This window comes from Rickettsia rhipicephali str. 3-7-female6-CWPP (assembly GCF_000284075.1).
Lineage (GTDB): Bacteria > Pseudomonadota > Alphaproteobacteria > Rickettsiales > Rickettsiaceae > Rickettsia > Rickettsia rickettsii.
Map to the genome: position 1 here is coordinate 980416 of NC_017042.1, position 57359 is coordinate 1037774.

Sequence of the window (57359 nt, forward strand, 5' to 3'; positions counted from 1 at the left end):
TAGCTATAAGCTTACTAACTGAAAATCTCTTTGATGATGAATCCATATCTGTTTCAGATAATAGTTTTTAAAACAATCATAAGATAACTGTCAGTAACCTATTATAATCGTTATTACCTCACTTCTATGCAATCTACTTTTTGGACCAGATTTGTTGTTATTTTGAGTAATTGAATTTGTATGCTTATCTAATTCTTGCAAATCGACGTAGCAAAATATTTCTATAAAATCTATGCTCATATCATAGGTTATTGCTTTATATTATTTTTCAATAACCTATAAACTTTTTTCTAATACTGTAAAGACACTACCTTAATTCAAACCTTAATTCAAAACGTGTGTTTTCTCACTAATTTTATAACAAAAACAGTATTATTAATACACTCGTAACCTAGTGATTATCAGCTATACAACGCCTTTATTAATACGAAACTCGCGTTAAGTAATATGCTCCCCATCCTGACATATACCCGGTTTCTGCTCCCATCCAACTACCTAGTGAAATTAAAGCAACGCACCAAATTAAATTTGATTTAGAGAAATATCCTAATATGGCATAAACAATAAAAGATAAAAGCAATAAAATGGAAAAATGTCCACTCCCTGAATCAAATGCTTTTCCTAGTTGATAAATAGCACAAACAGTGGTTAAGACCCCTCAAAATAATACTGCCCCATTGCTAAAAATTTTCTCTGGTTTTTGTTGCTGTCTTTTAAAACCAACAAAATAAATTATTCCCGATAAAGTTGATAAGGTAATAAATTTCAGCAGATACGGGGCATTAAAAAATATATTCTAATAATTCGCGTAGATAACGATCAGACAAAATAGCATTAACTATACATATTAAAGAAACCCAAAAAGAATATCTAGCTAATTTCTTCCAACCAAAATTTAATAATTACTTAAACTTTCTATATCGTGTTTAAGTAATATAGTCGTATTATAATCAAGTAAACCGGCGTTATTCCATTCATTTAATGCTGAAAAAAGTATCTTTGCCTGTTAATTTAGCAATTTTCATAAGTTAATCTAAATATCTCCAAAATTTTAATAAAAAGATATTGTTAATATAAAATATATGTCAAACATTACTAGATTCTGTGGACAAACTACCTTTAAAAGGAGTATATGCAATAAGTCTAATGAGTATATAAGCAAATAAGTTTTGTTACTCATTACTTTAATTCTTTCTTTAGACAAAACAGTATTGTTTTTGAGAAGAGATATAGGAAATTAAAAAAAGAAAAGAAATTATAGTCTTAAAAGCAAACAATTAGTTAAAGATAGTGACAGTAAATATTTGGACTGAGTAATTACTTATATTTTGTATAAGTAATATACTAATTTAGTCTTTAAGGAGGTAATCCAGCCGCAGGTTCCCCTACGGCTACCTTGTTACGACTTCACCCCAGTCGCTAATTTTACCGTGGTTGGCTGCCTCTTGCGTTAGCTTACCACCTTCAGGTAAAACCAACTCCCATGGCGTGACGGGCAGTGTGTACAAGGCCCGAGAACGTATTCACCGCGGCATGCTGATCCGCGATTACTAGCGATTCCAACTTCATGCTCTCGAGTTGCAGAGAACAATCCGAACTGAGATGTCTTTTAGGGATTTGCTCCACGTCGCCGTCTTGCTTCCCTCTGTAAACACCATTGTAGCACGCGTGTAGCCCAACCCGTAAGGGCCATGATGACTTGACGTCGTCCCCACCTTCCTCCGGCTTATCACCGGCAGTTTTCTTATAGTTCCCGGCATTACCCGCTGGCAAATAAGAATGAGGGTTGCGCTCGTTGCGGGACTTAACCCAACATCTCACGACACGAGCTGACGACAGCCATGCAACACCTGTGTGTGGTCCAGCCGAGCTGAAGAAAAGCATCTCTGCGATCCGCGACCACCATGTCAAGGGTTGGTAAGGTTTTTCGCGTAACATCGAATTAAACCGCATGCTCCACCGCTTGTGCGAGCCCCCGTCAATTCCTTTGAGTTTTAATCTTGCGACCGTACTCCCCAGGCGGAGTGCTTAATGCGTTAGCTGCGAAACCGAAAGAGAATCTTCCGATATCTAGCACTCATCGTTTACGGCGTGGACTACCAGGGTATCTAATCCTGTTTGCTCCCCACGCTTTCGTGCATCAGCGTCAGTTGTAGCCCAGATGACCGCCTTCGCCACCGGTGTTCCTCCTAATATCTAAGAATTTCACCTCTACACTAGGAATTCCATCATCCCCTACTATACTCTAGATTAGTAGTTTTGAAAGCAATTCCGAGGTTAAGCCCCGGGCTTTCACTTCCAACTTACTAAACCGCCTACGCACTCTTTACGCCCAGTAATTCCGAACAACGCTAGCCCCCTCCGTCTTACCGCGGCTGCTGGCACGGAGTTAGCCGGGGCTTTTTCTGCAAGTAACGTCATTATCTTCCTTGCTAAAAGAGCTTTACAACCCTAAGGCCTTCATCACTCACTCGGTATTGCTGGATCAGGCTTTCGCCCATTGTCCAATATTCCCCACTGCTGCCTCCCGTAGGAGTCTGGGCCGTGTCTCAGTCCCAGTGTGGCTGATCATCCTCTCAGACCAGCTACAGATCGTCGGCTTGGTGAGCCATTACCTCACCAACTACCTAATCTGACGCGGGCTCATCCATCAGCGATAAATCTTTCCTCCGTAGAGAATATACGGTATTAGCTTTTATTTCTAAAAGTTATTCCGTACTGATGGGTAGATTCCCACGTGTTACTCACCCGTCTGCCACTAACTAATTGGAGCAAGCCCCAATTAGCCCGTTCGACTTGCATGTGTTAAGCATACCGATAGCGTTCGTTCTGAGCCAGGATCAAACTCTCAAGTTTGATTCTGTCATTTTTACTTTAAAAATTGACAGGTTTAATTATCACTTTTGTGATATGTACATGTTTACTGTCACTATCTATATCTAATTATTTACTTTTAAAAACAGCTACGACTTTTTTTCATTTATCGCTTTTGATAGGTGTAGTTATATGCAATATAATCAGCTATGTCAACTACAATTTTGAAATTATTTTATTTTTTTATTTTTGTTCTATATATCTAATTTAGATCCTTCTTTAACGGTTTATAATCATTACAAAACTTTAGTTTTAGTCGCCGGTCATGCTCATTATATACTTCGCAGATGTCTATTACTCATTGATATAGTATTTATAAATAGCTATCTCAATCATAATTTTTCATGCTCATATAAAATATCATGAATAATTTGTAAATTCTTAACAACATCAAGACCATCTAGTGGAGCAATTAAAGCTTTTCACAAAGCCCAACCTCGTGCTCTTGCCCAAGTATCATCATCTAATGCTAGCTGTTCTTTAAAAATTTCTCTTGCTTCATTTTGCAGAAAAGTCCAAATTATTACCAAATCACAAGCAGGATCACCAATACCCATACCTCCAAATCGATTACTGCATTAAGCTTACCATTTTTTATAATAATATTACCGCTTGCAAAATCACCATGAATCCATACAGGTTTTTTATTCCACTGAGAAGAATTTAATGCTTTTGCCCAAACAGATAGAACTTTATCTGCATCAACCAAATCTTTTAAATTTTTAATTGCTATTTTTGTCTCAAGGTCATAAACTGCAAGATCACCTCCACACCAAAAGTTATATGAGTACCTGGAACAGGTCCATCAATTATATCAATCTTATGTAATTCATTTAGAAATTTTGCTAGATCAGAAGCAATTAGAAATAAATTTAAGCTACTAGTATCAAAGCTATTTGCACTTTTTCCTTCAATCCATTTATATATTGACCAATTCCAAGGATAATTTTTTGAAGGTTTACCTAAAGCTCAAGGCTTAGGGATATGAAATGACAAGTTAGGTGCTAATATTGGTAACCATTTGTGTTCTTTTGAAACCGCACCTACATATTTTGCTGCACTTGGTCATCTAATTAACATTTCATCGCCTAAATGAAAGGTTCTATTATCATGACCACTAAATTCAACCGGTTTGATAGGTAAATGAAACCATTTAGGGAATTGTTCTGCAATAAGCTCTTTTGCTAAAAACTCCGTGATTTCTACATTCATAACTTTGCTTTTTGTTTATGATTTGTGTTCATATTAGATGATAAATAATTGATTCTAAATTTTCTTTAAGAACTTCATCCTCTAGTAAAATACTACATTTCCAAACGCTTAGCCTTTAAATCCAATTCTTTTAAATCAAATTTTATATCGATTATTGCTCCCTCTTCTTCTCTGTTTGCTATATCTAGAATGCCGCAATGTTCTTCGACTATTCTTTTAACTATAGCAAGCCCTAATCCCATACCTTTACTGCTGGTCGTAACATAGCTTTCGGTAGCTTTGCCTATTAGCTCAGGCGGGAATCCTTTACCGTTATCCGTTACAATAACGCTAATAAAATCGTCTTTAGCATCTATAGTAACTTCTATTTTTCCGGATTCTCGTCCTTCTATTGACTCTTCTGCGTTTTTCAACAAATTGATCATAACTTGATTTATTTGGGTAGCATCACACATAAAATCAAATTGTTCCACGTTAGACTCAAATTTATACAAAATATTATCATTAAGTAATTTATGTGCTTCAACAATATGTTTAACTAAATAAACTAATTCACTCTTCGTAAATTTAGGAGCAGGAAGACGTGCAAAAAGAACAAATTCGGATACTATATTTTTAATATCGTTAGTATGGCGAATAATCATTTTTAAATAATTTTCAAATTCTACCCTTTCCTTAATTTCAGGACTAAATTTCTTCAGCAATCTTTCAGAAGCAAGTAAAATAGGAGTTAACGGATTCTTGATTTCATGGGCTACTTTTTTTGCAACATCCGACCAAGCCATAGCCCTCTGTGCTATAACTAAATCACGCTGCTGGCGAGAAAGCTGCTTAATCATTCTATTAAATGCCACATAAAGCGTGCCTATTTCGTCTTTATCTACTTCATTTTCAGGCACTTGTACCGTTAAATCGCCGTCTTTAACTTTGTCGGTTGCAGTAACTAATTTCTTAATAGGTTTTACTATTTTAGCAGTAAATATAACCCCGAAACTTATAGCTACAAAAAGAAGTAATAAGGCAATAAAGATAAACATTATAGAGAACTTAATCTGTATATTATCTATTTCATTTTTAAGGCTATTATACTCGGCAGCTGCTCCGTTAGTTGCATCTACATGGTCGATAATTTTATTATCTACTAATCTACCGACTAATAAATACACATCATTATACTCTTTTAATTTAATCAGCATCCTTATTTTGGTTGGATCAGATTTTACTTCCACCAGTTCACCTAAATCCGCTTTTTTAATTAAATGTGCAGGGATAGTTGCAAATGATAATGAAAAACTTAAATAACTATTAGCTACTATAGTATTAGTAGATTTGTTTAAAACTATAGCCTCATCAAGCGAACGCATCTCTGCTTCAGTATTAAGTGTTTTAGTAAATAAAGCGGGATTGTGAATTAAATCGTAATACATATCGCTTAAATCTTCAGCAACGGCTAAAGCCGTTTCTTTTAGCTGTAATTTATGCTCGGCAATATAAGATTCTGCAACTATCACGGATTGATCAAGAACCGTAGAAATCTTCTTATCAAACCAAGCTTGAACACTAAGATTAAAAAAATAAACAGAAAATACCGAAACAATTATAGTTGGAATAGCTGCAACTAAACTAAAGGCAATTACAATACGATTTTGTAATTTAGAACTATCGTTATTATTATTTTTAGTAAAAAATTTTTGAGTTAGTAAAACACCTAAAATTAAAAAAATTACTAAATCAACTAATAAAAATCCAATAATCGTACTAAAATTCTTTGATTCTAAAGATATCACATAAAAAGTAGCACAAGCAAAAATAATAGCTGCTGTTGCTAAAGTAAAAATTAGTACTCTACTAGAAAAATAAGAACGTAAATTTTGTTTAAGATAACTAAGCATAGCTACTGTTTATATGACTATAACAGTTCTTTATAACATAAAAAACGCTAATTGGAAATATTTCAAGTTTTAAGTACCTTATTGTCATTTCTGCAAAAGCGGAGTGTTGTTGCATTGATTGTTTTTATGTCATTCCCGCGGAAGCAGGAATCCAGTCAAACATATAAAAACTTGTTTATATTTATTTCATCAAATACGTAATTTTGTATGGCTATTTTTTTTGGATTCCTGCTTTCGCAGGAATGACATCTTGAACGTTCGTACAACACATGGTCAAGCAACTAGATGACAATAAAAAAAGCTAGAAATATTAATATTTCTAGCTTTATATTTAGTATGAAAATTGTTTGAAATTTTATTCATCAAACATTTTTTTACGAGCAAATTTTCTCTGTCTTCTCGCTGCTTCTTGTGCTTTACGAACACGCTTTGCTGAAGGTGTTTCATAATAACGCTGTTCTTTCATCTTACGAAAATAAAGCTCTCTTTGTAGCTTTTTCTTAAAATTCTTAAGCGTATTATCACAATTACCGGCGTGAACATTTACTAGTATCACTAAAATTACTCTCCTTAAAAGATATTGTCTTAAAAGATATTGTGGTTTATTGAACTATACCCTATAATTAAGTTATATGTCAAGGTTAAAAATATGAGCATTCAAGAAGAACATCATATCAAAAAAATAAGCTTCGTGCAATCTTTATTAGAATTATTACCGTTTAATGAATGGCATAATAAACTACTCGAAGAAGCAGAAGAAAAATGCGGTTTTGCAAAAGGCTATAGCTTAATAGTTTTTCCAGAAGGTTTATCCGAAATAGTAGGATTCTTGGAAGAGTATTTAGATAATATTATGCTAGAAAGCTTAAAGATAATAGCAGAACCATCAAAAATAAGAGAAAAAATATCTTTAGCCGTAAAGATTAGGGTCAAAACCGTACTTCCTATTATTCATAGTAAGAATGCCGCTTATTTTGCATTAAACCCAATACAAGGAACTGAAGTTGCATTCCGTAGTTGTGATGCTATTTGGCGTTATGCCGGTGATAAATCTCTTGATTTTAACTATTATACCAAAAGAAGCTTATTGCTTTCGGTTTATGTTTCATCTATTCTTTTTTATATCCAAGACGAATCGGAAAATTATATTGAAACCGATAAATTTATTGAGACTGCCGTAGAAAATATAGTAAAAACTTTCTCACAGATGAAAAAATTACTCGCCCCTTCAAATATCCCCATAGTTAGAATGTTTACGTAGATATGCTTAATGGGTAATATTAACTCCATATCAAATATAAAAATGCCATGAAACTTATAAATAAAGTTAATAATGAATTACATTTAATCACTTGTCATAATAATGCTGTAAAAGAAGCTCAAGCATTGTTTAAACAACATGGTTCTAAATCAGAATCATTTGTTGATGAATTTTTAAAGCAGAAATATCAAGAAGCAAATTAAGTTGCAATATTGTTTTGATTCGCTAATTCACATAATATGAAAACTCAATTTAAAAAAGAATGTTCTAATAAAGAACATGATAGAACATTAGTTAATAATCAAGTTATCCCTATAAGTTATTTCGGTGAAAATTCAAAAACACTGAAGATACTTTTCTCTGAACTTGCTAAAGCGTATAAAAATAATTTAGAGCTTCAAGAGAAGATAAATGATGACAAATATTATTCTTATAAAACAGAAAAGAAATATGTAGGTTTAAAAGAAATCGCCTATACCGAAGAACAACAATATTTAGAAAAAGAGCATATAGAAGAAACTAAACAAATCGAGCCGAAGCCAATATATACTTATCCACCTAGGAAAAAATTAAAAACTTATGATGACATTTCTTTAGCAAAACCAATTTATATATCCAACTATTAAATTATAACGTATGTATAAGGCAAATTAAGGGCTATGAGCCAATTTATAAAAAAGCACGGATAGAGAAAGAGACGATAAAGAGCCGTACTGTTACTAAATATAAGAATGTACCTGAGTATAAAGAGATTCAAGTGAAAAAATTTAACGAAGTGAAATATAATGAAGATATTAATAGTATAAAGATAACAATAAAGAATTTAATATTTAAAATTTGTGATTTTCTAGCTCTTATGAAAACTATTCATTTAGAGCAAAAACAAAAGCTCCCACTAAATTTAAGGCATAAAGTAGAAAGTGATGATAAAGCATAGCGCCTTAGCGATTTAACAAAATATACTGGAGTTGAAGTAATGTTTAAATATTTAAATGAAGAGTGAAATATTTAGAATACGAAGCACAAATATTATCGGCTTATGAAGCTGAAACGATAGGTAGTAACTAATAGTGAAATGAATTGAGTTAGACAAAATTTCTATATCATCTTTTAATCTGTAATACACCTTATTACTTTCTTAAATACCTTAAAAATTCTTGTATTATGACCTCTCTTGCATATAATTAAGATATTTTTAAAAATAATTTCTAAAATAATGACAAATACTAAATATTATCCTGAAGTTAGCTCGAATGCTGATTTTGCAGGCTTAGAGCGAGAGATACTAAAATTTTGGCAAGACAATAATATATTCCAAAAATCTATTGATGATAGGAACGGAGAGTCAGAATTTATTTTTTATGATGGCCCGCCTTTTGCAAACGGTTTGCCGCATTACGGTCATTTGCTTACCGGCTTTATTAAAGACGTATATGCTAGATACCAAACCGTAAAAGGTAAGAAAGTCGAGCGTCGCTTTGGCTGGGACTGTCACGGTCTTCCTGCTGAAATGCAATCAGAGAAAGAACTTGACATTTCAGGGCGTCTTGCAATAGCTAATTTTGGTATAGAGAAGTTTAATGCACATTGCAGAGCTTCGGTAATGAAATATGCTAATGATTGGGAAGAATATGTAACTCGTCAAGCAAGATGGGTGGATTTTAAAAATTCTTATAAAACGATGGATAAGCATTTTATGGAATCCGTACTTTGGGCATTTAAGAAGTTATATAATAAGGGGTTATTGTATGAATCTATGCGGGTAATGCCTTATTCTTGGGCATGCGAAACACCGCTTTCTAATTTTGAAACAAGACTTGATAATTCTTATCGTGAGCGAGCCGATAAAGCTGTAACGGTGAGTTTTGTACTATGTCATCCCGTGGCTACGACCACAGGATCTTTTAAAGAATACCGTATACTCGCTTGGACGACGACACCTTGGACATTACCGTCAAATTTAGCCTTAGCAGTCGGTAGTGATATAGATTATGCATTAGTCCCTAAAAATGATGTTTGTTATATAATAGCTGCCTCTTCCGTCTCTAAATATGCTAAAGAATTAGGACTTAGCGGTGAAGAAAATTTTGAGATAATTAAAGGCTCAGAACTTCAAGGATTGAGCTATAAATCTTTATTCGACTATTTCAAGAATCATCCAAACAGCTTCAAGATATTTGCAGGCGATTTCGTGGTTGAGGGTGACGGCACGGGAGTCGTACATATGGCTCCAGGCTTTGGTGAAGATGACCAAATACTTTGTGAATCGAAAGGTATTGAGCTTGTTTGTCCTGTTGATAATAGCGGTAAATTCACTAAAGAAATTCCTGATTTAGAGGGCTTACAAGTATTTGATGCAAATGACAAAATAATAATCAAACTGAAAGAGCAAGGAAATTGGCTAAAAACCGAGCAGTATATTCATAATTATCCTCATTGCTGGCGAACAGATACGCCTCTTATATATAAGGCTGTTCCGTCATGGTATGTAAAGGTTACGCAGTTTAAAGATAGAATGGTAGAGTTAAATCAGCAAATTAACTGGATACCTTTCCATGTTAAAGATAATTTATTTGGTAAGTGGCTTGAAAATGCTCGTGATTGGTCGATAAGCCGTAATAGATTCTGGGGAACGCCGCTGCCTGTATGGAAGTCCGATGATCCAAAATATCCACGCATAGACGTTTACGGCTCTATAGAGGAATTAGAGAAAGATTTTGGTGTTAAAGTTACTGATTTACATCGTCCGTTTATCGATGAACTGACCAGACCAAATCCCGACGATCCAACCGGTAAATCAACAATGCGTAGAATAGAAGACGTATTTGATTGCTGGTTTGAAAGCGGTTCAATGCCATATGGGCAAGCCCATTACCCTTTTGAAAATAAAGAGTGGTTTGAGGATCATTTTCCGGCTGATTTTATAGTTGAGTATTCAGCTCAAACACGCGGATGGTTTTATACTTTAATGGTGCTATCTACCGCTTTATTTGATCGCCCACCGTTTTTAAATTGTATATGCCACGGCGTAATTTTAGACTCTACAGGTCAAAAACTTTCAAAGCGTCTTAATAACTACGCCGATCCGCTGGAGCTATTTGATAAATACGGCTCTGACGCTTTAAGAGTTACGATGTTATCTTCAAACGTTGTTAAAGGTCAGGAGCTATTAATTGATAAAGACGGCAAAATGGTATTTGATACGCTTCGTCTATTTATCAAACCTATATGGAATGCTTACCATTTCTTTACGATGTATGCTAACGCCGATTCGCTTAAAGGCGAGCTTAATTTTAGCTCTAAAAACGTACTTGATGTTTATATATTATCTAAGCTTAAAATAGCCGTACAAAAAATTGAAGAGAGCTTAGATAATTTCGATACGCAAACAGCTTATCATATAGTTTCAGAATTTTTTGAAGTGTTGAATAACTGGTATATAAGACGAAGCCGAGCTAGATTTTGGAAAAGCGAAAAAGATACAGATAAGCAAAATGCTTATAATACTCTATATTCATGTTTAGAAACCATGGCTATTGCGATGTCGGCACTAGTGCCTATGATTTCGGAAGCGATATATAAGGGATTACGTCATTGTGAGGAGCGTAACGACATGGCACTTTCAGGAAAATCAAACGTCATTGCGAGGAAAGACACAAGTCTTGACGAAGCAATCTCAGGAGTATCTCATAAGATTGCCACGGCACTTTCAGTACCTCACAATGACGAGATTAGCGTACATCTCTGCAACTACCCTACTCTCTCAGACTTTGAAATAAATCACAAGCTGGTTACTACTATGGATAACGTGCTTGATATTTGCAGTAATAGCCTATTTATCCGAAGCACTGAAAATATCAGGGTAAGGCAGCCACTTGCTAGCATAGCTATTATCAGTAAACATAATAACAACCTCAAAGATTTTGAAGATTTAATTAAAGACGAAATTAATGTTAAGGCGGTAATTTACCGTGACGATCTAGAGAATTACGCAAGCAAAAAACTATCGATTAATTTCCCAATGCTTGGTAAACGTTTGTCGCATAAAATGAAAGAGATTATAGCCGCTTCTAAAAAAGGTGAGTGGGAAGCTATCGCAGGCGGTTTAGCTATATGCGGTGAAACCTTAAATAGTGACGAATATAAGCTAGTTTTAGAGCCGTATTCACATATCAAAGGAGCAGCAAGTTTTGAGAATAATAGTAGCTTGTTAATACTTGATTTAGAGCTAACACCTGAATTAATAGAAGAAGGATACGCAAGAGACATTGTACGCTTTATACAACAGGCTCGAAAAGATGCCGATTTCTCTATCACTGACAGGATTTTAATTGAGATAATAAGCGAGTTTGATTTATCTAAGATAATTGATAATTATGGAGACTTTATTAAAGAACAAACTTTAGGCGAGTTTGCTAAAAATTTCACGCCTGATTATGTCAGTAAAGTAGAATTAGAGAACCATCAAATACAACTTAAAGTTAAGAAATTGTAAATTATTTTACTATCAATTAAGATATTGATAATTTAATTAGATTAATCTATAGTACGCACGCTATAAATTAATTTAAGGTAAATTATCATGCACAACTCCTCCACAGCTCCGGGGGTTCTAAAATTAAAAGAACTACTAAGCCGGAAACTACTAAAACAGAAAATGTAATAACTCTAGGGTATTTAAAACAATATTTTGATGCGTTTCATCCTAAAGATGGGACAGCATTAAATATTATAGCTAGCTTAGATGATCCGAATTTAAATAAAATAAATCTCATGGAAAGCCTTATATCGCAAGGTGCAAATAAATACAAAGCATTAGAATTTGCACTTAAAAACAATAATGCACAAGCTGAATATTTACTTAATCATCTTACGTTTGAACCTAATCCTAGCCTAATACAAGCAATACACAATAAAAATTTAATTTTAGTAAAGTATTTTGTAGAAGAAAAACCAGCGAATGTAAATTTTAGTCATTATGATTCTAATACACTAAATGTTACTGCCGGTTTGAAAGAACCTTACAAAACAGACATTACATGTGATCTTTTAATAAAAGGAGCAACTTATTTAAATACAACCTGAAGAAACAGCACAAGGTGGTCAAAATGTAAACGATCTTCATAAGCAAATCTTTTTTAAAGCAATAAATGAAAATAAGCTTGAAGTAATTAAAAAATTTGTTGAAATATACGGTTTTGATGTTAATACTGAATATCGTTTTAACACATCATTAAGTACTGCAAATTTAAAAAATAGAAAAGAAATTGCAAAGTATCTTTTATCTAAAAATGCTAATTTAGATGTAGCTCTAGAAATAACAATAATATACGGTAATTTAAATGCGGTAAAAACCTTATTAGAGATGCAGGGGCAAAGATTAACGGCAATAAAGATGTATCACCTTTAATGCTTGCATCAGAGCATGGGCAAAATATTTACTTAAACACGGTGCTAACTATAATGTTAAAGGATGGGAAAAAGATAACTTACATAGCGATGTATCGTGTCAACTAACTCAAATCACTGAAATTTCTATATTGTGTGAAAAAGCTAATAATCCTAACCACAAATATATATTAGAGAAGATATTAAAAACAAGTATATCACCACATTATGACGGATATAAGAATTTATCATCAGAACAAATAAAGCAAAAATTTTCTAAATTCAAAAAACAACTATCTAAAGATTTACAAAATTTCGCAGAAATTAAAGCACTGTTAGAAGATTATTCTAGCGGGAAGAAAATTCCAATAAATACAAATACTGTAGTAGAAGACGAGGGCTATGTTTCTGATTTTAAGGTTGAAACTGAAAAACCTAACCAGGCTCTAGGTTAAAACATACTCCTTCTAAATCAGGTATATTTAGCACTTTTGCCCTTGAGGGACTTGATGAAGAAACGTCTTTATGCGGTGATATAAAAATATTTGATTCTGAGCTTTAATAATGTCATTCCTACGATAAGATTGCTTCATTGCCTGCTCTTATGTCATTCCCGCATAGGCGTTGTTGCGTGGGCCAGTTTCCTAATTGTTACCCTGTGGCTTGTCCACGGGATCAAAATACTAATATTATTAGTATTTTTAACTAGATTGCTTCATCAAAACTTACAATTTTTCCTCGCAATGACGACAAAACCTCTTACACATATTATTAGATACATATATTCTAAATAAATGAATATAGTGAACTGATCTCCATTTTGTACTTCGTTGTTCGTTGTCTTACCTATTAATAATATATAGGCTCCACCCTTACGCTTGTCATACAATGGAGCTGAGTTTACTATAGTAGCGAATTATAAGCGAAAGGCAATATATTAAGGTTCTGTAAAGGAAAATTAAATTAATCTATTTTTGCTCTTCTTTACTGCAAATTATAAGATTGTTTTGAAATAGGAACAACTATTACTGCAAACATCTTATTAATTTTCGCTAAAAAATATCTGAAAATATAAATAATTGAATTATCCTTTACAGAACCTAATATATCAAGCAAATTCTAATAATACCTGCCCTCTTACAACATTATCCTTTTCATTAACAAAAATTTTAGCTATTTTTCCGTCTCTTTCGGCAAGAATCAGATTTTCCATTTTCATAGCAGTTAAAATCATAATTTCTTGTCCTGCCGTCACTTCCTGCCCTTCTTTCACCTTTATCGCAGCAATCTGACCGCTTAGAGGAGCTTGTAGTTCGGAGCTTTCTTCCACCACTACTTTTGAGACCATCAACGCTTCAAGTTCTGATATACGAGGAGAGCGTACAAAGGCTTTTACGCTAATACCGGCATGCGATAATAAATAACCGGTTCTGATATTCTCAATTTTCACATTTGTCTTTTTACCGTTAATTATAGCTGTAAAAAGTTCATTACCTAAATTCCAGTTACTACGAATATATATTCTATCGCTTTCGTGACGTATATTATAGCCGTTTTCAACAGGTGTAATTAATACGGGAAATAGTTTATCATCGATAGTTACTACCCACCTTGTACCTATTTTGTTAGCCTGATTGTTAATATTGCCGGAAATTAAAGAAGCACGTCTTTGCTCCGATATATAAATAAAAATAGCCGTTGCTAAAAATACGGTAGTTACTTCTGAAGTTAGACTAGCTCCGGAAAAACCGTCAGGATATTCTTCTTGAATAAAGGCAGTAGAAATATCGCCACTAACAAGGCGTGGATGTAGCATTACCGCTTCTAAGAAACTGATATTATGAGCAATACCGTTAATTATATAAGAACTCAAAGCAGAACGCATTAGCTCAATTGCCTGCTCTCTTGTTTCACCGTAAGTACATAATTTTGCAATCATTGAGTCATAAAACATACTTACTTCGCCACCCAGCCCAATCCCTGTATCTATACGGATATTAGGACTCTTTGCAGGTTCGGAATAAGCTATAATTCTACCGCTAGAAGGTAAGAAACCTCGGCTTGGGTTTTCGGCACAAATTCGTGATTCAAATGCCCAACCTTTTAATTTTACGTCATCTTGCGTAAATGATAATTTCTCGCCGGCTGCGATTTGTATCATCTCTTCAACGATATCTATACCGGTAATTAGCTCAGTAACAGGATGCTCGACTTGCAACCTAGTATTCATCTCTAAAAAATAGAAATTTTTATTGCTATCTACTATAAACTCAACGGTACCGGCCGAATAATATCCCACTTTTTGAGATAAGGATATTACCTGCCGATACATTTCTTGCCTTATATCTTCAGTAATAAAAGAACTTGGTGCTTCTTCGATTACTTTTTGATGGTGACGCTGTATTGAACATTCCCGCTCTCCGAGACATACACTATTGCCGTATTGATCGGCAATTAGCTGAATTTCGATATGACGGGGAGTTTGAATTAACTTCTCAATAAATAATCTATCGTCACTAAAACTATTGGCTGCTTCAAGCTTTGCCGACTCAAAAGCATTGGCCATTTCAGCGGGATTATTCACTACTCTCATACCACGCCCACCGCCACCGGCAGCCGCTTTTACTATTACCGGAAAACCAATCTCTTTAGCAATATCTATAGCTTGTTTAACATCGTTTATAGTTCCCATATAACCCGGAACGGTGCTAACTCCGGCTTCTATCGCTATCTTTTTTGCTTCGATTTTATCGCCCATTTTTTTAATAGTTCCGGCACTTGGTCCTATTAAAACAACACCTTCTCTTTTAAGAATATTGGCAAAATTTGGATTTTCTGATAAAAAACCGTAACCTGGATGTACCGCACTTGCACCACTTTCACGAATCGCCGAAATAATATTTTTAATAGATAAATAACTTTCCGTTGCAGGGGAATCACCTATATAATAAGCCTCATCTGCATGCTGCACATACATTGAGTTTGTATCTGCTTCAGAATATACTGCAACCGACTTTATCCCCATCTTTTTTAAGGTACGTATTATTCTAACGGCGATCTCGCTACGATTAGCAATTAAAATTTTATCAAACAATGGTTTATTCATAGTTTTTTGTATCCTAATGTCACCCCGTAGCTTGACCACGGGGTCTTGTGTCACAGACTGTATTCTGAGATCCCGTAGTCAAGCCACGGGATGACAGCTAAAGCGGCAAATTATCATGCTTCTTCCACGGCAGTTCTACTTTTTTAGTACGGAGGAAATTTAACGCCTTACATATTCGCCATCTGGTATTTTGCGGTCTTATAATATCATCCAAATATCCCCTAGAGGCCGCAACAAAAGGCGAAGTTACTACTTTCCTATATTCATCGATTTTTTGTTTTTTAGCTTCAAGGTTTTTACATTCTTCCTTAAATATTATCTCGGCCGCTCCCTCTGCCCCCATAACGGCGATTTCCGAATTAAACCAAGCATAGTTTATATCGCCTCTAAGATGCTTGGAGTTCATAACTATATAAGCACCTCCATAAGCCTTACGGGTAATTACAGTAATCTTCGGCACTGTAGCTTCCGCATAAGCGTATAACAGCTTAGCCCCGTGTTTAATAATACCGTCATGCTCTTGGGATGTACCAGGCAAAAATCCAGGCACATCCACAAGGCTTACTATAGGAATATTGAAAGCATCACAAAATCTAATAAATCTTGCTGCTTTTCTTGAGGCGTTTATATCTAAACATCCTGCTAAATGCAAAGGCTGATTAGCCACAAATCCTACCGGATAACCTTCCATATAACCAAAGCCAATAATGATATTCTTAGCAAAATCAGGTTGTAGTTCAAAAAATTCTCCCTCATCAACTATATGCTCAACAAGCTCTTTCATATCATAAGGCTTATTAGGAGTGTTAGGTATTAACGTGCTAAGAGACATATCAACTCTATCGGCAGGATCAACAGTCGAACGAACAGGAAGAGGACTACGATTGGATGACGGAAGGAAATTAAAGAATTTACGAATTTCAAGCAATGCTTCTATATCATTGTTGAATGCAAGATCGGCAACGCCGCTTTTAGTGGTATGCATCCTAGCACCGCCGAGCTTTTCTTGGCTTACTTCTTCACCCGTAACGGTTTTTACTACATCGGGACCGGTTACGAACATATAAGAACTATTCTTAACCATAAATATAAAATCGGTTAAGGCAGGAGAATATACCGCACCACCGGCACAAGGTCCCATAATTAGGGTAATTTGAGGGATGACACCCGACGCTAAAACATTACGCTGAAATAATTCACCGTATCCGGCCAGAGCATCAACCCCTTCTTGAATTCTTGCTCCCCCTGAGTCGTTAATACCGATTACGGGAGCACCGGTTTCTATAGCTTGATCGATAATATCGCAGATTTTCTTAGCATGATATTCGCCTAGAGAGCCGCCGAGTACGGTAAAATCTTGGCTATAAATAAATACCAACCTACCGTTTATCGTACCGTGTCCCGTTACAACGCCGTCACCTAAAAACTTTTTATCCTGCATCCCAAAATTATCGCATCTATGGGATACAAACATACCTGTTTCAGTAAAGCTATTCGGATCTAATAATACTTCTATGCGTTCTCGTGCAGTTAACTTACCTTTTTGATGTTGTGCGTTGACCCTAGCTTCACCGCCCCCTTGCCTTGCAATATTTCTTCTCTCATCCAGTAACTCAGGAGAGATTATATTACTTTGATTCATAGATTATTTATAGTTTTATTTTCCACAATATCCATAATATAATATAATAATGCTAATGTGAAAAGATAATTATTTATGTCATCTACCAAAGATATCAAAGAAGCACCGAAAAAAGCCAAATCACCAGCTAAATTTGATAATTTATCAACTGCCTTAAAAAAGAATTTACAAAGAAGAAAGAAAGTTAAAACGAAAGATACTACAAGCCAAGCTTTATCTGCATTACAAACAATAGTAAAAAATTACACTGATTCTACGGACGAAAAAATTTCTCTTGTAGATGAATTAATAAAATCAAGACGCTTAGAAACAGAAAGTAAATAAGCACCACATTTGACATATTAATATAAATTGCTAATATTTGGGGAGTTTAGGTTTTGTTGCATAGCTCGCTTATGTCATTCCTGCATAGGCGGGAATCCAGGGTAAAGCGAGATAAATCGAATTTTTAGTTTTAAAAACTTACTGTATTTATATTTTTTAATTACTGGATTCCTGTTTGCACGGGAATGACATAAGAGTCACCCAACAAAATTGGCATTTAAAATATTTTATATCATGGACACAAACAAATTATATCTTTTCAAAGATAGACGATTTTTACCGAATTTTATAGTGCAGTTATGCGGTTGTCTTAATGATAATATATTAAAAAATGCTCTGGTAATCCTTATAACTTATGGTATTTCAGGAGCTTTAAATAAATATAATAATCTACTTGTTTTAACTGCTAATGCTACTTTTGTATTACCTTTTATAATATTCGCAAGCATAGCAGGACAAATTGCCGATAAATACGAGCGTGCAAATCTTATTAAAATTATTAAGATTTGTGAAATCGGTATAATTGCCTTTGCAATTTACGGATTTCATCATAATAATCTGTTAATCCTGTTTTGTTCTATTTGCTTAATGGGTATACATTCTACTTTTTTCGGTCCAATCAAATATAGCGTATTACCTGATCACCTAAATAAAGACGAACTACTTGGAGCTAATGGCTTTGTTGAAGCCGGAACTTTTATCGGTATTTTTATCGGTACTATAATTGGCAGCTATTATACAATCAGCAATAATTTTATAATTTATTCCTTAATTACCATCGCTTTTCTTGGCTTTATTACAAGCCTTTTTTCCCCAAAATCTAAAAACGCAAATCGTGATATTAAAATAAATTTTAATATTATAGATGAAAGCATAAATATGATTAAATATGCCAAAGCAAAAAAACAGATATATTTAGCGATACTTGGTATTTCATGGTTTTGGTTTATCGGAGCTGCTATAATTTCTCAAATACCTTTACTTGCTAAGATAACTTTTAAAGCTGATGAGAATGTTGCTAATTTATTTTTGGCGGTTTTCTCGCTTGGTGTTGGGGTCGGTTCGTTTTTATGTAGCAAAATATTTGAAGATGAGATTACCGTTAAATATCTATTTATTTCAGCCCTAGGCATTAGTATTTTCGGTATTGATTTATTCTTTGCAAGTAGAATTAGCTCAGTTAACTACGAACCTACTCAGCTAAAAAGTATTTTAGTATTTTTATCGAAAAGACATAATTGGCGAATAGTTATAGATTTATTGTTCTTAGCGGCAATAGGCGGATTATATATCGTTCCTCTTTTTGCGATATTACAGCATTACGCAAACCCTGCTCATCGTAGTCGAATTATTGCCGTTAACAATCTTATCAATTCCATTTTCATGGTGGGATCAACAATAATTCTATCTTTATTATTTTACCTAAATTTCACTATACCCTGGATTATATTATTTATTAGCCTAGCTAATATAATCGTTACTATACATATTTACCGTTTAATACCTGAAGTTAAAATTATTCCGTTTAAGCTATTGCGAAGAATATTCCAAATCTGTTTTGATCTTATGTATAAGGTTGAAGTTAAAGGATTTGAAAATTTTCAAAAAGCAGGTAAAAAAGTAGTAGTGGTCGCTAACCATATTTCATATCTAGATCCGCCGCTAATTGCTACTTACTTACGAGAAGAAATGACTTTTGCAATTAGTCCCGATATACAAAAAATATGGTGGATTAAACCGTTTTTACGTATGGCAAGAACTTTGCCGGTTGATCCAAGTAACCCAATGGCAATAAAGACTTTAGTAAAAGAAGTACAAAAGGATCAGAAAGTAGCAATTTTCCCTGAAGGTAGAATAAGCGTTACCGGCTCTTTAATGAAAATATACGAAGGACCGGGAATGATTGCCGATAAAGCCGGTGCTACCGTCTTACCGGTTAGAATAGATGGTACTCAATTTACTCATTTATCAAAATTAAAAAACATATTAAAAAGAAAAATATTTCCTAAAATTACTATAACCGTTTTACCGCCGGTAAAATTCGCTAATATGGATGCTACAAACAATCAAGCACGACGCAGTTATATATCTAGGACTCTTTATGATATCATGGCTGACATGATGTTTGAGAGTTCAGACTATAAAAATACTGTATTCTTATCTCTTATAGAAGCTGCTAAAATTCATGGATTTAAGAAAAAAATAGTTGATGATTTTGAAAATAATGCGGTTACTTATCGAGATTTAATATTAAAATCTTTTATCCTAGGTGATTTAATCAAAAAGAATAATATCTTTGGCAGAAATTTAGGCTTAATGTTGCCTAATACCACGAATATGTTAATTACTTTTTACGCTATGCAATATAGCGGTTATGTTCCTGCTATAATTAACTGGAGCAACGGCATAAGTACTATTATTAACTCCTGTAAACTTGCACAAATTAAAGTAGTTTACACTTCAAAACAATTTATTGAGAAAGCAAATTTACATGAATTAATAACTAACTTATTAGATTTCGGTATTAAAATAATATATTTAGAAGATTTTAAAAATCAGATTGGTACAGCTCTAAAACTAAAAGCAAAAATAGGAAGTTATTGTGCCCAAACTTATTACAATTATTTTTGTCGTAATCGTGATGACGAAAAACCGGCAGTGATAATTTTTACTTCGGGTACTGAAGGTGAACCTAAAGCCGTATTATTATCTCACAGAAATTTACAAACTAATAGATATCAAATAACTGCTAAAGTACCTTTTAGCCCTGAAGATATAGTATTTAATGCGCTACCGCTATTTCATTGTTTTGGTCTTAGTGGTGCAATTATTACAACTTTAAACGGTATTAAGCTGTTTCTATATCCTTCTCCACTAAATTATCGTAGCATTCCTGAAGTTATATACGATATTGGAGCAACTATATTAATTTCTACCGATACTTTTTTAAACGGTTATGCTAATTACGCTCACCCATATGATTTTTACTCATTACGCTATATATTTGCCGGTAGCGAGAAATTAAAAGAATCTACAAGACAATTTTGGCTTAATAAGTACGGCATACGTATTTTTGAAGGATATGGGATTACAGAAGCCTCACCTATTATAACTTGCAATACCCCTATGCATAATAAAGCAGGCACGGTAGGAAGATTATTACCGAAAATTGATTATAAGCTCGAGAAAGTAGAGGGAATAAATGAAGGGGGACGTTTATTCATTAAGGGTCCTAACATCATGCTTGGTTACTTGGACTTAGAAGGTCACCGTACTTATAAAGAATGGTACGACACAGGCGATATAGTCAAAATCGATTCTGAAGGGTATATAACAATTTTAGGACGTTTAAAACGCTTTGCTAAAATAGCAGAGGAAATGATATCTCTTACAAAAATTGAAGAACTTGCAAGCGAAATTGATCCTGATTCCTTGCACACTGCTATTTCTATTCCCGATAAAACGCACGGAGAAAAGATTATTTTACTTACTACCGGTTCCGATATAAATAGAGAGAACTTTGCAGATGCTGTATCTAAAGCTCAAATTTCTTTACTACATTTACCGAAAGTAATTATTACCGATTCAGAAATACCTCTACTTACAAGCGGCAAAATTGATTATCTTGAGATTATGAAAAACGTGGATAGATTCTAACATTATTGCGAGCGACTGCAAGGAGCGTGGCAATCTCAGGAATCGTGCCTGATATTTCTTCGTCGACGCCTATGGCGTCTTCTCGCAATGACGGAAAAAAACGCCACACACAACAACGCTGGTCAAGCCACGGAGCGACATTTATTTTTGCTTTTGACTATTAATAGCAGCATTCAAAACTAATTTAAACCACTTACCTAATAACTCTTGATCCTCCATAATTTCAGGTAACACCTTCCGATATGATAGAGTTACAAGTTTACCTTTACTTTGATATACAAATGACTCAGAACCGAAAGATTGAAAATATGCATAAAAGTGCTTAGGTCTAACTTAAAATATAATTCATTGCTCTTAATAATTCTTATCATAACACCACCATTATATATACCATATCCACCAAACATTGCACAAACAGCTACTGAACCATATGGTTCTAACAATTCTTTGACATATTCAGTAAATTCATTTTTGTTCATAATAATCGCTTTAAATACAACAAACCATAAATAAACGTACCTAATATAATAAACAATGGAGTTAAAGGTAAATCAAAGTAGAAAGAGCTAAATGCGGCACAAAAATTAATAAATAAAGATATAAGAATTGATATTATAATCATCTGGGAGGGGCTATATGCTACAAACCGTGCAATCATTGCAGGAATAAGTAAAATAGCAGTTACCATAAGTACTCCGACAATCTTTATAGCAGAAAATACCGATAATGAGAGAAGAAGTAAAAATATTAGCTCAATAATATTAACCTTTAAGCCTTTTATGACGGCAATATCTCTATTGATAATGATAAGAAGAATTTGATTATAAAAATATACTATAAAACCTATAATAGTTATTAGCACTATTGCAAGTATCATCAAATCATTAAAAGATACGGATAAAATATCCCCAAACAACAAATTCACTATATTATTATGCAAAGAAGTAAAATAATTAATAACTAAAGCAACAGCTAGCATAAAGCTAGAAATCAAATTAATAACTGCGTTTTTTTCAGAATGATTTTTAAAAATAAACACAAAAAACGAAAAAAGAATTGCAACTATTATGCCTGAATATATTAATGGAACATGTGCTATAATACTGATGCTAGCCACTAAAAAACTACTATGAGCAAGCCCGTCACCGAAATAAATATATCTCTTCCATAGGGCAATGCAGCCAAGCGGGGCAAATATGCAGCTAATTAAAATTAAGGCTAGTATTATTAAAGTCATCTGAGTATATTATATATGTTTGTTGTATGGCCTCTTGTTATCCCGTGGCTTGACCACGGGATCCACTAAAGTTCTTAGGCTGTACTTATGGAGCCCGTGGTCAAGCCACGGGATGACATTGGAAAGAATCATAGACTATGTCTTCAATCGATAAAAAAGAATTAGAAAAATTTGAGAAAATGTCTCATAATTGGTGGAATAAGGACGGAGAATTCGGTATCTTACACCGAATAAACCCTATTCGCCTTGAATATATAATAGAGAAAATAACTACGCATTACAATAGACACCTTTCCAAACTCGCTTATAGAGAGGAATTTGTAGGAAACACGCAGCACAGCACCGCAGCGTACATAGAAGTACGTGAGGATGCGAGCAGTGGATTGACGCATAAATTACCTCTAGAAGTAGAGTTTGAGAAGATGTCTAACGATATTTCTAAATTAGAAATATTAGACGTCGGTTGCGGTGGAGGGTTAATTGCAACGCCTTTAGCGGCTCAAGGTTTTAACGTTACAGCCATTGATGCACTGCAAAGTAATATTGAAACGGCAACTGCTTATGCTAAGGAAAACGGCATAAAGATAAATTATTTACAATCTACTATAGAAGAATTAGAAAGTGACAAGCTATATGATGTGGTAATTTGTCTTGAGGTTATTGAACATGTAGAAAACGTACAGCAATTTATACTAAATTTGGTGAAGCATATTAAGCCAAACGGTATGGCAATAATTTCCACGATTAACCGTACTAAAAAAGCTTATATACTTGGAATAATAGTTGCCGAATATATTTTAGGTTGGGTACCAAAAAACACTCATGATTATAGCAAATTCCTAAAACCGTTGGAAATTTACGAAATGCTTACGGATACCGAAATTGAAATTAAAGAGCTGAAAGGCTTGGTATATGATCCGGCTAAAAATGAGTGGAAATTAAGCGATGATATAGACGTAAATTATTTTATGTGTTTGGGGAGAAAGAGTATGTGTTATCCTAGCTAACTTGATCAGCCTTATTGCATGAATACCGTCGTCATTGCGAGCGACTGTAAGGAAACGTGGCAATGACGCAAAAACTGATCCATGCAACAAAGCCGACTTGATCGCGGGATCCAGTTAAATATACTAATATTATTAGTATATTTAGTTGTTTTCTGGATACCGTGGTCAAGCCACGGGATGACACAGTGCTTAGTATATATTTAAAAAAGATAATAAATGACTAATAACGTAATTACTAGATTTGCTCCGTCACCGTCGGGGTTTTTACATATAGGTTCGGCAAGAACCGCCCTTTTTAATTATTTGTTCGCAAGGCATCATAACGGTAAGTTCTTGCTTCGCATTGAAGACACGGATAAAGAAAGGTCAACTAAAGAAGCGGTAGAAACTATATTCTCAGGTCTAAAATGGCTAGGGCTTGATTGGAACGGTGAGGTTATATTCCAGTCTAAACGTAATAATCTTTACAAAGAAGCTGCACTAAAATTACTGCAAAACGGTAAAGCATATTATTGTTTTACTAGCCAAGAAGAAATAGAAAGACAGCGACAACAAGCTTTAGAAAATAAACAGCATTTTATTTTTAATAGCGAGTGGCGTGACAAAGATCCATCTATCTATCCTACTGATATTAAGCCGGTAATACGTTTAAAAACTCCAAGAGAGGGTAGCATAACAATTCATGACACCTTACAAGGTGAGGTAGTAATTGAAAACTCTCATATAGACGACATGGTACTATTAAGAGCAGACGGCACTGCTACTTACATGCTAGCCGTTGTAGTAGACGATCATGATATGGGTATAACTCATATTATTAGAGGTGACGATCATTTAACCAATGCAGCAAGGCAACTCGCTATTTATCAGGCTTTCGGATATGAAGTACCGAGCATGACTCATATACCGTTAATTCATGGAGCAGACGGAGCAAAATTATCCAAAAGGCATGGAGCATTAGGCGTTGAAACTTATAAGGATATGGGGTATTTACCGGAAAGTTTGTGTAATTATTTACTGCGTCTTGGATGGAGTCACGGCGATGATGAAATTATCTCAATGACTCAGGCTATAGACTGGTTTAATCTTGATTCACTCGGTAAATCACCTTCTAAGCTTGATTTTGCTAAGATGAATAGCCTTAACGCTCATTACTTAAGAATGCTTGACAATGATAGCTTAACTTCAAAGACTGTAGAGATATTGGAACAAAATTATAATAAACTTCTTCGGAAGCTCGCTTATAGGAAGGAATTTGAAGGAAACACGGAACGCAGCACCGCAGCGTATATAGACATACGTGAGGATGCGAGTACCGGATTGACGTACAAATTACCCCTAGCAGTAGAATTGCCGAAGAAGTTTAAGGTTAGTGAACAGGAAATAGGCTATATCAAACAAGCAATGCCAAGCTTATTAGTTAGAAGTGCAACATTACTAGAACTAACACGCCTTGCTCAAATTTATCTAGTAGATTCGCCTATCATCTACAACCAAGATGCAAAAGAAATTATAGAAAATTGCGATAAGAATTTAATCAAACAAGTTATAGAAAACTTAAGCGAACTTGAGCAGTTTGATAAGGAATCCGTACAGAATAAATTTAAAGAAATAGCAGCAGCAAACGACTTAAAGCTGAATGACATTATGAAACCGGTAAGAGCTTTAATAACAGGTATGACCGCATCACCTAGCGTATTTGAGATTGCAGAAATTTTAGGAAAAGAAAATATTTTAAAAAGGTTAAAAATTATATGAAAGATTGTATAAAAAAAATTGCTTTTGTTTTTAGTGGATTATTTATAATAACCGGCACTTTTGTTTTGTATAGCATAGGAAACGTCAATGCATCAACAGCACCAAAAAAGTACGGAGCTTGGACTTTAAATTGTACTCTTAATAATGAGAAAAAACAACTTTGCTTCTTATCACAACAAATTAATAATCTAGAGAAAGATAAAGAAAAGGAAATATTAGCCATTTATCACATAGGTTATTTCAATGGAGAGCAAGAAGAACAGGAATTAAAAATAATAGAAATAGTCCCGTCAAATGTTCAAATTCCGGCAGGTACAGTTATTAATAGCGGTGACAAACGAATAGCAGCCGGAAAATACGTAAATTGTACAGTAAACGGTTGTCAGGCTTTAGCTATTATTACAAAAGACGATCTAGACATGATTTTATCAAACGACAATTATATAGAACTAATTACCGCAGACGGCAAACAAGCTAAAATTTCATTTATAAAAGACGGCTTAAAGGAAGGCCTAAAAGCTTTGAGTAGATAGTAACGCAAGAATTTAAGCATTGTTGCGTGGATGCTAAACCGTCATTGCGAGCGACTGAAAGGAGCGTGGCAATCTCAAGATTTTGGTCCGAGATTGCTTTGTCAAAATTTTCAACTTTTCCTCGCAATGACGACTCGGGTATACGCACAACAAAGCTTTGAGTCGCTTAGCGCATAACCACTCGCTATTAAGTTGCTTTAAAGTTTAATTAAGCATCGTGATGATGGTGTCCATGTCCAGGGGCCCTTCACCGCCTAAACTTGCTTCATATTCAAGAACCCATGATTGATGAAATGCCATGCCGGTATCAGCGACTATCCATCTTTCTAAAAGAACGTGCAATCAATCCTGCTTCTCTTTCCGGAAGAATTATTGAGTGATCCGTAGAAGCAGGTAATGGATGGCTCCAAAATGGTTTTTCTTGGCTTATATTTTCACAACATGTCTTAAGCTCATTAAAAGTTAGTCTTTGAGAAAAGTCAGTAGGATGATCAGTGATCGCATATGTATAACTACGTGTTTTATGTGCCATGGTATAATCCCAATGTATATCAAACTTGTCACCGGCTTTTACTTTATGAACATGATGGTACTTGCTTCCATCTCTCCAATCAAATGTTTTGTCAGATGCAAATTGTCGCATTTCTGCATTAGTATAATTAACAGAATCTCTTGCATCTTCTTTTCCACCGCTAAGAAGATGTCCCTCTTTAATTGCCGGTGCACTTAGAGTATCATCAGGAAAGTCAACATCATCAGGAAAGGATTTTTTCCTCCTCCCATCTCATTTTTCTGTGAGCTATCCTTTAACAACCTTAATTCTTTGCAAACTCAAGCCATTGTCTTCGGTAAGGTTACTGCCCCATGATATGGGGTAACACCTAAGACATGCGAAAATTTCTTATCGTACTCTGCTTTATTAGAAGCTATTTTGTTATCAACTAGTTTTTTAGTCATAATTTATCTTTAATTTAAATTGTATTTCGATATATATAAAAATAGATTGAATAATAATCTATCTTTACAATTAACAATGCTTACTAAATTTTTAATATATTGCAAGAAGTTATAAACCACTAAAGTGAAAAAATATTTGAGAATAAATAAAAAAATGCTTTTCTTTTTATTAACTATTTTTATATTTTTACTTAAGATACTAGCTATTTTGAGGTTTGTGATTATAGTAAAAAATTAATTGATCGAATTAAATATTTGAATATTATAGTAGACTCACCTATAGATATAACAGAAATTGAAAAAGGTCTTTATTATACCCGTAAATATCATGCTTCTCAAATGCGTCAATCAGGTGATCCTTATTATTCTCATCCTATAGAAGTTGCAATCATGCTTACAGATTTTACAGCTCTTGAAGCGCCTAAACTTTACAAATCATATATGATAAATGTTGCCCTTCTTCATGATACTATAGAAGAGGATACAATACTTACACATGCTGATATTAGCAAAATTTTTGATAAGAATATTGCCGATAGCGTAGAACGTTTAACAAGAATTAAGCCGTACGGTAAAATTAGCTCCGGTGAAATGTTAACCCTTCAGAACAAAAAGAAATATTTCAAACAGTCGGTTTACGCAATTTCTTTTTTTAACTTCAAAATAATACAAAATAAAAAAATAAATTAAATTTGTGTCCAAGATAGAAGCCGTCTTTCATCTTGGATATTCATTATTTCAAACTTCTTCCTAAAGGAGTAGGCATATACTTTAGAAAAAAAAGAAGTGTATATATATCAGCTAAAAACTATTTTTATATTTCCAGTGTGCAGCTTCACCGCTCTCTGCATGATAATGCATCTTATGATCACGTATTTGTATCTCTATTTTATAATTATCCTCAGTTGTGATAATAGTATGCAAAGATTGATAGCCGTTTGGTTTAGGATTAAGAATATAATTTTTAAATTTATCCTTTTCATACTCATAAAGATCATGAACTACTTTTAAAGCTTTATAACATTTCTCTTCATCTATTACCACTATGCTTATCACAAAAATATCTGTTAATTCTTCTAACTTTATACCCTTACGATATAATTTATATAAAATTGATATTGGATGTTTGATCCTACCTGTTATTTGAGCAGCAATATCATGTTTAGATAAATTATGATTTAAATGTTTAATAACCCTTTGAAGCAAAACTACCTCTTTAATTTATACTAATTCAATTAATAGTTATACTTACGAATAACTAAATACCAATTAAAGCAATAAACTTGATTAAGTTTTATTAATATTTCTAATTAATTTGCTTAGTAAATATTAATAAAACCCAGCTTTAGTTGATATTAATAGGAAAAATTAAGCTTGTGGCAAGCTTTGCACCACTACCCTACCCTATTATTTTATCTTTTATCCTAAAGTCACATTATTTAGATTACTTTTAAAAGCTAATTTTTTAAGTTTTATATATAAAATTTAAATTATCTTATTTTAGTCTTTCTTAACTGTATACATTATAAGATTTTTTTAAAACCTTACTAATTTTAGTTAGCATAGTTTAACCGACCAAAAGCCAGGAACTATTACTAATTTTTTAAATTAAACGAATATATACATTATAGATTAACCTTGCCTATAGCTTCAACACAAAATCTATTCTTAATAATTAAAGCGTAAAACCGCTTTAAACCTTTTGATTATCCTATTATAAGGCTGTTAACAAAATAACTTTAATTGATAATTAAAGAGATTTTTACAGTAATAAATATCCTTATTTCAAAAAAATTTTATAATTTGCAGTTAATAAAGAATTGAATTAGCTTTAAAATTATTTTGTTAACAGCCCCTCATAGGATAAATACCAAAGGTTGAGCTGTTATAATTAATTAAAAAATATTTGCAATCATTTATATATTTTATTTTTTGAGAAAGAGTTTTATTAAAGAGTTTATTTTCAAATTAAGCAAAGAATCGCTTTAAAACCCATTTGTTGCATAAATCAGTTTTTCAGTGTCCCTTACTGCGACTTAATAATGTGTTGTACGGCACGTTGTTAAAATCGTCATTGCGGAGCAGGCATTGCCTGCGTGGACCAGTTTCTTAATTGTCATCCTGTAAGCTTGTAGCAGGATCCAGTTTAAAAATACTGATAATATTAGTATTTTTAGTTGCCGTGGTCAGTCAAGCCACGATATGACATTGAACAGGTTTTGCAGTCCACGCAACAATGCCTCCTTACAATGAGGGGAACGAGCAATACAACAAAACGGGTTTATTAGATCTATTGCATAACCTATCTTATAGAGAGATATAGACTTAGAAATCCATACCGCCCATGCCTCCCATACCGCCACGCATTGGCATTGGCTCTTCCTTATCAGAAGGTTCGTCAACAATTAAAGTTTCCGTGGTAATAATTAACGAAGCAACGGAAGCAGCATCTTGAAGTGCAGTACGCACTACTTTAGCCGGATCAATAATTCCTGCTTTAATCATATCGACATATTGCATATCTTGAGCATTAAAGCCATAATTTTTATCCTTATATTCTAGTAATTTACCAACTACTACGCCACCGTTTTCACCGGCATTTTCAACAATCTGTTTTAGCGGATCCTTTAAAGCTTCTATTACTATTTCAATACCTGCTTGTTGATCCTTATTCTCTACTTTAAGCTTTGTTAAAGGTTGTGATGCATGAAGTAATGTTACACCGCCACCGGCAACAACACCTTCCTCAACTGCCGCTCTTGTAGCAGCAAGTGCATCTTCAACACGATCTTTACGCTCTTTCACTTCAACTTCCGTAGCACCGCCAACCTTTAATACGGCAACACCGCCGGAAAGTTTAGCTAAACGCTCTTGTAGTTTTTCTTTATCATAATCAGAAGTAGTGTCAGCTATTTGAGATTTAATTTGTAATACTCTATCTTCAATATTTTTCTTATCACCGTTACCATCAACAATTACGGTATTTTCTTTAGAAATTGTTACTCTTTTTGCCGTCCCTAGACTCTTAATACTCACATTTTCAAGCTTCATACCTAAATCTTCAGTAATAAGCTCACCTTTAGTTAGGATAGCAATATCTTCCATCATTGCTTTTCTTCTATCGCCAAAACCGGGAGCTTTTACTGCCGCAACTTTTAAACCACCACGTAATCTATTGACTACAAGCGTTGCAAGAGCTTCGCCCTCAACATCCTCAGCAATAATTAATAGCGGGCGTTGTGATTGTACTACAGCCTCAAGTATAGGTAACATCGGTTGTAAATTTGATAATTTTTTCTCAAATAGTAAGATGAAAGGATTTTCAAGCTCAGCAACCATTTTCTCGGAATTCGTTACAAAATACGGTGATAGATAACCTCTATCAAACATCATACCTTTAACTACTTCAACATCGAAGCTAAAATTCTTTGCTTCTTCAACGGTTATCACGCCTTCTTTACCGACTTCCTCCATTGCCTTAGCAATTTTCTCACCGATTTCCTTATCACCGTTTGAAGAGATAGTACCGACTTGTGCGATTTCCTCTTGGCTATTGATTTTTTTACTGGATTTTTTAATTTCTTCTACTACTGCGTTTACCGCTAAATCCATACCACGCTTTAAATCCATAGGATTATAACCGGCAGCTACTAGCTTATTACCCTCACGAGCCAAAGCTCTAGCAAGGACCGTAGCTGTAGTAGTACCATCACCGGCTACTTCTGCAGCTTTTGTAGCAGCGGATTTTAATAGCTGAGCTCCTGCATTTCTAATTTTATCTTTTAACGCGATCGATTTTGCAACCGTCACACCGTCTTTGGTAATTTTCGGTGAACCGAATGATTGCTCGATAAGTACATTTCTGCCTTTTGGACCTAAAGTAACTTTTACTGCATCTGCAAGTATATCAATGCCTTCTAGCATTTGCTCACGAGCTTTTGAACCGTGTTTAATAAATTTTGTTGCCATATTTAATTTCTCCTTAAAACAAATTATTAATTAATAATACCAAGTACGTCGCTTTCTTTCATAACGATCAGTTTTGTGCCTTTAATTTCAATTTCGGTGCCTGCCCATTTACCGTATAAAACTTTATCGCCTACTTTTAGCTCTAAAGGATGAATTTCGCCTTTTTTATTACGAATACCGTTACCTACGGCTACTACTTCACCTTGCATCGGCTTTTCTTTTACAGTATCTGGAATAATAATTCCACCTTTAGTTTTTTCTTCTTGTTCGATAGGCTTTATTGCAATTCTATCATGTAATGGTTTAAAAGACATTTTAACCTCCAATTAATCTTTAAATGTACATACTATATATATTTTATTTTTGTTAGTTCAAGGGGCAAGAATAAAATTTTTTTATTAGAGGTCTATTCTTTCTCAAAATCCTCTAAACTAGTGCCGTGTTTAGTTTTACTCCATTTCAAATTCAAAGGGCAGAAAATTATTTCAAATACTGCTTTATATGAAGCTACAGTATGTAATATAAAATAACTAGCCTATAAGATCAAAGCTACTATATAGCCTGAAATTTTACTTTTCCGCTTTTTAAAGAATTTTTTAATATATACAGAGCTGTACCATATAGATATAAAAGCGAAAAAATACTATTATTAATAAGCCATAAATAATTAATTATAGAATTTTTATTTATAACAATAGAAAATATTATAAAGGGTAAACTCTAAAAATTATAAAAGTAATAACAATTTATGTAGATAAGCCGATGAAAATATAAATTGTGATTACTTGCAATAAAGTAAACTTTTGGCATTTATCTTTTTGTGCTTTAAATACCAAAAATGTTTGCAAAAAGCCTTGAATCCAACGTGATCTTTGATTTCGCCAATTACCTAAACTATTCGGAGCTTATTCTAGAGTATAGGCATCAAGAATAGCTACTTTATAGTTCTGTGAGTAAATTCTTATACCAAACTCGGCATCTTCTGTTACATTATAAGCATCCCATCCGCCAAGCTTAAATATATCCGTTTTAAAATGATTACTAGTACCCCCAAGAGGTGTAGGAAGTTTTAGCAAACTTAATCCTTTCAAGATATATTCAAACCATAAACTATATTCTATATTAAACATTTTGGTTAAAATATTCTCATTTTTATTATAAAAATTAAGCTTAGCTTAAAGACAAGCATATTCTAGAGGCAAGTTTTTCAACATTGCTAGAGCTTTAAGTAGCTGTTCAGGTTTATCTTCAGCATCATATACTACTAGATACTCGCCACGTGAATATTCTAGAGCATAATTAAGGGCTTTCGGCTTTAGTTCTTGGTAGACTTTTCGGAACAGATATAACATGAAAATAAGACGGTAAATTATATAACACTATTTCTTTAATCATTAGATAATCGTCATCTTCGATAATAATTTTAACGCCTAACTTATCTTTTGGATCATTAATTAATGAAATATTTTTAATTATTGACCTTAACTTACTTAATTCTTTATATAACAGTACTAAAACTGTATAAACCGGTAAAGCTTTCTCCTCATTTTGAAAAATTTGTGATTCCAGCGAATGATTTTTAGTACTCCTTGTTTTGTGAAGCGATTCCACCTCTGTCATCCCGCGACTTGATCGCGGGATCCAGTTAAAAATACTAATATTAGTATTTTTAATTATTTTCTGGATACCGTAGTCAAACCACGGTATGACACCGAATACGCTTTTCAATCCATGCAACCCTACCGAAGGCGATTCTCTTACTGCCCTTATAAATAACAGAGCTTTTAAAATATTTTGCAAACAATAGCTTATATTATTAGCAACATGAAATAAAACCGGCAGATAAATCAATGTGGCTATAAACGAAAAATATTATTATTGGTATAATTAATATTCTTAGCAATAATCGGGCCGACTTTAAATTCAAGAGCATATTTTGCTTTGATACTAGTTAAATGGGCGAAATTTTTTTCTAATAATCTATAAAAACAATATTTTTAGATCATTTATAGCAGTTATTGTATTACCTGAACATCTTCATATATACAATAACCATTCACTACATAGGCTTGTATATAAGAATAATGATAAATTTTAATATAAGAAATATTGCTTATTAGCGGCAATATTCTATTTTCATATAATATATCAATCATTATCTCATTATCGATAATTGCTTCTTCGATCATAGCTTTTAAACTAGTAGCTTGTTTTTTACCTAATAAGTTTTTATCTCTAATTATCTGTAATATTATATCTTCATTTATACATCTAACCATGCTGAAAAACTTATACCTGATATTTTATATTTCTTATTTGAAAGACTGCGATCCCAAAAATAACCGATTTGAGCAGTTAACAAGTTTCTATTCTCTTTACCAATCTTTACCAAAATTAATTATCTTTGCAATTCCTAGCTGCTCATAAACTGAACTATCATATACATAGCCGTAATTTTGCCGAGTATGGTATTTTGTAAAACTTGTAAGCATTATGCCGTTTTTAAATTTAATCCCTTCACAAGTAGAAAAATTATAATACATCTTCTTAGAACCAATATTAATTGAATGTCCAAAGCTAAATATATTTTGATTAAAAATAGTAACAGGGCGGATATTTTTAGACATTCCAATTAGTAAAGATATCTCGCCTAAAAAATCTTCTTTAAGTTTTTTACTCTTACTCATTAAAATTTGAGGCTGAGCCAAAATAACAAAATCTTTATCTTCAAATAGCTTCAATTTATAGTAAATAGAAGCATCCGTGCTTATGTTTTTTTCATTCAAAAATTTATCTTCTTTGTACAAAAAATGTATTCCAATATTTTGATTATCGGTAATACCGTATTCTACAGTACTACTTACAAAGTGCTCATATTGATCAGAGGATAATTCTACTATCTTCTGCTCTAATCTTTTTATTTGTCGTAAGATTTTTGCATGAAGACTCAGCTGATCGCTTACTTTTTAAGGTATTCCCATAGATAAGCTACTCTTTCTCTTATGTATAAAACGGATTCTTCTCTTTGCTTTTTCTCGTTTTTTGATATCTTATTAACTTTATTACCCCCTACAATATATCTATATCTTCCCTGCTCTAACAACCATGCCGAAGCATGTACCTTATTAATATCAAAAATAATTATAAGGCATACTATAGACAATAATATAATCTTAATACCATAGTCGCTTAAATTTAAAAAACACACTATAATGGCAATTATAAATTGAGTAAAGAGCTAGGTTAAAAAAATTTTTAATTGAAGTAGTATATGGAATATTGTAGTAATGATTTTATAACTTAAAATTCATTCAAAGAGGAAAATATGAACGATCCAAAATATAGAACTATTACTTTTACCGAAGAAAGTAGAACAGCCAATATTAATATACCCCCCGATAAAATAACAATTGGAGCTAATCAGCGTGTTACGTTTAAAAGCCTAGACAATGTTGCGGAATTAATCTTAGGGCCACATAGTAGTGTTAAAGTAACAAATCTTAATCATAAGGTATTTATAAATAATACCAATCGAGATAAGATAATTATATTATCAGGTGAACATATTGCTTTTGATGATAATCTATACGCTTAATAAATACGTTATTCTCGTGGAAGATTGGTTGCGTGGATACATGCACCGTCATTGCGAGGAGCAAAACGATGCGGCAATCCAGAGAAATAATAAAAAAATGCTATAAATTAGCATTTTTTGCAATGACAGGAAAACTGATCCACTTAGCAACTTTCTAAGACTCAAGCAGTACCTGATTTTGTAGTTTAAATAATTCCGCAGCTCCGCCTTTAGCAAGTTTTAACATTGCTAAAAACTGCCCTTCGGAAAAAGGATTTTTCTCTGCCGTGCCTTGTACTTCGATTAAATTACCGTTACCTGCAAACACAAAATTGCTATCCACGTCCGCATCACTATCTTCTAAATAATCCAAATCTAGTATCGCCTCACCTTTATATATACCGCAAGAAATAGCTGCAATTTGACTAATTAACGGGTTCACCTTTAAAACTCTCTTTTTCATCAAGGACCTAATAGCTAGGTGCAATGCTACGTAGCTCCCTGTTATTGCTGCAGTTCTAGTACCACCGTCAGCATTAATAACATCACAATCTATGATAATTTGCCTCTCACCGAGTTTCTTCACATCAATTACACATCGCATCGCCCTACCTATTAAACGCTGTATCTCTTGCGTTCTTCCACCTTGTTTTCCGAGTGCCGCTTCTCTTTTAATACGCTGTGATGTAGAACCGGGAAGCATACCGTACTCGGCAGTAATCCAGCCTTGATTTTGTCCCCTCAAGAATGGCGGTACGGTAGTTTCACAAGTAGCACTACACATGACATGTGTATTACCTATTTTAATAAGACATGAACCTTCCGCATTAATAAGCGGGGATAATTCTAATGAAATAGGACGTAATTGGTTGCTTTTTCTTCCTGACTGTCTCATAATACAATTTGTACTCCATAAGTAAAAATAAATAGTAGACGAAATTTAATGTGGAAAAGAGTAAGGTATTTCATATTTTTTGACCGCAGCAGCGTACATACTAGTACGCGAGGATAAAAAAATACGAAACAACGACGCCAATTTTTCAAATTAAACGAGTATACCATTGAAAAAATTTTTATTATATCTATATATATCTCAAAAAAGAACATAAATATAAAGTAAATAATATGATAGACGATAATATAGAAAATGATGAACAAACGATAACTGATATTGCTGAAGAGATAGTTGAAACGACAAATCCGGAGATAACAGCGTTAAAAGCCGAGATTGAAGAGCTAAAAGATAAGCTAATAAGAACTACTGCCGAAATAGACAATACAAGAAAGCGTTTAGAAAAAGCACGTGACGAAGCAAAAGATTATGCAATTGCTACATTTGCTAAAGAACTACTAAATGTTAGTGATAATCTTTCAAGAGCATTAGCACATAAACCGGCAAATTCTGATGTAGAAGTCACAAATATTATTGCAGGCGTTCAGATGACTAAAGACGAGCTAGACAAAATCTTTCATAAACATCATATTGAAGAAATAAAGCCGGAAATAGGATCAATGTTCAACTATAATTTACATAATGCAATTGCGCAGGTAGAACATCCTGATCATGCACCGAATAGTATTATTACTTTAATGCAATCAGGATATAAAATTAGAGATAGACTACTTCGTCCTGCTACCGTACAAGTAGTTAAAAAACCTTAATACTCGATGAACTTCAAAAATTGGCGTCGTCGTTTTACAAGAGCTTCGGTTCTCACGTATTAAGTATACGCTCCGCTCCTCGCCTTGTAAACTCCTTGCTCTTTTTGAAGTTGATCTTCATGTAGAAAATGGGAAAAATAATATGAATAGAACCGTTATATTTTGGCTAGTTTTTTTAGGGTTTTTTATAAGCGGTTTTATGCTAATGTCAGACGCAGTAAAACCATTTTTTATCGCATTTATACTATCTTACTTACTACAACCTGCTATAGGTTTTATCGCATCAAAATTTAAAATATCAAATAAATTTGCATCAAGCATAATTTATCTGATATTTTTGAGCATATTTTTCTTAAGCTTAACTATTCTAGTGCCGATAATTTATGGACAAATTTTTACTTTTATAAATAATATTCCAAAATATAACAATTATTTACAGGCAGAAATATTACCGCCTATAATGGCAAAAATTTATTCGATAGAACCTGATATTGCCGATAAAATCAAGAATTCTTTAAGCAATTTTATAAATAGTATATTTACTATACTTGGCAGTATTGCTAATAATTTTTGGCGTTATACTATTATAACTATTAACATATTTGTTTTATTTTTACTTATACCTATAATATTATTCTATTTCCTACGTGATTGGGCTAAAATTATTGCAAACATGCAATCATTATTACCTATAAAAACCCGACCGAAAATCCTTAAAATATTATCGGCAATTAATAATCTGTTATCTGCTTACATAAGAGGACAGCTAAATATTTGCTTATTATTATCTATTTATTATAGTATTGCATTTACCGTAATAGGTATTGATCTCGCTCTTTTACTTGGCATTTTAACAGGATTTTTAGTTATTATTCCTTTCCTTGGTACTTTTATATCGTTTCTTTTAACTCTAATTATCGGCTATTTAACTTTTGGTGTAACTACCAAATTACTATATATAATGATAATTTATCTAGTTGGAAATATTTGCGAGTCTTATATTTTCACCCCTAAAATTATCGGTGATAAAATAGGGTTGCATCCTCTTTGGATTATATTCTCAATTTTTGCCTGCGGCAGTTTATTTGGCATTATTGGAATATTTTTTGCTATACCGATTGCAGGGATTACAAAAATTTTACTTTTGAATCTAATTAAATTTTATAAATCTAGCAAATTCTATCGAATAGACGGCTAAAAAATTCTTATAACAGTGGTGCAGCAATATATATTTCGTTTTACTACTTCTAATAAATATCATCCTGATGAATTTATTGTTTCTAGTTCTAACGATCAAGCTTATAATATTATAAAAAATTGGCAGTGCGGCTTTGGCGTTAACCCTTATAAATTTACTTTATTAATTAAAGGACCTTCTTCGTCAGGCAAAACTTATTTAACCAAAATATGGCAAAATTTAAGCAATGCCTATATTATTAAAGATATTTTTTTTAATGAAGAAATTTTAGAAAAATATAATGCTTTCATCATTGAAGATATTGAAAACTGGCAAGAGCCGACATTACTTCATATATTTAATATTATTAACGAAAAACAAAAATATCTTTTACTTACCGCATCTGATAAAAGCAGAAATTTTACTTTACCCGATTTATCTTCACGGATTAAATCAGTACTTAGTATGCTATTAAACTCACCTGACGATGAATTAATCAAAATTCTAATATTTAAGCATTTTGCTATTTCTTCGGTAACAATATCCGGACAAATAATAGATTTTCTTTTAGTAAATTTGCCTAGGGAATATTCTAAAATTATAGAAATATTAGACAATATTAACTATTGTGCTTTAATTTCCAAAAGAAAAATAACAACTTCATTAGTCAAAGAAGTTTTAAATAAGTATAATCATACAACATTGTAACTTTTTCCTTGACTTGAAATCTTCTCAATATAACCTTTCTATAAATTAACTTTTTAGAAAAAATTGTGTTGGGATACGAAAAAAAACAAAAAAGTTTAAACAGAGAACAAAAACGGGCTATAGGCTTACTATCTATAGGTACTTTTTTAGAATATTTTGATCTTATACTATATGTTCATATGGCAGTACTTTTAAATGATTTATTTTTTCCTCAGTATGATCCTTTTGTTAATTCACTTCTTAATGCTTTTGCGTTTTGTTCTACTTATCATTTTTAGACCGGTATAGGGGCTATAATATTTGGTTGGATTGTGACAATATAGGCAGAAAAGCAACTGTTATTATCACCACAGCTATTATGGCAATTACCTGCATTATTACAGCGACTCTTTCTCCTTACTCAGAACTAGGTATAACTGCTACTATAGTTATAACATTATGTAGAGTTGCTCAAGGGATCTCATCAATGGGCGAGATTATGGGGGCTCAAATTTACTTAACCGAAATCACAAAACCTCCTACTCAATATTCAAGCTTGGCTATGATTGTCACAGCATCTACTATAGGAGGCGTTGAAGCACTCGGTATAGCATCTATAGTTACCAGCTATAGTTTAGTTGGCGTATAGCCTTTTGGATGGGAGCAATTATTGCCGTGATTGGACTAACTGCACGAACTACTTTACGGAAAACTCCTGTATTTGCAGATGCAAAACACCAACTTCAAGAAAGCTTAGCTGATGCTATTGAAAAAGGAGATGTAAATATTAAAAAACCATTTTCTGCTACAAGAAAAGGTCAAGAAAAAAACCTGCTTGGCTTATTTTTTAATTGAATGTGTGCATGGCCTGTATCATTTTATTTTACCTACTCACATTGTAGTAATATAGTAAAAAATACCTTTGGTTACACCAGTAAACAGATCATACATAATAATCATACATAATAATTTTATTGTCTCAAGGTAGTAAATTTAGGTTCATATATAATATGAACTTATCTATGCTATAAAATATATCCATTAATTCTTATAAAATTTAGGTTATTAATATTTTGGTTATTTGCTTTATATATCCTTATTTATTATCAACTGTAGCCAGTCCTTTTGCAGTTCTTTTTATACAATCATTTTTTATTATCTTTAGACCTGATGCTTTTCCTGCTGTACCTATATATATATATATATATATATATAAAACATTTTCCAATTTTTAAACGTTTTACCTACCTATCCAAGTTGGTTATTTGCTTTATCACAAGCCTTAATGTATATTATTACCTCTTTTGGACTAGTTTTTTTAGTTAAATATTTTGATAATTGGGGAGTATTGTTTATATTAATTACAGTAAGTATAGGTTTTACATAGGGAATATTATATTGTGAAAAGCTGGATAAAGTAGTTGAAAGTTATCTTCAAACTTCGTTAGTGACCGTTCCAGTTGATAATCTTTAGGATATAGATACTGATAGCATAAAAATAAGAGCCTTTCTTTTATTACTGGAATTTTAAAGTATGCAGCTATAGGTAATGAATTTACAAAATTTATTAAAGTCTCTTCAATAATTTTTTTAGCTTTCTCAGGTGATTTAGCTCCTAAAGTCTGTATATTGTGGACTCTATCAAAAAGTTTTATAAATGCCGTATTATATCTTTTCTGTTTAATTAATAGATTTAAGCTTTCTTCAGCAGTGATTTTCCCGTAAAGTTTAATTCTAGTTAGGCCTTCTACATGTTGCGCTACCTCTGCTCCAAAAAGGCCGTTAATCATTTCTTCAGTTAATTCTGTATCCTCAATAGGATAGTGAAGTAGAGCAGCATTTATCATATTAGAAGTAAAAAGCTTAGGAACTTCTTCAGCTACAAACTCTGCAAGTATAATCGTCACCTCAATCGGATGGGAGTAATAAGGATCACCTGATTGACGCATTTGAGAACCGTGATATTTAATTTACGAGCGTAGTAAATGCCTTTTTTAACCTCCTCTATATCAATAGGATTTTTTACTTTAGTGTTTAAATTTTCTAGTTTATCAAGTAATTTTTTAGCGTCAACGTATACTTCAAACTTTCTTTCCCAGAGCCTATATTCTCCATAAAAGTTATTTTTTATTTTTTGTTAATAATAGTTGATTACAATTAAAGCAAAAATTAAAAAATGTAATAATATTTTAATATTAGCAACCTTCGGTTATTTTGTATTTTAACAACTATCATTTTACTTTATTGGCTGCTTTAACTGCCAATTCCTCGTGCAATTTATACTTTGCTATTTTTTTTGAAAATCTAGTCAAAATAACAGCAACAGTAATAAATAATGCGGAAAAGAATTACAGTAGAATTCAGAAAGGTTCTCCGACAAGATAAATTTAAAGGCGAGCGAGCTAGGCGTATATTAATATGTGAGCAAAGGCGATAGTACAAAATTCGCTTGTATCAAGCTTTATGAATTATGCTGTATATGAAAGATTCTAAAAACTCGTATGGATCAGAAAAATTATTCAGTGTCATACCATGGCTTGTTGACCACGATATAGCATTATTAAGCGGATCGATTCCGCCCATATCATCCTAGTTCACTTGACCGCAGGTTCCAAAAACAATAGCCAAGTAATGTAATATTATAATAAAATACGTAACTATGACTAAAGCGAGATAAAAAAGATATAAACTGTTATACCGGGAGTTGTTCCCGGTATCCAGAAAACCTTAAAAAGTTTTGGATCCCGTGGTCAAGCCACGGGATGACAAATTAATAGCATACCATTTTTATTTAACCCTAGCTATATCAATCTCTAAATAGACAATCTCTTCTCGTTTTCTTCTTGTCAACGAATTGTAAACTTTATTAGACTACTTCAGAAATAAGGATTGAGAGAGGAATTTGAAAGAGACACTTCACGTTGAACCGGAGCGTACGTACATACTACTAGTATGTGAGGATGAGTGGTAAGGATCGACGTACAAATTACCTCTAGAAGTAGAGTTTCCGAAGAGGTCTATTGTATGACACTGAACGTGTTTCCTGATTTACACAATAAAAAACTATAACTATAAAGAACCTGGGAATTTAGAAAAAGTACTAAAAAATGCTAAAATTTAGTATTTTTGTACTGGATTATTTCGTCAATTACTTTGTAATTTTCTTGCAATGGCATTAAAATTATTAACTAATATATACTTAGTTAGGAATGCCATTTCACAAAGATACTGTTTTTCTTGATAGGTTTAACTATTGTAACATTTAAAACTGAAAAGCTTGAGTTTAAGCTTCATTCATTGTTTGATATTTTCGTTGAAATACTAAAAACTTTTGATTGGTGGGCGATGACGGACTCGAACCGCCGACACTCTCGGTGTAAACGAGATACTCTACCAGCTGAGCTAATCGCCCATATTTTTTATTAATTAGTAAAATAAATAATTTAGCAAAATTTTACTAGTTTTTGCTTTTAAATTACTATAAAGTGTTATTTACTTTCGTTTAAACTTTTTATTTGCCTTGATAATCTGCTGATTTTTCTTGAGGCGGTATTTAATTTAATTATATTTTTTTTCACACCTTGCATTATCTTAGACTGAGCAACAGATAAAGCTAAGTTAGCATTTTCTTTATTACCAAGACTGATTTCATGCACAACTTTCTTTATAAAAGTTTTTATTGCACTAGATCGTTTTTTATTGATTAGAGTTCTTTTTACTGTTTGTCTAGCAGTTTTTTTTGCTGAAGAATGATTAGCCATCACCGAGTCCCTTATATCTTAATTTTTAATTTCTTTATTAGCATATTGCTGTATATTTCCTTTAGCATTAATATCTCTATCTACAAATTCAATATATGCTATCGGTGCTAAATCACCATAACGGAATCCGGCTTTTATTATTCTAGTATAACCGCCAGGTCTATCTTTATATCTGGTACCTAAAATATTTATAAGCTTTTCTACTGCTTTTTTATCTTTTATTTTTGATAAAACGCTTCTTCTTGCCGTTAAATCAGCTTTTTTAGCTTTAGTAATTAGAGTTTCAATGTAAGGTCTTAATTCCTTAGCTTTTGGTAAAGTAGTTTTAATTTGTTCATGGGTTACAAGTGCTACAACCATATTAGCGAGCATTGCTTGCCTATGACTACTTGTTACATTTAACTTTCTGCCTTTAATTTTATGTCGCATTTTTTAGTCCTTAATTATAAGAATCTTCATAACGTTTAGATAATTCCTGAATATTTTCCGGTGGCCAATCCGGTACATCCATACCGAATCTTAAATTAAATTTTGCCAATATTTCTTTAATCTCATTTAAAGATTTTCTACCGAAATTTGGAGTTCTCAGCATATCGGATTCCGTTCTTTTTACTAGATCCCCTATATATATTATATTATCATTTTTCAAACAATTTGCCGATCTAACCGATAATTCCAATTCATCGACTCTCTTAAGTAAATAAGGTGAAAATGGTAAAGCATCAGTTTTAACTTGCTTATCTTCTTCCTGTTCTTCAAAAGAAATAAATAATTGTAATTGCTCCTGTAAAATACGTGCAGCTAAACCTACAGCCATTTCAGGTAATAAATCACCGTTAGTTTCTACAAACATAATTAATTTATCATAATCGGTAACCTGACCTACCCTAGTATTTTCTACCTTATAAGTAACGCTCTTTACCGGATTAAATAAAGCATCTATAGCTATTTCACCAATAGGTAAATTATCCTCATAACTATTTGTGCTAAGTACATATCCTTTACCAACCTTGCAAGTTAATGCCATTTCAAGCTGCTTGTCCTTAGCTAGATCACAAATTACATGATCCGGATTCAGTATTTCTACATCATGACCTGTTTCAATCATACCGGCCGTTACAACACAAGGTCCTGTTACCTTTAATTTCATGATACGTTTTTCTGCAACATGCATTTTTATTTCAATACCTTTAATGTTTAAAATCACTTCCGATACATCTTCTTTTACACCGGGTATAGAAGAAAATTCATGTTCTATAGCAGGGATCTTTATAGAAGTGATAGCTGCTCCTTGTAAAGAAGAAAGTAATACTCTTCTCATAGCATTACCGAGTGTTAAACCAAAACCTCTTTCTAAAGGTTCAACTACAATTTTAGCTTTATTATTGGTTTCTGGAAAATTTTCATAAGCGACTTTATTCGGCTTTATTAAAGTATTCCAATTTTTACTTAACGATAACATTTAATACCTATGATTCTCTTATACTCTTCTTCTTTTTGGCGGTCTTACTCCATTATGAGCAATTGACGATACATCTACAATTGATGTAACCACAAAATTTTGTCCGAATAAAGCTCTCATTGCTGATTCACGCTGAGCCCCCGGTCCTCCAATCCTAATAGAGATAGTTTTTAGACCATATTCTTTTGCTTTTTCCGATGCTCTATCAATTGTTACTTGAGCTGCATAAGGTGTTGCTTTTCTTGCCCCTTTAAACCCATTACCTCCTGCCGATGCAGAAGAAATAGTATTACCTTGGATATCAGTAAATGTTACTATAGTATTATTAAATGATGCTCGGATATGCACAACACCAAGAGTGATAGTTTTTTTCTTTTTCTTAACTTTAACCGTTTGATTCATTATTTATACTCTATACTTAAACTATTATTTTACAGCTTTTTTCTTTCCGGCTATCGCAATAGCTTTACCTTTTCTAGTTCGAGCATTAGAATGCGTGTTCTGTCCCCTCACCGGCAACTTACGTATATGTCTAAGTCCTTGATAACATCTTATATCTTTCTTTTTCTTAATATTAAGCGTAACTTCTCGTCTTAAATCCCCCTCAACTTTATGCTCACTTTCAATAATATTACGTAAGCTTATTAACTCTTGATCTGTCAGTTCTTTCACTTTTTTATCTTTCGATATTTTTGCTTTATTACAGATCTCTGCTGCCATAGTAGGCCCAAGACCGTAAATGTAAGTTAAACTCACAACTAAACGTTTATTATCAGGAATATTAACACTTGCAATTCTTGCCACAAATAATCTCCAAAATTTTACTGGTAACTAGAAAATAATATAAAAAAATCTTTGATAAAGTCAATTTATTTTTAGTATTTTCTGTATATCAATTTCTATTTCTTGTTCATTTTTACTTCCATTAACTATATAAAAATTACCACTATTTTTATAATAATCTATTAACGGATATGTTTCTGTTTTATATACTTCAATTCTTTTTTTTATTACTTCTTCATTATCGTCTTTTCTATAATCAAATGTACTTGAACCGCAAACATCACATACATTATCAGTTTTAGTCTGCAAGAAGTAACTATTATATATTTTACCGCAATTTTTACAACTATATCTTCCTAAAATTCTTTTAATTAATAATTCATCTGAAACATCCAAATATATTATTTTAATTTTTTCTTTAATAAATGCTTCAAAAAATTTCGTTTGCTCTAAATTACGCGGATATCCATCTAATATGTAGCCGTTTTTATATTCAGAGGATAATAAAAAATTTTTGATTACTTGATTAACTATTTCATTAGGGATAAGCTCCCCTTGCTTAACATAATTATTAATTAACTCTGCTTCACTAGTTGATGTTTTAATAATTGTTCTAAATATATCACCGATTGCTATATGTGGTAAATCAATTTTTTTAGCTATCTTTTTTCCTTGTGTTCCCTTGCCCGCTCCTGGAGGACCTAAAAAAATTACTATCACTATTTAAGCTCATTTTTAATTTTTTAATTTTACTTTCTTCATTAAACCTTCATACTTACTACTAAATAAGTAAGTTTGAATCTGAGTCATAGTATCAAGTACCACGTTCACTACAATTAAAAAACTCGTACCTCCTAAAGAAAGAGAGATTACATATTTATTCATTAATAGCTCCGGAATTACACATATTACACTTAAATATATCCCACCTATAACCGTAAGCCTTGTAAGTATATAATCAAAATAATCAGACGTATTTTTTCCCGGTCTTTTACCTGGAATATAAGCACCGTATTTTCTTAAATTATTAGCAGTTTCTTCAGAATTAAATACTATTGCAGTATAAAAAAAACTAAAAAACATAATTAATGCTACATATAATAAAATATATACGGGTTTTCCATGCCCTAAGTAATAAGTAAGCATTCCCATAGTTTCTGAATTACTATTAGAAAAATTAGCAAGCGTAGCAGGAAATAGTAAAATTGAACTAGCAAATATTGGCGGTATTACACCAGAAGTATTTAACTTGAGAGGCATATGGGTTGCTTCGCCTCCATAAATTTTATTTCCTACTTGTCTTTTAGGATACTGCACCAATAATTTTCTTTGGGCTTTTTCAAAAAATATAATTATAGCTATTAATACAACTACTCCAATACAAACAGCTATCGCTATTAAAGGCGATAATGCTCCTTTTCTTGATAATTCAAACATACTAATAATAGCACTAGGTACTCCCGAAATTATACCTATAAATATAATTAAAGACGTACCATTACCTATTCCGCGTTGTGTAATTTGTTCTCCTAACCACATTAATAACATCGTGCCTACAACCAAAGTAATTACGGTTGTAACTCTAAAGAAAAAACCCGCTAAAATTACTACAGGACCGGTATTTGTTACAATCGACTCTAAACTTAGAGCAACTCCATAAGCCTGAAAAGAAGCAAGCAGAACCGTTAAATATCTCGATAGCTGATTTACTTTTCTTTTGCCGACTTCCCCTTCTTTTTTTAAATTTTCCAAAGGTTTATATGCAACTGACATTAATTGGATAATAATTGAGGCGGTAATATACGGCATAATTGCTAAAGCAAAAATGGACATTCTACCTAGCGATCCTCCGGATAGCATATTAAACATTCCGAGTATTCCGGATTGATTCTTTGCAGCCACACTACTTAAAGCAATTGAATCTATACCAGGTATAGGTATAAAAGACCCAAATCTACATACTATAAGAATGAGAATAGTAAAAACAATGCGACTAACTAAATCATTACCGGATTTTTTAGAAAAATTCTGCCCCATATACTATAATAATTTTCCACCTGCTTTCTCGATTAAATCCTTAGCTTTAGAAGAATAAGCATCTAATTTTAATGATAGAGGCGAAGTGAAATCATCACTACAAATAGATAATAATTTCACTAATTTCTTATTATTTTTATTATTAACTACTCCGGCTTCTACCAATTTTTCTTTCGTAATAGTATCATCAGCACTTAAACGCCCATCGGCTAATGCTTCTTCAATATTATAAATATTTATTATATTGTATTTTTTAGTTGAAATACAATTAAACCCTCTTTTAGGTAGTCTTTTGATCATAGGTGTTTGACCACCTTCAAAACCTTTTATTGCAACGCCGGATCTAGATTTTTGACCTTTAATTCCTCTACCGCCGGTTTTTCCTTTACCACTACCAATACCGCGTGCTATTCTTTTCTTATTTTTTTTAGCACCTATATTATTATATAATTCATTTAATTTCATTTAAAAGCTCTAATTACATATTTTCTATTTTTATTTCAACCATCCCTTTGATTGAATTAGTATTTGCAAGAATAACGCTCTTATTAATTTTGTTTAAACCAAGCCCAACTAATATCAATCTTTGATCATACTTACGACCTATAGCACTTTGAACTTGAGTAATTTTTATATTATTGATCTTATTATTCATAACTGCACCTTACTTACGCAACATTATTCATTAACTTGAATGTCAGAAGATTTTACAAATATTTCATTTACTTTTTTATCTCTTCTCATAGCAATAGATTTTGGTGATGCAAGTTTATTTAATGCATCAAATGTTGCAGAAATCATTGCGTAAACATTCGTTGAACCTATTGATTTAGCAACAATATCATGAACGCCTAAAGAGTCAAAAATTGCTCTCATAGATCCTCCGGCTATAATGCCTGTACCTGCTTTAGCTCTTCTTAAAATCACTTTAGCAGCTCCACTTTTACCGACAACGTCATGGTGAATAGTCCTATTTTGATATAACGGCACTTTCATCATTCTCTTTTTAGCGGCTTGTTTTGCCTTTCTTCGAGCTTCATTTACTTCTTTAGCTTTTCCGTGTCCCGCTCCGACTCTGCCGACTTTATCACCGACAACTACATAAGCAGAAAAAGCAAATCTTCTACCGCCTTTTACTACTTTTGTAACTCTATTTACATCAACTAAAACTTCACTTAAAGTCTCGTCATTTTTTTTAACTTTAGACATTACTACAACCTTATAACCTAAAATTTTATTTTCTCTCTAGCTGCATCAGCTAGAGCTTTTACAATACCGTGATACTTATATCCGCCTCTATCAAACACTACGTCTTTTATCCCTGCAGAATCAGCTTTTTTTGCTATTTCTTCGCCTACTTTGATCGCATTTTCAATATTACAATGAGATTTTTTTAATTTTTTTATTTTCTCATCTAAAGTTGAAGCAGAAGCAATCGTTATAGACTTAGAATCATCAATAATTTGTGCATATATATGTCTACCTGACTTAAATATTGATAATCTAACTCTATTAGATGTTTTAGATATTTTATGTCTTATTCTACTTCTTCTTTTTTCAAATTTTAGCTTAGCACTACGCATATTTAACTCTTAAATTTAATTTTTCTTACCTTCTTTACGCGGTATAAATTGATTTTCAAATTTAATCCCTTTTCCTTTATAAGGCTCAGGTGGCCTCTGTTTTATAATAATTGAAGCAAATTGTCCTAATTTTTCTTTATCTGTTCCCTCAAGAATAATAATATTTTGCTTAGGCATCTCTATTTTAATATCTGAAGGTATTTCAATTTTTGTATTATGGCTTTTAGCAAGCATTAAATTTAAGTATTTACCTTTTACCATTGCCCTGTAACCGACTCCGTTAATTTCAAGTTTAAGCTTAAAACCTTCTTTAACGCCGGTAATCATATTTGATATTATGCTTCTTGCAGTACCCCACATAGCACGTGCATTTTTATTTGCGGCTAAAGGTTTTACTAAAAGCTTATTTTCTGCCAATGAAATTGCTATATTACCTTTAAAAGTTTTTGATAATTCGCCTTTAGGTCCGGATATTTTTACTTCTAAATCATTTAAACCAATTTTTACACCTTCAGGTATAGTAATCGGCAATTTTCCAACACGTGACATTTTTTTACCTTAAAATACTTTACAAATTACTTCGCCGCCGACATTTTTAATATGAGCTTCTCTATCAGACATAACACCGTAAGGAGTAGAAAGAATATATATACCCATATTATTATAATATCCTTTCAAATCTTTAATAGGAGAATATACTCTTTTTCCAGGCTTTGATACTCTATGAATTTCGCATATAGAAGCATCGCCATTAACAGAGTATTTTAAAGCTACCTCAGTATAACTAATATTATTTTTTTGAGTAGTTATATAATCCTTTATATAACCTTCTTTTTGCAAAACATCTAAAATTGAAGTTTTAATTTTAGAACTAGGAAATGAAACATTTATCAATTTGCTTTTATAAGCATTTCTAATTCTAGTTAACATATCTGCTACATTATCCGTCATTGACATATGATTTACCTATCGACTTTTACCAACTTGACTTAACTACACCGGGAACTAAACCTCTGCCTATTAATTCTCTAAGCTTATTCCTCGATATACCAAACTTTCTTGTAACACCTCTTGGTCTACCTGTAAGCTCACATCTATTTCTTATTCTAGTAGATGATGAATTTCTAGGTAATTGTGCAAGTGACATCACCAAAGAAAAACGCTCTTCTAATGAAATATTTTTATCATAAATTTTACTTTTTAGTGCTAAACGTTTACTATGTAAACTTTGTGATTTTTTTTTCCTACTTTCGTTCTTTTTTATAGAACTTACTTTTGCCATTATATATATCCTAAAAATTAATTATAAAAAGGTAAATTAAACCCTGATAACAAAAATTTACTTTCTTGATCTGTTTTAGCAGATGTAACGATTGTAATATCCATACCCCTTATTGTATCGATTTTATCGTAATTAATTTCAGGAAAAACTATCTGCTCTTTTAATCCAAAAGTAAAATTCCCTTTACCATCAAAACTTTTATACGAAAAACCGCGAAATTCCTTAACACGGGGTAATGCAACAATTACTAACCTCTCTAAAAAATCATACATTCTATCTTTACGTAATGTAACCTTGCAGCCTATTTTCATATTTTCGCGTAACTTAAAAGTTGCAATAGATTTTCTTGCTAACGTTACAACCGGCTTCTGACCAGAAATCAAAGTAAGATCATTTACTGCATTATTAATTACTTTGGAATCGGCTGTTGCTCCCCCTACTCCCATATTTATAACAATTTTCTTAATTTGCGGTATTTCGTGTTTATTTTTATAAGAAAATTTTTTCCGTAAGTTTTCAATAATTTTTTGCTGATATAATTCTTTAAATCTTAACATTATTTACCTTCCTTACCGATAATTTCCCCTGATTTCTTTGCTACTCTAACCTTAGAACCGTCTTCTAAGAATTTAAAAGCTACCTTGGTCGGGTTCCCGGTTTTTGGATCGATGTGTGCAATATTTGAGATATGTATAGGTAATTCTTTAGTTATTATCCCGCCTTCACTCATTTGATTAGATTTAGTATGCTTTTTTACTAAATTTACTCCAGAAACAATTACTTTACTGTCCTCCGGGAAAACTTTTAATATTTTACCTTTTTTTCCTTTGTGCTTTCCGGTAATAACAACAACTTCATCACCTTTTTTTACTTTTAATTTAATCATTTATAACACTTCCTCTGCAAGCGACATTATTCTAACATATTTTTTCGCTCTAAGTTCCCTTGTAACAGGACCAAAAACTCTAGTACCAATAGGTTCATCTTGTTTATTCAAAAGCACTAATGCGTTTTTATCAAATTTTATTGTACTACCGTCAGGTCTTACTACTCCAGTCTTTGTACGAACAATCACGCCTTTATAAACATCACCCTTTTTAACCTTACCGCCGGGTATAGCGTCTTTAACAGATACAACTATAACATCACCCAGCTTTGCCACCATATGGTGAGAGCCACCTAAGACTTTAATACACATCACTTTTTTAGCACCGGAATTATCTGCAACTTCCAATATGCTCTGCATTTGAATCATAAACTACTTCCAATTTTTTATACACGAGAAATAAAATAAACAATCTACCTTATAAAGTCAAAGATTAAAAAACTTTATTCCCCATTTACCACTACCCATGTTTTGGTTTTTGAGATAGGACGACTTTCAATTATACTAACTTTATCTCCTTCTTGATATTTATTTTCTGAATCATGAGCAGCATATTTTTTAGATACTTTCACGAATTTTTTATAAATAGGATGCTTAAACTTTCTTTCTACTTTTACTGTAACCGTCTTATCAGCTTTTGAACTTATAACCACGCCTTGTAACACTCTTTGCGGCATTTTAATATTCCTCACTATTAGATCTTTTTGTTAATTCAGTTTTAATACGTGCTATAGACTTTTTGACTAACAAAAACCTACTAGTATTTTTTAACTCACCTAAAGCTTGTTGAAATCTTAAATTAAACAATTCTTTTTTTAAGAGATTAAGATTTTTATAAAGCTCTTCTATTGTTTCAGTAGATAACTTACTTCTTAATAATTTTAAATCATTCATAACGTCTCACTATCCTTGTTCTAACAGGTAATTTTGCACTTGCAAGCTCCAAAGCTCTAAGTGCAACATTTTCTTCTACCCCTTCAATTTCAAACATAATTCTTCCAGGCGAAACTCTAACTGCAAAAAATTCAGGAGAACCTTTACCTTTACCCATTCTTACTTCGGCAGGCTTTTTAGAAACGGGAACATCCGGAAAAATGCGAATCCATAATCTTCCTTGCCTTTTCATACATCTAGTAGCAGCTTTTCTTCCTGCTTCTATTTGTCTTGCAGTAACACGCCAACCGTCTATAGATTTTAGACCAAATGATCCAAAAGCAAGCGTCGTACCTGCTTTTGCTTTTGAAGCAACTCTACCCTTATGAGATTTTCTAAATTTTTGTTTTTTCGGAGCTAACATTTTAATACTTAAAATTAATTATATCTTTTATTTTCTGTATATTCACCTTTATAAATCCACACTTTAACCCCTATAACTCCATAAGTAGTTATAGCCTCAGCTGTTGAATAATCAATATCAGCTCTTAAAGTATGTAACGGCATTCTTCCTTCTATATACCATTCGGTTCTAGCAATTTCAGCACCTCCAAGTCGTCCTGAACAACTAACCCTGATACCTTGTCCACCTTGTTTAAATGAAGCCTGAATTGCTGTTTTCATGGCTTTTCTAAAAGAAACTCTTTTTTCAAGCTGTAGTGCTATAGTTTGAGCTACTATAGCAGCATCTATATTAAATTTTCTAACTTCGTGAATATTTATATAAACTTCTTTTAAAGAAGTCATTTTCTCGATAGCTTTTTTTAGCTTATCAATTTCACTACCGTTTCTACCGATAATGATATTTGGTTTTTTGGCATTAATATTAATTATAATACTTTTATTAGAAGGGCGTTCAATTAAAACTCTGCTAATTTGAGCTTGATTAAAACCCTTATTTATTAAATCCCTAATTTTTAAATCTTGTATAAAAAGAGTTTTATAATGTTTTTCTGCATATAATACGGAATCCCAACCTTTAATTAAAGTCGGTCCAACTCTAAAACCATGTGCACAAATTTTCTGCCCCATTTTAATTATCCTCTTTTTCTGTAACAGTTATATAAAGATTACTAAAAAACTTATTTATTCTAGTTGCTCTTCCTTTTGCTCTTGGCATAACTCTTTTCATTACTAAAGCCTTACCTACAGTCGCTTTAGTAATAACCAATCTATCTATATCTAGACCTAAATTATTTTCAGCATTTGCAACAGCAGATTGTAAACAATCTTTTACAACTTTTGCAATTCTTTTAGGAGAAAAAGTTAATTGTACCAAGGCTTCAGATACTTTCATATTTCTAATAAAGGCTGCAACTAAATTGAGCTTCCTTGAACTTACTCTAATAGATTTAGCTTGTGCCGTAGCAAAATTTTTATTTTCCTGTACCATATAAATCTTTACTTTCTTTTGACTTTTTTATCTGCTCCATGACCGTGAAATGTTCTAGTAGGAGCAAACTCACCTAATTTTCTTCCAACCATTTCTTCATTTACAGAAACCGGAATAAATTTATTTCCATTATGAACAGAAAAGGTAAACCCTACAAAAATAGGTAAAATCGTTGATCTTCTAGACCAAGTTTTAATCATTTCAGATTTACCTGATTCCATTAATTTTTGAACTTTCTTTATTAAATAACCGTCTACAAAAGGCCCTTTCCATATTGAACGTGCCATACTAATACCTAATTAATTTAAAATCTATTTTCTTTTCTTTACGATAAATTTTGAAGTACGTTTATTTTTACGTGTCTTCTTACCCTTTGTTGGAAATCCCCAAGGAGTAACAGGATGGCGACCTCCTGAAGTTTTACCTTCACCACCGCCATGAGGGTGATCTACAGGATTCATTGCTACACCTCTAACATGCGGTCTCCAACCTAGCCATCTATTTCTACCGGCTTTGCCTAAATTAATATTTTTTTGATCCGGGTTAGATATACTACCTATAGTAGCTTTACAACCTAAAGGTACTAACCTAAATTCACCTGATCTTAATTTAATCTGAGCATATCCTGAATCTTTACCCACTAGATCTACTGAAGTACCTGCAGACCTTGCAATTTGACCGCCCTTACCGACTTGCATCTCAACATTATGTAAAGTAGTACCGATAGGAATGCATTTTAAAGGTAAACAATTTCCTATTTTTATATCAGCATCTTGACTTGATATTACTCTATCACCTACAGATAATTTTTGCGGTGCTAGAATATAAGAATATTCCCCATCTTCATATTTTATTAAAGCAATAAAAGCAGTTCTATTAGGGTCATACTCTATTCTTTCAACAATAGCAGAAATATCGATTTTATTTCTTTTAAAATCAATAATACGATATAATTTTTTGTGTCCTCCACCTCTGTGCCAAGAAGTAATTCTACCTTGATTATTTCGTCCACCGGTTTTAGATATACCTTTGGTCAAAGATTTTAAAGGTCTGCCTTTCCATAAACTAGTTTTATCAACTTGAACTAACTCTCTAAGAGAAGGAGTAATTGGATTAAAGTTTTTTAAAGCCATTTATTTAACTCCTCCGGCAAAATCGATATTATGGTCTTTTTCTAATGTAACAATAGCTTTCTTTCTATTGATTTGAGTCCCTATAATTCCTTTAAATCTTTTCTTCTTACCTTTAACGTTTAAAATATTCACTTTTTTTACTTTTACTGTAAATATTTCTTCTATAGCCTTTTTAACGGTAAGTTTTTCAGCAAATTTATCTACATAAAAAGCGTATTTATTTTGTTCCGAAAGGGTTGTAGTTTTTTCTGTAATAATAGGTTTTCTAATTAAATCGTAGTATTTATAAGAACTCATCTTAACCTCTCTTCTAAAACGCTCACTGCTTCTTGTGATAATAGGACATATTCATGTCGTATTATATCATAAACATTTGCTCCTATTTGTGGAACAATCACAGTATTATAAATATTTTTTGCAGCTAAAGAAAAATTAATATCTACTTCATTTCCGTCTATTACAAAGAAACTTTCCCCTTGAAATTTGTTTAATATATTTACAAGAGCAGAAGTTTTAGGCTTATCTAGCTTTAAAGAATCTATTACTAATAATTTTCCTTCAGTGCATTTCTCGGATAAAGCATGAATTAAACCAAGTTTTCGTACTTTTTTAGGTAATTTTGTTGCATGACTACGTACTCTAGGTCCATGAGCTACACCACCACCACGCATCTGTACCGATCTCAGGGAACCTTGTCTTGCATTACCTGTACCTTTTTGCTTAAAAGGTTTTTTTGTGGTTCCTAATACTTCTGATACTGTTTTAGTTTTGTGGTTACCGGACATTGCCTTAGCTCTCTGCCAATCAATAACCTGCTTTATTATATCATCTCTGATAAATTCAACAGCAAATATATCTTCATTTAAGCTAATCTCACCAACTTCTTTATTAGCAAGACTTAATATTTTAGTTTTCATCTTTATTTAACCTTATACAGTCTTATATAAAAAAACTTTTATATAAATAATATTGCATGGCGTTTTGTTAATTTGATAATCTTTAACCTCAACAAACATGTCTAAATATCTATTATACAATTATTGAAATCTTTTTTATTGCATCTTTTACTGAAAGATACGAATTTTTGTGACCGGGTATACTGCCCTGAATCATAATAAGCTTACGCTCTTTATCAACGGCAAATATTTTCAAATTTTGAATAGTCACTTGGTTACATCCCATATGACCGGCCATTTTTTTGCCTTTGAAAACCTTTCCTGGATCTTGTCTTTGTCCTGTAGAACCATGCGAACGATGGGATATCGAAACACCGTGAGAAGCTTCAAGACCTCTAAAATTATGTCTTTTCATACTACCGGTAAATCCTTTACCTATAGTAGTTGCCGTTATATCCACAAATTGTCCTGCTGTAAAATGGTCTACTTCTAGACTTGCTGCTATATCAATAAAATGCTCTTCAGAAATTCTAAATTCTTTTAATTTAGTTTTAGGAGATATTTTAGCATTAGCAAAAACTTGTTTCATAGGTTTGGTTACTCTAGATATTTTTTTATCTTTTACACCTATAACCAAAGCATTATATCCATGTTTTTCTAGAGTTTTATGTCCTACTACTTGACAATCATCAACTTTTACTAATGTTAAAGAAATTCTTTCGCCTTTATCATTAAAAACACTAGTCATCCCAACTTTTTGAGCAATTATACCGGTTCTCATTTATTCCCCACTCTCTAATTCAATCACTACATCAACACCTGCTGCTAAATCAACTTTACTTAAAGCATCGACAACCGCCGGATTCGGATCACCTATAACTAATAATCTTTTATGCTTTCTAATTTCAAATTGCTCTCTTGACTTCTTATGTACATGAGGAGACCTATTTACGGTAAATCTTCCAATTTTTCTAGGTAAAGGAATAGGACCATTAATGTTAGCAAACGTTCTTTTAACAGCACTAACTATCTCTTTTGTAGCTTGATCAAGACTACGGTGATCAAATGATTTTAAACGAATTTTGATTTTATTTTTCATTCAGTAAACCTAATATTTAAACAGCAAGATGTTTTTTTAGACATTTTTCCAAACTTTACTTCTAGAGGTAATTTGTACGTTGATCCGGTACTCGAATCCTCACGTACGTTATATTATACGCTGCGGTTCTGCGTTCCGTACCTCCTTCAAATTCTTCTCTATAAGCCGTTTTGGAAAAATGTTTATTACATCTTAAAACATAAATACCTATTATTTTTTAATAATAGGTATTTATAAAATCAATTAATTATTTATTTTAGTTACTACGCCGGCACCCACTGTTCTACCACCTTCACGTATAGAGAATTTCAACCCTTCCTGCATCGCAATCGGTTTAATTAATTCCACTGTAAAAGTAGCATTATCTCCAGGCATAACCATCTGCTTATCAGCAGGCAATTTTATTGTACCGGTAACGTCTGTTGTTCTAAAATAGAACTGCGGACGATAGTCATTAGTAAATGGGGTATGACGTCCACCTTCTTCTTTACTAAGCACATATACTTCAGCTTCAAACTTATCATGCGGTTTTATGCTACCAGGTTTTGCGAGAACTTGTCCTCTTTCAACTTCTTCCCTTTTTGTACCGCGTAGTAATATACCAACATTATCTCCGGCTTGTCCTTCATCAAGTAATTTTCTGAACATTTCTACACCGGTACAGGTAGTTTTTTGCGTATCTTTTAGACCGACTATTTCAATTTCATCACCTACCTTAATTATTCCTGACTCTACTCTACCAGTTACAACAGTACCTCTTCCTGAAATAGAGAATACATCTTCTATCGGCATTAAGAAAGATTTATCCGTAGCTCTTACAGGCTGCGGTATATAGCTATCTACTGCATCCATTAGCTCATTAATCGCTTCTTCACCTTCAGGCTTTCCTTCTAAAGCTTGAAGTGCAGAACCTTTAATGATAGGTATTTCATCACCCGGAAAACCATATTTTGATAATAATTCCCTTACTTCCATCTCTACTAGTTCTAATAGATCAGGATCATCCACCATATCTACTTTATTTAAGAATACTACCATAGCAGGCACGCCTACCTGTTTTGCTAGTAATATATGCTCTCTAGTTTGCGGCATAGGACCATCAGCAGCAGAAACTACTAATATTGCACCGTCCATCTGAGCGGCACCGGTTATCATGTTCTTTACATAGTCAGCGTGTCCCGGACAATCTACGTGTGCATAGTGTCTATTTTTAGTCTCATATTCTACGTGTGCAGTAGAAATAGTTATACCTCTTTCTTTTTCTTCAGGAGCAGCATCAATTTGATCATACGCTGTAGCTTGTGCTCCACCTGTCTTAGCAAGTACTATAGTTATTGCTGCCGTTAAGGAAGTTTTACCGTGATCTACGTGACCGATCGTACCTATATTAACGTGCGGTTTAGTTCGTTCAAATTTTGCTTTTGCCATATTATTACTCTCTACAATTTTTTAGGTTTTATACAAGTTAATTTTTTATAAGTGCATTTCTTGCTTATAAGTGCATTTTTTTGCTAAATTTATTTGTTACCACTATCTCTGGAGCGGGTGATGGGAATCGAACCCACACAGCCAGCTTGGAAGGCTGGAACTCTACCATTGAGCTACACCCGCATTGTGGCACTATTAATAAAATAATTTCAAAGTTATTTTGTTAACAGTGCTATATCAATTTTATTCAGATTTATAAGTATACACAATTATGTTTTATTTTTAAATAAAATTAAACATATATACATGAAATCTTTTAAAATAAAATGATATGCTTCCCTGAACCATTTAAGTGGTGGAGGGAGAAGGATTCGAACCTTCGAACGCTTACGCGGGCAGATTTACAGTCTGCTGCCATTGACCACTCGGCCACCCCTCCTAAAGAACTTTACTGTATTAAATAGACTAATTCACTGTAAAATACAATATACACTTAGTATTAGGACTTAATAAAACTTCTTGCCGAATCATCAAATAAACAAATAGCAGCTTGCACATTTATTTAGTTGTAACTTTCTATAATAAATAGTAGTTTCTGTCAAGAACAAATTACTAACGGTTTTCAATAAGATGCAAAATAAAAAACTTGATTCTAAACATTGTTATTATATGTATGGGAAACATCCGGTATTTTCTGCTCTAAATAATCCAAAACGTCAAATTGACAATATTTTATGCACTAGGGAAATTTTTGATACAAACAAAA

Annotated in this window: 69 protein-coding genes, 3 tRNA genes, 1 rRNA gene and 6 pseudogenes (2 of these 79 only partly in view); 23 read left to right on the top strand and 56 right to left on the bottom strand. The window is 32.7% G+C overall.

Translation table 11 applies throughout. The features are described from left to right. The 7 genes and pseudogenes from MCC_RS11685 to rpsU form a co-directional block, all read right to left on the bottom strand. Positions 1–240: pseudogene (locus MCC_RS11685) on the bottom strand (IS982 family transposase); it reaches 615 nt to the left of the window's first position. A gap of 1117 nt (positions 241–1357) precedes the next feature. Then, a 16S ribosomal RNA gene (locus MCC_RS05380) occupies positions 1358–2856 on the bottom strand. A 440-nt stretch (positions 2857–3296) separates the two neighbouring features. Then, on the bottom strand, positions 3297–3431 hold the full coding sequence (locus MCC_RS10935) for a hypothetical protein (protein ID WP_269208673.1): 135 nt from the start codon (positions 3429–3431) through the stop codon (positions 3297–3299). Then, positions 3398–3583: a phosphotransferase gene (locus tag MCC_RS10570; protein WP_231288674.1), complete on the bottom strand. Its 186-nt coding sequence runs from the start codon at positions 3581–3583 to the stop codon at positions 3398–3400. Before MCC_RS10570 ends, MCC_RS10935 begins: the two co-directional genes overlap by 34 nt. Before the next feature lie 356 nt (positions 3584–3939). Next, positions 3940–4086, bottom strand: coding sequence for a hypothetical protein (locus MCC_RS09595; protein WP_014408870.1), 147 nt, complete (start codon positions 4084–4086; stop codon positions 3940–3942). 92 nt (positions 4087–4178) lie between these two features. Beyond that, entirely contained in the window at positions 4179–5978 is a 1800-nt protein-coding gene (locus MCC_RS05395; protein ID WP_014408871.1) for a sensor histidine kinase NtrY-like, read from the bottom strand. Between the two features lie 355 nt (positions 5979–6333). Beyond that, complete coding sequence (gene rpsU / locus MCC_RS05400) at positions 6334–6534, bottom strand: 30S ribosomal protein S21 (protein ID WP_012148483.1); 201 nt, start codon at positions 6532–6534, stop codon at positions 6334–6336. Between the two features lie 93 nt (positions 6535–6627). Here rpsU and MCC_RS05405 point away from each other — a divergent pair, with 93 nt between their 5' ends. From MCC_RS05405 to MCC_RS11250, 9 genes and pseudogenes are all read left to right on the top strand, one after another. Continuing rightward, positions 6628–7239, top strand: coding sequence for a COQ9 family protein (locus MCC_RS05405; protein WP_014408872.1), 612 nt, complete (start codon positions 6628–6630; stop codon positions 7237–7239). A 47-nt stretch (positions 7240–7286) separates the two neighbouring features. Continuing rightward, a complete protein-coding gene (locus MCC_RS09600) occupies positions 7287–7442 on the top strand; it encodes a hypothetical protein (protein ID WP_014408873.1) in 156 nt (51 codons plus the stop codon). 36 nt (positions 7443–7478) lie between these two features. Further along, the gene (locus MCC_RS10575) at positions 7479–7865 is read left to right on the top strand and encodes a hypothetical protein (protein WP_014408874.1); all 387 of its coding nucleotides are present in this window, start codon (positions 7479–7481) and stop codon (positions 7863–7865) included. Between the two features lie 131 nt (positions 7866–7996). Beyond that, the gene (locus MCC_RS10580; RefSeq protein WP_014408875.1) at positions 7997–8176 is read left to right on the top strand and encodes a hypothetical protein; all 180 of its coding nucleotides are present in this window, start codon (positions 7997–7999) and stop codon (positions 8174–8176) included. Positions 8177–8455: 279 nt separating this feature from the next. Then, positions 8456–11734: an isoleucine--tRNA ligase gene (ileS, locus tag MCC_RS05420; protein WP_014408876.1), complete on the top strand. Its 3279-nt coding sequence runs from the start codon at positions 8456–8458 to the stop codon at positions 11732–11734. 87 nt (positions 11735–11821) lie between these two features. Beyond that, positions 11822–12036, top strand: a pseudogene (locus tag MCC_RS11245) (hypothetical protein); the annotation flags it as partial. After that, on the top strand, positions 12013–12324 hold the full coding sequence (locus MCC_RS11525; protein ID WP_014408877.1) for a hypothetical protein: 312 nt from the start codon (positions 12013–12015) through the stop codon (positions 12322–12324). The pseudogene MCC_RS11245 and the gene MCC_RS11525, both read left to right, overlap by 24 nt. Before the next feature lie 103 nt (positions 12325–12427). Beyond that, the gene (locus MCC_RS11530; protein WP_408005724.1) at positions 12428–12649 is read left to right on the top strand and encodes a hypothetical protein; all 222 of its coding nucleotides are present in this window, start codon (positions 12428–12430) and stop codon (positions 12647–12649) included. Next, positions 12649–12830 (top strand): annotated as a pseudogene (locus MCC_RS11250) (hypothetical protein); the annotation flags it as partial. The gene MCC_RS11530 and the pseudogene MCC_RS11250, both read left to right, overlap by 1 nt. Positions 12831–13735: 905 nt before the next feature. Here the strand turns inward: MCC_RS11250 and MCC_RS05435 are convergent. Beyond that, a complete protein-coding gene (locus tag MCC_RS05435) occupies positions 13736–15733 on the bottom strand; it encodes an acetyl-CoA carboxylase biotin carboxylase subunit (RefSeq protein WP_014408880.1) in 1998 nt (665 codons plus the stop codon). A 97-nt stretch (positions 15734–15830) separates the two neighbouring features. Further along, complete coding sequence (locus MCC_RS05440) at positions 15831–17375, bottom strand: acyl-CoA carboxylase subunit beta (RefSeq protein WP_014408881.1); 1545 nt, start codon at positions 17373–17375, stop codon at positions 15831–15833. Between the two features lie 75 nt (positions 17376–17450). On the opposite strand from MCC_RS05440, the gene MCC_RS05445 reads away from it, so the two are divergent. Both MCC_RS05445 and MCC_RS05450 read left to right on the top strand, forming a co-directional pair. After that, entirely contained in the window at positions 17451–17699 is a 249-nt protein-coding gene (locus tag MCC_RS05445; RefSeq protein WP_014365575.1) for a hypothetical protein, read from the top strand. 234 nt (positions 17700–17933) lie between these two features. Further along, positions 17934–21356 carry an acyl-[ACP]--phospholipid O-acyltransferase gene (locus MCC_RS05450; protein WP_014408882.1) on the top strand — a complete coding sequence of 1141 codons (3423 nt, stop codon included), beginning with the start codon at positions 17934–17936 and terminating at the stop codon, positions 21354–21356. Between the two features lie 251 nt (positions 21357–21607). Here MCC_RS05450 and MCC_RS05455 read toward each other — a convergent pair whose 3' ends face one another. Both MCC_RS05455 and MCC_RS05460 read right to left on the bottom strand, forming a co-directional pair. Continuing rightward, on the bottom strand, positions 21608–21835 hold the full coding sequence (locus MCC_RS05455) for a TfoX/Sxy family protein (RefSeq protein WP_014408884.1): 228 nt from the start codon (positions 21833–21835) through the stop codon (positions 21608–21610). Next, on the bottom strand, positions 21832–22593 hold the full coding sequence (locus tag MCC_RS05460; RefSeq protein ID WP_014408885.1) for a metal ABC transporter permease: 762 nt from the start codon (positions 22591–22593) through the stop codon (positions 21832–21834). The genes MCC_RS05455 and MCC_RS05460 overlap by 4 nt, the downstream gene beginning before the upstream one ends. A 137-nt stretch (positions 22594–22730) precedes the next feature. On the opposite strand from MCC_RS05460, the gene ubiG reads away from it, so the two are divergent. From ubiG to MCC_RS05475, 3 genes are all read left to right on the top strand, one after another. Then, positions 22731–23600: a bifunctional 2-polyprenyl-6-hydroxyphenol methylase/3-demethylubiquinol 3-O-methyltransferase UbiG gene (gene ubiG, locus MCC_RS05465; protein WP_014408886.1), complete on the top strand. Its 870-nt coding sequence runs from the start codon at positions 22731–22733 to the stop codon at positions 23598–23600. A gap of 216 nt (positions 23601–23816) precedes the next feature. Beyond that, positions 23817–25358 carry a glutamate--tRNA ligase gene (gltX, locus tag MCC_RS05470; protein ID WP_014408887.1) on the top strand — a complete coding sequence of 514 codons (1542 nt, stop codon included), beginning with the start codon at positions 23817–23819 and terminating at the stop codon, positions 25356–25358. After that, complete coding sequence (locus tag MCC_RS05475; protein ID WP_012153014.1) at positions 25355–25891, top strand: invasion associated locus B family protein; 537 nt, start codon at positions 25355–25357, stop codon at positions 25889–25891. Before gltX ends, MCC_RS05475 begins: the two co-directional genes overlap by 4 nt. 307 nt (positions 25892–26198) lie before the next feature. Here the strand turns inward: MCC_RS05475 and MCC_RS05480 are convergent, their stop codons facing one another. Beyond that, positions 26199–26606 (bottom strand): lytic polysaccharide monooxygenase, encoded by a 408-nt coding sequence (locus MCC_RS05480; protein WP_082623603.1) that lies wholly within the window; start codon positions 26604–26606, stop codon positions 26199–26201. A gap of 116 nt (positions 26607–26722) precedes the next feature. Next, entirely contained in the window at positions 26723–26848 is a 126-nt protein-coding gene (locus tag MCC_RS10940) for a hypothetical protein (protein WP_269208674.1), read from the bottom strand. 237 nt (positions 26849–27085) lie between these two features. Between MCC_RS10940 and MCC_RS05485 the strand changes: the two are divergent. Continuing rightward, positions 27086–27451 (top strand): annotated as a pseudogene (locus tag MCC_RS05485) (HD domain-containing protein); the annotation flags it as partial. 198 nt (positions 27452–27649) lie between these two features. Here the strand turns inward: MCC_RS05485 and MCC_RS05490 are convergent. The 8 genes and pseudogenes from MCC_RS05490 to MCC_RS05520 form a co-directional block, all read right to left on the bottom strand. Further along, positions 27650–28054 (bottom strand): bifunctional (p)ppGpp synthetase/guanosine-3',5'-bis(diphosphate) 3'-pyrophosphohydrolase, encoded by a 405-nt coding sequence (locus MCC_RS05490; protein ID WP_014408890.1) that lies wholly within the window; start codon positions 28052–28054, stop codon positions 27650–27652. 1119 nt (positions 28055–29173) lie between these two features. Then, positions 29174–30817, bottom strand: coding sequence for a chaperonin GroEL (gene groL, locus MCC_RS05495; RefSeq protein ID WP_014408891.1), 1644 nt, complete (start codon positions 30815–30817; stop codon positions 29174–29176). Between the two features lie 26 nt (positions 30818–30843). Further along, positions 30844–31131 (bottom strand): co-chaperone GroES, encoded by a 288-nt coding sequence (locus MCC_RS05500; protein WP_014408892.1) that lies wholly within the window; start codon positions 31129–31131, stop codon positions 30844–30846. Between the two features lie 591 nt (positions 31132–31722). Further along, entirely contained in the window at positions 31723–31947 is a 225-nt protein-coding gene (locus MCC_RS09620) for a glycosyltransferase family protein (RefSeq protein ID WP_196792951.1), read from the bottom strand. A 169-nt stretch (positions 31948–32116) separates the two neighbouring features. Next, positions 32117–32617 carry a glycosyltransferase family protein gene (locus tag MCC_RS11620; protein WP_231288675.1) on the bottom strand — a complete coding sequence of 167 codons (501 nt, stop codon included), beginning with the start codon at positions 32615–32617 and terminating at the stop codon, positions 32117–32119. Positions 32618–32832: 215 nt separating this feature from the next. Then, positions 32833–33096 (bottom strand): hypothetical protein, encoded by a 264-nt coding sequence (locus MCC_RS09105; protein WP_155813867.1) that lies wholly within the window; start codon positions 33094–33096, stop codon positions 32833–32835. Continuing rightward, positions 33081–33624, bottom strand: a pseudogene (locus MCC_RS05515) (hypothetical protein). The gene MCC_RS09105 and the pseudogene MCC_RS05515 overlap by 16 nt, the downstream one beginning before the upstream one ends. 152 nt (positions 33625–33776) lie before the next feature. Beyond that, positions 33777–33980, bottom strand: coding sequence for a hypothetical protein (locus tag MCC_RS05520; protein WP_231288676.1), 204 nt, complete (start codon positions 33978–33980; stop codon positions 33777–33779). 162 nt (positions 33981–34142) lie between these two features. On the opposite strand from MCC_RS05520, the gene MCC_RS05525 reads away from it, so the two are divergent. Next, positions 34143–34412, top strand: coding sequence for a hypothetical protein (locus MCC_RS05525; RefSeq protein WP_014408895.1), 270 nt, complete (start codon positions 34143–34145; stop codon positions 34410–34412). A gap of 154 nt (positions 34413–34566) precedes the next feature. Here the strand turns inward: MCC_RS05525 and rph are convergent, their stop codons facing one another. After that, a complete protein-coding gene (rph, locus tag MCC_RS05530) occupies positions 34567–35286 on the bottom strand; it encodes a ribonuclease PH (protein ID WP_014408896.1) in 720 nt (239 codons plus the stop codon). 230 nt (positions 35287–35516) lie between these two features. Between rph and grpE the strand changes: the two genes are divergently transcribed. From grpE to MCC_RS09635, 6 genes are all read left to right on the top strand, one after another. Beyond that, positions 35517–36053 (top strand): nucleotide exchange factor GrpE, encoded by a 537-nt coding sequence (gene grpE, locus MCC_RS05535; protein ID WP_014408897.1) that lies wholly within the window; start codon positions 35517–35519, stop codon positions 36051–36053. Between the two features lie 142 nt (positions 36054–36195). Beyond that, on the top strand, positions 36196–37251 hold the full coding sequence (locus MCC_RS05540; RefSeq protein WP_014408898.1) for an AI-2E family transporter: 1056 nt from the start codon (positions 36196–36198) through the stop codon (positions 37249–37251). Positions 37252–37269: 18 nt separating this feature from the next. Then, positions 37270–37938 (top strand): HdaA/DnaA family protein, encoded by a 669-nt coding sequence (locus MCC_RS05545; protein WP_014408899.1) that lies wholly within the window; start codon positions 37270–37272, stop codon positions 37936–37938. Between the two features lie 65 nt (positions 37939–38003). Then, positions 38004–38216 carry a hypothetical protein gene (locus MCC_RS10595; RefSeq protein WP_041405437.1) on the top strand — a complete coding sequence of 71 codons (213 nt, stop codon included), beginning with the start codon at positions 38004–38006 and terminating at the stop codon, positions 38214–38216. 26 nt (positions 38217–38242) lie between these two features. After that, a complete protein-coding gene (locus MCC_RS10600; RefSeq protein ID WP_014408901.1) occupies positions 38243–38566 on the top strand; it encodes an MFS transporter in 324 nt (107 codons plus the stop codon). 8 nt (positions 38567–38574) lie between these two features. Further along, entirely contained in the window at positions 38575–38772 is a 198-nt protein-coding gene (locus tag MCC_RS09635; RefSeq protein ID WP_014408902.1) for a hypothetical protein, read from the top strand. A 524-nt stretch (positions 38773–39296) separates the two neighbouring features. Here the strand turns inward: MCC_RS09635 and MCC_RS05565 are convergent. From MCC_RS05565 to MCC_RS05725, 34 genes and pseudogenes are all read right to left on the bottom strand, one after another. Continuing rightward, positions 39297–39866: an HD domain-containing protein gene (locus MCC_RS05565; RefSeq protein ID WP_014408903.1), complete on the bottom strand. Its 570-nt coding sequence runs from the start codon at positions 39864–39866 to the stop codon at positions 39297–39299. Positions 39867–41253: 1387 nt separating this feature from the next. After that, a tRNA-Val gene (locus MCC_RS05570) sits at positions 41254–41329 on the bottom strand. Between the two features lie 76 nt (positions 41330–41405). Then, a complete protein-coding gene (gene rpsT, locus MCC_RS05575; protein ID WP_014408904.1) occupies positions 41406–41678 on the bottom strand; it encodes a 30S ribosomal protein S20 in 273 nt (90 codons plus the stop codon). A gap of 18 nt (positions 41679–41696) precedes the next feature. After that, a complete protein-coding gene (gene rplQ / locus MCC_RS05580; RefSeq protein WP_014408905.1) occupies positions 41697–42107 on the bottom strand; it encodes a 50S ribosomal protein L17 in 411 nt (136 codons plus the stop codon). A gap of 10 nt (positions 42108–42117) precedes the next feature. Beyond that, positions 42118–43140 carry a DNA-directed RNA polymerase subunit alpha gene (locus MCC_RS05585; protein WP_014408906.1) on the bottom strand — a complete coding sequence of 341 codons (1023 nt, stop codon included), beginning with the start codon at positions 43138–43140 and terminating at the stop codon, positions 42118–42120. An 18-nt stretch (positions 43141–43158) separates the two neighbouring features. After that, a complete protein-coding gene (gene rpsK / locus MCC_RS05590; protein ID WP_014365555.1) occupies positions 43159–43542 on the bottom strand; it encodes a 30S ribosomal protein S11 in 384 nt (127 codons plus the stop codon). A 24-nt stretch (positions 43543–43566) separates the two neighbouring features. After that, entirely contained in the window at positions 43567–43944 is a 378-nt protein-coding gene (gene rpsM / locus MCC_RS05595) for a 30S ribosomal protein S13 (protein ID WP_014408907.1), read from the bottom strand. A gap of 60 nt (positions 43945–44004) precedes the next feature. Then, positions 44005–44643, bottom strand: a complete 639-nt coding sequence (locus MCC_RS05600; protein ID WP_014408908.1) for an adenylate kinase — start codon at positions 44641–44643, stop codon at positions 44005–44007. 15 nt (positions 44644–44658) lie between these two features. Further along, positions 44659–45960, bottom strand: a complete 1302-nt coding sequence (gene secY, locus MCC_RS05605) for a preprotein translocase subunit SecY (protein ID WP_014408909.1) — start codon at positions 45958–45960, stop codon at positions 44659–44661. Between the two features lie 3 nt (positions 45961–45963). After that, the gene (rplO, locus tag MCC_RS05610; protein ID WP_014365551.1) at positions 45964–46425 is read right to left on the bottom strand and encodes a 50S ribosomal protein L15; all 462 of its coding nucleotides are present in this window, start codon (positions 46423–46425) and stop codon (positions 45964–45966) included. Between the two features lie 13 nt (positions 46426–46438). Beyond that, positions 46439–46615 carry a 50S ribosomal protein L30 gene (gene rpmD, locus MCC_RS05615; protein WP_014408910.1) on the bottom strand — a complete coding sequence of 59 codons (177 nt, stop codon included), beginning with the start codon at positions 46613–46615 and terminating at the stop codon, positions 46439–46441. Between the two features lie 23 nt (positions 46616–46638). After that, entirely contained in the window at positions 46639–47169 is a 531-nt protein-coding gene (rpsE, locus tag MCC_RS05620) for a 30S ribosomal protein S5 (RefSeq protein ID WP_014408911.1), read from the bottom strand. A gap of 17 nt (positions 47170–47186) precedes the next feature. Further along, the gene (rplR, locus tag MCC_RS05625; RefSeq protein WP_014408912.1) at positions 47187–47543 is read right to left on the bottom strand and encodes a 50S ribosomal protein L18; all 357 of its coding nucleotides are present in this window, start codon (positions 47541–47543) and stop codon (positions 47187–47189) included. 15 nt (positions 47544–47558) lie between these two features. Next, positions 47559–48092, bottom strand: a complete 534-nt coding sequence (rplF, locus tag MCC_RS05630; RefSeq protein ID WP_014408913.1) for a 50S ribosomal protein L6 — start codon at positions 48090–48092, stop codon at positions 47559–47561. Between the two features lie 9 nt (positions 48093–48101). After that, complete coding sequence (gene rpsH, locus MCC_RS05635) at positions 48102–48500, bottom strand: 30S ribosomal protein S8 (RefSeq protein ID WP_014408914.1); 399 nt, start codon at positions 48498–48500, stop codon at positions 48102–48104. A gap of 19 nt (positions 48501–48519) precedes the next feature. Continuing rightward, on the bottom strand, positions 48520–48825 hold the full coding sequence (gene rpsN / locus MCC_RS05640) for a 30S ribosomal protein S14 (RefSeq protein ID WP_014408915.1): 306 nt from the start codon (positions 48823–48825) through the stop codon (positions 48520–48522). Positions 48826–48842: 17 nt separating this feature from the next. Beyond that, the gene (rplE, locus tag MCC_RS05645) at positions 48843–49382 is read right to left on the bottom strand and encodes a 50S ribosomal protein L5 (RefSeq protein WP_014408916.1); all 540 of its coding nucleotides are present in this window, start codon (positions 49380–49382) and stop codon (positions 48843–48845) included. Then, complete coding sequence (gene rplX / locus MCC_RS05650) at positions 49382–49711, bottom strand: 50S ribosomal protein L24 (protein ID WP_014408917.1); 330 nt, start codon at positions 49709–49711, stop codon at positions 49382–49384. Before rplX ends, rplE begins: the two co-directional genes overlap by 1 nt. Then, the gene (gene rplN, locus MCC_RS05655; protein ID WP_014014630.1) at positions 49712–50080 is read right to left on the bottom strand and encodes a 50S ribosomal protein L14; all 369 of its coding nucleotides are present in this window, start codon (positions 50078–50080) and stop codon (positions 49712–49714) included. Positions 50081–50154: 74 nt separating this feature from the next. Continuing rightward, on the bottom strand, positions 50155–50388 hold the full coding sequence (gene rpsQ / locus MCC_RS05660; RefSeq protein WP_014365545.1) for a 30S ribosomal protein S17: 234 nt from the start codon (positions 50386–50388) through the stop codon (positions 50155–50157). A gap of 1 nt (position 50389) precedes the next feature. Continuing rightward, positions 50390–50605: a 50S ribosomal protein L29 gene (gene rpmC, locus MCC_RS05665; RefSeq protein WP_012153041.1), complete on the bottom strand. Its 216-nt coding sequence runs from the start codon at positions 50603–50605 to the stop codon at positions 50390–50392. Further along, positions 50598–51008, bottom strand: coding sequence for a 50S ribosomal protein L16 (gene rplP / locus MCC_RS05670; protein ID WP_014408918.1), 411 nt, complete (start codon positions 51006–51008; stop codon positions 50598–50600). Before rplP ends, rpmC begins: the two co-directional genes overlap by 8 nt. Before the next feature lie 14 nt (positions 51009–51022). After that, complete coding sequence (rpsC, locus tag MCC_RS05675) at positions 51023–51676, bottom strand: 30S ribosomal protein S3 (RefSeq protein ID WP_014408919.1); 654 nt, start codon at positions 51674–51676, stop codon at positions 51023–51025. Between the two features lies 1 nt (position 51677). Continuing rightward, a complete protein-coding gene (gene rplV, locus MCC_RS05680) occupies positions 51678–52037 on the bottom strand; it encodes a 50S ribosomal protein L22 (protein WP_004997796.1) in 360 nt (119 codons plus the stop codon). 8 nt (positions 52038–52045) lie between these two features. Then, positions 52046–52324 (bottom strand): 30S ribosomal protein S19, encoded by a 279-nt coding sequence (rpsS, locus tag MCC_RS05685; protein ID WP_008580964.1) that lies wholly within the window; start codon positions 52322–52324, stop codon positions 52046–52048. A 24-nt stretch (positions 52325–52348) separates the two neighbouring features. Continuing rightward, a complete protein-coding gene (gene rplB, locus MCC_RS05690; protein WP_014408920.1) occupies positions 52349–53170 on the bottom strand; it encodes a 50S ribosomal protein L2 in 822 nt (273 codons plus the stop codon). After that, a complete protein-coding gene (gene rplW, locus MCC_RS05695) occupies positions 53171–53467 on the bottom strand; it encodes a 50S ribosomal protein L23 (RefSeq protein ID WP_014408921.1) in 297 nt (98 codons plus the stop codon). It abuts the gene before it with no gap. Next, on the bottom strand, positions 53464–54087 hold the full coding sequence (gene rplD / locus MCC_RS05700) for a 50S ribosomal protein L4 (protein ID WP_014408922.1): 624 nt from the start codon (positions 54085–54087) through the stop codon (positions 53464–53466). Before rplD ends, rplW begins: the two co-directional genes overlap by 4 nt. Before the next feature lie 112 nt (positions 54088–54199). Beyond that, the gene (gene rplC, locus MCC_RS05705) at positions 54200–54847 is read right to left on the bottom strand and encodes a 50S ribosomal protein L3 (RefSeq protein WP_014408923.1); all 648 of its coding nucleotides are present in this window, start codon (positions 54845–54847) and stop codon (positions 54200–54202) included. Then, on the bottom strand, positions 54848–55165 hold the full coding sequence (gene rpsJ, locus MCC_RS05710) for a 30S ribosomal protein S10 (protein WP_012153050.1): 318 nt from the start codon (positions 55163–55165) through the stop codon (positions 54848–54850). A 35-nt stretch (positions 55166–55200) separates the two neighbouring features. Further along, positions 55201–55379, bottom strand: a pseudogene (locus MCC_RS09115) (palindromic element RPE1 domain-containing protein); the annotation flags it as partial. Positions 55380–55408: 29 nt separating this feature from the next. Further along, the gene (tuf, locus tag MCC_RS05715) at positions 55409–56593 is read right to left on the bottom strand and encodes an elongation factor Tu (protein WP_014408924.1); all 1185 of its coding nucleotides are present in this window, start codon (positions 56591–56593) and stop codon (positions 55409–55411) included. Between the two features lie 109 nt (positions 56594–56702). Next, a tRNA-Gly gene (locus tag MCC_RS05720) sits at positions 56703–56776 on the bottom strand. Positions 56777–56946: 170 nt separating this feature from the next. Then, a tRNA-Tyr gene (locus MCC_RS05725) sits at positions 56947–57032 on the bottom strand. Between the two features lie 191 nt (positions 57033–57223). On the opposite strand from MCC_RS05725, the gene rlmB reads away from it, so the two are divergent. Then, positions 57224–57359: the start of a 23S rRNA (guanosine(2251)-2'-O)-methyltransferase RlmB gene (gene rlmB, locus MCC_RS05730; protein ID WP_014408925.1), read on the top strand. It continues 587 nt past the right edge of the window; only the first 136 of its 723 coding nucleotides appear in the window; the start codon lies at positions 57224–57226; its stop codon lies off the right edge, out of view.

Coding starts and splice junctions, on each gene's coding strand:
- MCC_RS10935 (WP_269208673.1), bottom strand. CDS start 3,431: ATGGGTATTGGTGATCCTGCTTGTGATTTGGTAATAATTTGGACTTTT.
- MCC_RS09595 (WP_014408870.1), bottom strand. CDS start 4,086: ATGAATGTAGAAATCACGGAGTTTTTAGCAAAAGAGCTTATTGCAGAA.
- MCC_RS05395 (WP_014408871.1), bottom strand. CDS start 5,978: ATGCTTAGTTATCTTAAACAAAATTTACGTTCTTATTTTTCTAGTAGA.
- MCC_RS05405 (WP_014408872.1), top strand. CDS start 6,628: ATGAGCATTCAAGAAGAACATCATATCAAAAAAATAAGCTTCGTGCAA.
- MCC_RS09600 (WP_014408873.1), top strand. CDS start 7,287: ATGAAACTTATAAATAAAGTTAATAATGAATTACATTTAATCACTTGT.
- MCC_RS10575 (WP_014408874.1), top strand. CDS start 7,479: ATGAAAACTCAATTTAAAAAAGAATGTTCTAATAAAGAACATGATAGA.
- ileS (WP_014408876.1), top strand. CDS start 8,456: ATGACAAATACTAAATATTATCCTGAAGTTAGCTCGAATGCTGATTTT.
- MCC_RS11525 (WP_014408877.1), top strand. CDS start 12,013: ATGGAAAGCCTTATATCGCAAGGTGCAAATAAATACAAAGCATTAGAA.
- MCC_RS05435 (WP_014408880.1), bottom strand. CDS start 15,733: ATGAATAAACCATTGTTTGATAAAATTTTAATTGCTAATCGTAGCGAG.
- MCC_RS05440 (WP_014408881.1), bottom strand. CDS start 17,375: ATGAATCAAAGTAATATAATCTCTCCTGAGTTACTGGATGAGAGAAGA.
- MCC_RS05445 (WP_014365575.1), top strand. CDS start 17,451: ATGTCATCTACCAAAGATATCAAAGAAGCACCGAAAAAAGCCAAATCA.
- MCC_RS05450 (WP_014408882.1), top strand. CDS start 17,934: ATGGACACAAACAAATTATATCTTTTCAAAGATAGACGATTTTTACCG.
- MCC_RS05455 (WP_014408884.1), bottom strand. CDS start 21,835: ATGAACAAAAATGAATTTACTGAATATGTCAAAGAATTGTTAGAACCA.
- MCC_RS05460 (WP_014408885.1), bottom strand. CDS start 22,593: ATGACTTTAATAATACTAGCCTTAATTTTAATTAGCTGCATATTTGCC.
- ubiG (WP_014408886.1), top strand. CDS start 22,731: ATGTCTTCAATCGATAAAAAAGAATTAGAAAAATTTGAGAAAATGTCT.
- gltX (WP_014408887.1), top strand. CDS start 23,817: ATGACTAATAACGTAATTACTAGATTTGCTCCGTCACCGTCGGGGTTT.
- MCC_RS05475 (WP_012153014.1), top strand. CDS start 25,355: ATGAAAGATTGTATAAAAAAAATTGCTTTTGTTTTTAGTGGATTATTT.
- MCC_RS10940 (WP_269208674.1), bottom strand. CDS start 26,848: ATGACTAAAAAACTAGTTGATAACAAAATAGCTTCTAATAAAGCAGAG.
- groL (WP_014408891.1), bottom strand. CDS start 30,817: ATGGCAACAAAATTTATTAAACACGGTTCAAAAGCTCGTGAGCAAATG.
- MCC_RS05500 (WP_014408892.1), bottom strand. CDS start 31,131: ATGTCTTTTAAACCATTACATGATAGAATTGCAATAAAGCCTATCGAA.
- MCC_RS09620 (WP_196792951.1), bottom strand. CDS start 31,947: ATGTTTAATATAGAATATAGTTTATGGTTTGAATATATCTTGAAAGGA.
- MCC_RS09105 (WP_155813867.1), bottom strand. CDS start 33,096: ATGGTTAGATGTATAAATGAAGATATAATATTACAGATAATTAGAGAT.
- MCC_RS05525 (WP_014408895.1), top strand. CDS start 34,143: ATGAACGATCCAAAATATAGAACTATTACTTTTACCGAAGAAAGTAGA.
- rph (WP_014408896.1), bottom strand. CDS start 35,286: ATGAGACAGTCAGGAAGAAAAAGCAACCAATTACGTCCTATTTCATTA.
- grpE (WP_014408897.1), top strand. CDS start 35,517: ATGATAGACGATAATATAGAAAATGATGAACAAACGATAACTGATATT.
- MCC_RS05540 (WP_014408898.1), top strand. CDS start 36,196: ATGAATAGAACCGTTATATTTTGGCTAGTTTTTTTAGGGTTTTTTATA.
- MCC_RS09635 (WP_014408902.1), top strand. CDS start 38,575: ATGGGAGCAATTATTGCCGTGATTGGACTAACTGCACGAACTACTTTA.
- MCC_RS05565 (WP_014408903.1), bottom strand. CDS start 39,866: ATGCGTCAATCAGGTGATCCTTATTACTCCCATCCGATTGAGGTGACG.
- rpsT (WP_014408904.1), bottom strand. CDS start 41,678: ATGGCTAATCATTCTTCAGCAAAAAAAACTGCTAGACAAACAGTAAAA.
- rplQ (WP_014408905.1), bottom strand. CDS start 42,107: ATGCGACATAAAATTAAAGGCAGAAAGTTAAATGTAACAAGTAGTCAT.
- MCC_RS05585 (WP_014408906.1), bottom strand. CDS start 43,140: ATGTTATCGTTAAGTAAAAATTGGAATACTTTAATAAAGCCGAATAAA.
- rpsK (WP_014365555.1), bottom strand. CDS start 43,542: ATGAATCAAACGGTTAAAGTTAAGAAAAAGAAAAAAACTATCACTCTT.
- secY (WP_014408909.1), bottom strand. CDS start 45,960: ATGGGGCAGAATTTTTCTAAAAAATCCGGTAATGATTTAGTTAGTCGC.
- rplO (WP_014365551.1), bottom strand. CDS start 46,425: ATGAAATTAAATGAATTATATAATAATATAGGTGCTAAAAAAAATAAG.
- rpmD (WP_014408910.1), bottom strand. CDS start 46,615: ATGAATAATAAGATCAATAATATAAAAATTACTCAAGTTCAAAGTGCT.
- rpsE (WP_014408911.1), bottom strand. CDS start 47,169: ATGTCTAAAGTTAAAAAAAATGACGAGACTTTAAGTGAAGTTTTAGTT.
- rplR (WP_014408912.1), bottom strand. CDS start 47,543: ATGCGTAGTGCTAAGCTAAAATTTGAAAAAAGAAGAAGTAGAATAAGA.
- rplF (WP_014408913.1), bottom strand. CDS start 48,092: ATGTCACGTGTTGGAAAATTGCCGATTACTATACCTGAAGGTGTAAAA.
- rpsH (WP_014408914.1), bottom strand. CDS start 48,500: ATGTCAATGACGGATAATGTAGCAGATATGTTAACTAGAATTAGAAAT.
- rpsN (WP_014408915.1), bottom strand. CDS start 48,825: ATGGCAAAAGTAAGTTCTATAAAAAAGAACGAAAGTAGGAAAAAAAAA.
- rplE (WP_014408916.1), bottom strand. CDS start 49,382: ATGTTAAGATTTAAAGAATTATATCAGCAAAAAATTATTGAAAACTTA.
- rplX (WP_014408917.1), bottom strand. CDS start 49,711: ATGATTAAATTAAAAGTAAAAAAAGGTGATGAAGTTGTTGTTATTACC.
- rplN (WP_014014630.1), bottom strand. CDS start 50,080: ATGATTCAAATGCAGAGCATATTGGAAGTTGCAGATAATTCCGGTGCT.
- rpsQ (WP_014365545.1), bottom strand. CDS start 50,388: ATGCCGCAAAGAGTGTTACAAGGCGTGGTTATAAGTTCAAAAGCTGAT.
- rpmC (WP_012153041.1), bottom strand. CDS start 50,605: ATGAATGATTTAAAATTATTAAGAAGTAAGTTATCTACTGAAACAATA.
- rplP (WP_014408918.1), bottom strand. CDS start 51,008: ATGTTAGCTCCGAAAAAACAAAAATTTAGAAAATCTCATAAGGGTAGA.
- rpsC (WP_014408919.1), bottom strand. CDS start 51,676: ATGGGGCAGAAAATTTGTGCACATGGTTTTAGAGTTGGACCGACTTTA.
- rplV (WP_004997796.1), bottom strand. CDS start 52,037: ATGGTACAGGAAAATAAAAATTTTGCTACGGCACAAGCTAAATCTATT.
- rpsS (WP_008580964.1), bottom strand. CDS start 52,324: ATGGCACGTTCAATATGGAAAGGGCCTTTTGTAGACGGTTATTTAATA.
- rplB (WP_014408920.1), bottom strand. CDS start 53,170: ATGGCTTTAAAAAACTTTAATCCAATTACTCCTTCTCTTAGAGAGTTA.
- rplW (WP_014408921.1), bottom strand. CDS start 53,467: ATGAGTTCTTATAAATACTACGATTTAATTAGAAAACCTATTATTACA.
- rplD (WP_014408922.1), bottom strand. CDS start 54,087: ATGAAAACTAAAATATTAAGTCTTGCTAATAAAGAAGTTGGTGAGATT.
- rplC (WP_014408923.1), bottom strand. CDS start 54,847: ATGAGAACCGGTATAATTGCTCAAAAAGTTGGGATGACTAGTGTTTTT.
- rpsJ (WP_012153050.1), bottom strand. CDS start 55,165: ATGAAAAATAAAATCAAAATTCGTTTAAAATCATTTGATCACCGTAGT.
- tuf (WP_014408924.1), bottom strand. CDS start 56,593: ATGGCAAAAGCAAAATTTGAACGAACTAAACCGCACGTTAATATAGGT.